This window comes from Amycolatopsis sp. NBRC 101858, assembly GCF_030269325.1.
GTDB classification, from domain to species: domain Bacteria; phylum Actinomycetota; class Actinomycetes; order Mycobacteriales; family Pseudonocardiaceae; genus Amycolatopsis; species Amycolatopsis ponsaeliensis.
In genome coordinates this window covers 2318385-2373400 of sequence record NZ_BSTD01000001.1, presented here as the reverse complement: position 1 = coordinate 2373400, position 55016 = coordinate 2318385, and the positions used below count along the sequence as shown (strand labels likewise).

General features: G+C 69.6%; 59 protein-coding genes (2 of these 59 cut by a window edge). 27 read left to right on the top strand and 32 right to left on the bottom strand.

All coding sequences use genetic code 11. The features are described from left to right. Nucleotides 1-178, top strand: partial view of an FtsX-like permease family protein gene (locus tag QSK39_RS11590; protein WP_285477611.1) — the final stretch only. It extends 2072 nt beyond the left edge of the window; only the last 178 of its 2250 coding nucleotides appear in the window; its start codon lies beyond the left edge, outside the window; it ends in the stop codon at nt 176-178. A 91-nt stretch (nt 179-269) separates the two neighbouring features. Here the strand turns inward: QSK39_RS11590 and trmB are convergent, their stop codons facing one another. From trmB to QSK39_RS11560, 6 genes are all read right to left on the bottom strand, one after another. Next, a complete protein-coding gene (trmB, locus tag QSK39_RS11585) occupies nt 270-965 on the bottom strand; it encodes a tRNA (guanosine(46)-N7)-methyltransferase TrmB (protein ID WP_285477610.1) in 696 nt (231 codons plus the stop codon). 20 nt (nt 966-985) lie between these two features. Continuing rightward, nucleotides 986-1537, bottom strand: coding sequence for a hypothetical protein (locus tag QSK39_RS11580; RefSeq protein ID WP_284750203.1), 552 nt, complete (start codon nt 1535-1537; stop codon nt 986-988). Nucleotides 1538-1715: 178 nt separating this feature from the next. Beyond that, a complete protein-coding gene (locus QSK39_RS11575; protein WP_285477609.1) occupies nt 1716-2477 on the bottom strand; it encodes a hypothetical protein in 762 nt (253 codons plus the stop codon). Beyond that, nucleotides 2474-3406, bottom strand: coding sequence for an ABC transporter ATP-binding protein (locus QSK39_RS11570; protein WP_285477608.1), 933 nt, complete (start codon nt 3404-3406; stop codon nt 2474-2476). The genes QSK39_RS11575 and QSK39_RS11570 overlap by 4 nt, the downstream gene beginning before the upstream one ends. A gap of 91 nt (nt 3407-3497) precedes the next feature. Beyond that, nucleotides 3498-4247, bottom strand: a complete 750-nt coding sequence (locus QSK39_RS11565) for an ABC transporter permease (protein WP_285477607.1) — start codon at nt 4245-4247, stop codon at nt 3498-3500. Between the two features lie 17 nt (nt 4248-4264). Then, nucleotides 4265-5203 carry an ABC transporter ATP-binding protein gene (locus QSK39_RS11560; protein WP_285477606.1) on the bottom strand — a complete coding sequence of 313 codons (939 nt, stop codon included), beginning with the start codon at nt 5201-5203 and terminating at the stop codon, nt 4265-4267. Between the two features lie 197 nt (nt 5204-5400). Here QSK39_RS11560 and QSK39_RS11555 point away from each other — a divergent pair, with 197 nt between their 5' ends. Beyond that, a complete protein-coding gene (locus QSK39_RS11555) occupies nt 5401-5988 on the top strand; it encodes a TetR/AcrR family transcriptional regulator (RefSeq protein ID WP_285477605.1) in 588 nt (195 codons plus the stop codon). Beyond that, complete coding sequence (locus QSK39_RS11550; RefSeq protein ID WP_285477604.1) at nt 5985-6929, top strand: SDR family NAD(P)-dependent oxidoreductase; 945 nt, start codon at nt 5985-5987, stop codon at nt 6927-6929. Before QSK39_RS11555 ends, QSK39_RS11550 begins: the two co-directional genes overlap by 4 nt. 3 nt (nt 6930-6932) lie before the next feature. Here QSK39_RS11550 and QSK39_RS11545 read toward each other — a convergent pair whose 3' ends face one another. After that, on the bottom strand, nt 6933-7589 hold the full coding sequence (locus tag QSK39_RS11545) for a response regulator (protein WP_285477603.1): 657 nt from the start codon (nt 7587-7589) through the stop codon (nt 6933-6935). Continuing rightward, nucleotides 7586-8752: a sensor histidine kinase gene (locus QSK39_RS11540; protein ID WP_502873272.1), complete on the bottom strand. Its 1167-nt coding sequence runs from the start codon at nt 8750-8752 to the stop codon at nt 7586-7588. The genes QSK39_RS11545 and QSK39_RS11540 overlap by 4 nt, the downstream gene beginning before the upstream one ends. 191 nt (nt 8753-8943) lie before the next feature. Here QSK39_RS11540 and QSK39_RS11535 point away from each other — a divergent pair, with 191 nt between their 5' ends. From QSK39_RS11535 to QSK39_RS11475, 13 genes are all read left to right on the top strand, one after another. Further along, the gene (locus tag QSK39_RS11535; RefSeq protein ID WP_285477996.1) at nt 8944-10458 is read left to right on the top strand and encodes a dynamin family protein; all 1515 of its coding nucleotides are present in this window, start codon (nt 8944-8946) and stop codon (nt 10456-10458) included. A 60-nt stretch (nt 10459-10518) separates the two neighbouring features. After that, complete coding sequence (locus QSK39_RS11530; protein ID WP_285477602.1) at nt 10519-11166, top strand: hypothetical protein; 648 nt, start codon at nt 10519-10521, stop codon at nt 11164-11166. A gap of 46 nt (nt 11167-11212) precedes the next feature. Then, on the top strand, nt 11213-11692 hold the full coding sequence (locus tag QSK39_RS11525) for a YqeB family protein (RefSeq protein WP_285477601.1): 480 nt from the start codon (nt 11213-11215) through the stop codon (nt 11690-11692). Beyond that, nucleotides 11689-12303, top strand: coding sequence for a TetR/AcrR family transcriptional regulator (locus tag QSK39_RS11520; RefSeq protein WP_285477600.1), 615 nt, complete (start codon nt 11689-11691; stop codon nt 12301-12303). The genes QSK39_RS11525 and QSK39_RS11520 overlap by 4 nt, the downstream gene beginning before the upstream one ends. Nucleotides 12304-12351: 48 nt before the next feature. After that, entirely contained in the window at nt 12352-12894 is a 543-nt protein-coding gene (locus tag QSK39_RS11515; RefSeq protein ID WP_285477599.1) for a nucleotide exchange factor GrpE, read from the top strand. Then, nucleotides 12891-14729, top strand: a complete 1839-nt coding sequence (locus QSK39_RS11510; protein WP_285477598.1) for a dynamin family protein — start codon at nt 12891-12893, stop codon at nt 14727-14729. Before QSK39_RS11515 ends, QSK39_RS11510 begins: the two co-directional genes overlap by 4 nt. 104 nt (nt 14730-14833) lie before the next feature. Next, the gene (locus QSK39_RS11505) at nt 14834-15544 is read left to right on the top strand and encodes a hypothetical protein (protein WP_285477597.1); all 711 of its coding nucleotides are present in this window, start codon (nt 14834-14836) and stop codon (nt 15542-15544) included. 350 nt (nt 15545-15894) lie between these two features. Beyond that, nucleotides 15895-17715, top strand: coding sequence for a phosphoenolpyruvate carboxykinase (GTP) (locus QSK39_RS11500; protein ID WP_285477596.1), 1821 nt, complete (start codon nt 15895-15897; stop codon nt 17713-17715). Between the two features lie 62 nt (nt 17716-17777). After that, entirely contained in the window at nt 17778-18620 is an 843-nt protein-coding gene (locus tag QSK39_RS11495) for a TIGR03621 family F420-dependent LLM class oxidoreductase (RefSeq protein WP_285477595.1), read from the top strand. A 14-nt stretch (nt 18621-18634) separates the two neighbouring features. Next, nucleotides 18635-19513, top strand: a complete 879-nt coding sequence (locus QSK39_RS11490; RefSeq protein WP_285477594.1) for a TIGR03621 family F420-dependent LLM class oxidoreductase — start codon at nt 18635-18637, stop codon at nt 19511-19513. After that, nucleotides 19510-20115, top strand: a complete 606-nt coding sequence (locus QSK39_RS11485; protein WP_285477593.1) for an ABC transporter ATP-binding protein — start codon at nt 19510-19512, stop codon at nt 20113-20115. Before QSK39_RS11490 ends, QSK39_RS11485 begins: the two co-directional genes overlap by 4 nt. Then, nucleotides 20109-21386, top strand: coding sequence for a DUF6297 family protein (locus tag QSK39_RS11480; RefSeq protein ID WP_285477592.1), 1278 nt, complete (start codon nt 20109-20111; stop codon nt 21384-21386). The genes QSK39_RS11485 and QSK39_RS11480 overlap by 7 nt, the downstream gene beginning before the upstream one ends. A 30-nt stretch (nt 21387-21416) precedes the next feature. After that, entirely contained in the window at nt 21417-21995 is a 579-nt protein-coding gene (locus tag QSK39_RS11475; protein WP_285477591.1) for an EndoU domain-containing protein, read from the top strand. Here QSK39_RS11475 and QSK39_RS11470 read toward each other — a convergent pair. Beyond that, nucleotides 21992-22264, bottom strand: a complete 273-nt coding sequence (locus QSK39_RS11470) for a helix-turn-helix domain-containing protein (RefSeq protein ID WP_285477590.1) — start codon at nt 22262-22264, stop codon at nt 21992-21994. The two genes, QSK39_RS11475 and QSK39_RS11470, sit on opposite strands and share 4 nt — an antisense overlap. Nucleotides 22265-22380: 116 nt before the next feature. Beyond that, nucleotides 22381-24000, bottom strand: coding sequence for an alpha/beta hydrolase (locus QSK39_RS11465; RefSeq protein WP_285477589.1), 1620 nt, complete (start codon nt 23998-24000; stop codon nt 22381-22383). Nucleotides 24001-24189: 189 nt separating this feature from the next. Here QSK39_RS11465 and QSK39_RS11460 point away from each other — a divergent pair, with 189 nt between their 5' ends. Together QSK39_RS11460 and mctP are read left to right on the top strand one after the other, a co-directional pair. Then, nucleotides 24190-24468 carry a DUF3311 domain-containing protein gene (locus QSK39_RS11460; RefSeq protein WP_284750179.1) on the top strand — a complete coding sequence of 93 codons (279 nt, stop codon included), beginning with the start codon at nt 24190-24192 and terminating at the stop codon, nt 24466-24468. After that, the gene (gene mctP, locus QSK39_RS11455) at nt 24465-26117 is read left to right on the top strand and encodes a monocarboxylate uptake permease MctP (RefSeq protein WP_285477588.1); all 1653 of its coding nucleotides are present in this window, start codon (nt 24465-24467) and stop codon (nt 26115-26117) included. Before QSK39_RS11460 ends, mctP begins: the two co-directional genes overlap by 4 nt. Here mctP and QSK39_RS11450 read toward each other — a convergent pair. Genes QSK39_RS11450 through QSK39_RS11440 form a run of 3 tightly spaced genes read right to left on the bottom strand, consistent with a single transcriptional unit; the run spans nt 26114 to nt 28276 of the window. Continuing rightward, nucleotides 26114-26716: a hypothetical protein gene (locus QSK39_RS11450; RefSeq protein WP_285477587.1), complete on the bottom strand. Its 603-nt coding sequence runs from the start codon at nt 26714-26716 to the stop codon at nt 26114-26116. The genes mctP and QSK39_RS11450 overlap by 4 nt on opposite strands. Before the next feature lie 19 nt (nt 26717-26735). Then, the gene (locus QSK39_RS11445) at nt 26736-27914 is read right to left on the bottom strand and encodes an RNA polymerase sigma factor (protein ID WP_285477586.1); all 1179 of its coding nucleotides are present in this window, start codon (nt 27912-27914) and stop codon (nt 26736-26738) included. Next, nucleotides 27911-28276 (bottom strand): YciI family protein, encoded by a 366-nt coding sequence (locus QSK39_RS11440; protein ID WP_285477585.1) that lies wholly within the window; start codon nt 28274-28276, stop codon nt 27911-27913. Before QSK39_RS11440 ends, QSK39_RS11445 begins: the two co-directional genes overlap by 4 nt. 79 nt (nt 28277-28355) lie before the next feature. Here QSK39_RS11440 and QSK39_RS11435 point away from each other — a divergent pair, with 79 nt between their 5' ends. Next, nucleotides 28356-28931 (top strand): peroxidase-related enzyme, encoded by a 576-nt coding sequence (locus QSK39_RS11435; RefSeq protein ID WP_285477584.1) that lies wholly within the window; start codon nt 28356-28358, stop codon nt 28929-28931. On the opposite strand, the gene QSK39_RS11430 is transcribed toward QSK39_RS11435, so the two are convergent. The 4 genes from QSK39_RS11430 to QSK39_RS11415 all read right to left on the bottom strand — a co-directional run bounded on the left by QSK39_RS11430 (nt 28904) and on the right by QSK39_RS11415 (nt 32731). Continuing rightward, on the bottom strand, nt 28904-29842 hold the full coding sequence (locus QSK39_RS11430) for a bifunctional helix-turn-helix transcriptional regulator/GNAT family N-acetyltransferase (RefSeq protein ID WP_285477583.1): 939 nt from the start codon (nt 29840-29842) through the stop codon (nt 28904-28906). The genes QSK39_RS11435 and QSK39_RS11430 overlap by 28 nt on opposite strands. Before the next feature lie 235 nt (nt 29843-30077). Further along, a complete protein-coding gene (locus QSK39_RS11425; RefSeq protein WP_284750174.1) occupies nt 30078-30227 on the bottom strand; it encodes a hypothetical protein in 150 nt (49 codons plus the stop codon). Nucleotides 30228-30486: 259 nt separating this feature from the next. Further along, complete coding sequence (locus tag QSK39_RS11420; RefSeq protein ID WP_285477582.1) at nt 30487-31677, bottom strand: ATP-binding protein; 1191 nt, start codon at nt 31675-31677, stop codon at nt 30487-30489. A 319-nt stretch (nt 31678-31996) separates the two neighbouring features. Beyond that, entirely contained in the window at nt 31997-32731 is a 735-nt protein-coding gene (locus tag QSK39_RS11415) for a MerR family transcriptional regulator (protein ID WP_285477581.1), read from the bottom strand. A gap of 177 nt (nt 32732-32908) precedes the next feature. On the opposite strand from QSK39_RS11415, the gene QSK39_RS11410 reads away from it, so the two are divergent. Continuing rightward, on the top strand, nt 32909-33448 hold the full coding sequence (locus QSK39_RS11410; protein ID WP_285477580.1) for a DoxX family protein: 540 nt from the start codon (nt 32909-32911) through the stop codon (nt 33446-33448). A 51-nt stretch (nt 33449-33499) separates the two neighbouring features. Here QSK39_RS11410 and QSK39_RS11405 read toward each other — a convergent pair whose 3' ends face one another. Continuing rightward, complete coding sequence (locus QSK39_RS11405; RefSeq protein ID WP_285477579.1) at nt 33500-34789, bottom strand: acetyl-CoA C-acetyltransferase; 1290 nt, start codon at nt 34787-34789, stop codon at nt 33500-33502. A 93-nt stretch (nt 34790-34882) separates the two neighbouring features. On the opposite strand from QSK39_RS11405, the gene QSK39_RS11400 reads away from it, so the two are divergent. Continuing rightward, on the top strand, nt 34883-36217 hold the full coding sequence (locus tag QSK39_RS11400; protein WP_285477578.1) for a 3-oxoacyl-ACP reductase: 1335 nt from the start codon (nt 34883-34885) through the stop codon (nt 36215-36217). A gap of 1 nt (nt 36218) precedes the next feature. Next, entirely contained in the window at nt 36219-37052 is an 834-nt protein-coding gene (locus QSK39_RS11395; RefSeq protein WP_285477577.1) for a MaoC family dehydratase, read from the top strand. On the opposite strand, the gene QSK39_RS11390 is transcribed toward QSK39_RS11395, so the two are convergent. Together QSK39_RS11390 and QSK39_RS11385 are read right to left on the bottom strand one after the other, a co-directional pair. Further along, nucleotides 37044-37568, bottom strand: a complete 525-nt coding sequence (locus QSK39_RS11390; RefSeq protein WP_285477576.1) for a hypothetical protein — start codon at nt 37566-37568, stop codon at nt 37044-37046. The two genes, QSK39_RS11395 and QSK39_RS11390, sit on opposite strands and share 9 nt — an antisense overlap. Further along, nucleotides 37565-38221 (bottom strand): TetR/AcrR family transcriptional regulator, encoded by a 657-nt coding sequence (locus QSK39_RS11385; RefSeq protein ID WP_285477575.1) that lies wholly within the window; start codon nt 38219-38221, stop codon nt 37565-37567. The genes QSK39_RS11390 and QSK39_RS11385 overlap by 4 nt, the downstream gene beginning before the upstream one ends. Before the next feature lie 126 nt (nt 38222-38347). On the opposite strand from QSK39_RS11385, the gene QSK39_RS11380 reads away from it, so the two are divergent. Both QSK39_RS11380 and QSK39_RS11375 read left to right on the top strand, forming a co-directional pair. Beyond that, on the top strand, nt 38348-39010 hold the full coding sequence (locus QSK39_RS11380) for an SCP2 sterol-binding domain-containing protein (protein ID WP_285477574.1): 663 nt from the start codon (nt 38348-38350) through the stop codon (nt 39008-39010). A 9-nt stretch (nt 39011-39019) separates the two neighbouring features. Further along, nucleotides 39020-39631, top strand: coding sequence for an SCP2 sterol-binding domain-containing protein (locus QSK39_RS11375; RefSeq protein ID WP_285477573.1), 612 nt, complete (start codon nt 39020-39022; stop codon nt 39629-39631). On the opposite strand, the gene QSK39_RS11370 is transcribed toward QSK39_RS11375, so the two are convergent. Then, nucleotides 39628-40008: a very short patch repair endonuclease gene (locus tag QSK39_RS11370; protein WP_285477995.1), complete on the bottom strand. Its 381-nt coding sequence runs from the start codon at nt 40006-40008 to the stop codon at nt 39628-39630. The genes QSK39_RS11375 and QSK39_RS11370 overlap by 4 nt on opposite strands. Before the next feature lie 72 nt (nt 40009-40080). Beyond that, nucleotides 40081-40551 (bottom strand): FxsA family protein, encoded by a 471-nt coding sequence (locus QSK39_RS11365; protein ID WP_285477572.1) that lies wholly within the window; start codon nt 40549-40551, stop codon nt 40081-40083. 68 nt (nt 40552-40619) lie between these two features. On the opposite strand from QSK39_RS11365, the gene QSK39_RS11360 reads away from it, so the two are divergent. Continuing rightward, nucleotides 40620-41975: a pentapeptide repeat-containing protein gene (locus QSK39_RS11360; protein ID WP_285477571.1), complete on the top strand. Its 1356-nt coding sequence runs from the start codon at nt 40620-40622 to the stop codon at nt 41973-41975. On the opposite strand, the gene QSK39_RS11355 is transcribed toward QSK39_RS11360, so the two are convergent. After that, nucleotides 41932-43878 (bottom strand): ABC transporter ATP-binding protein, encoded by a 1947-nt coding sequence (locus QSK39_RS11355; protein ID WP_285477570.1) that lies wholly within the window; start codon nt 43876-43878, stop codon nt 41932-41934. The two genes, QSK39_RS11360 and QSK39_RS11355, sit on opposite strands and share 44 nt — an antisense overlap. A 20-nt stretch (nt 43879-43898) precedes the next feature. Further along, on the bottom strand, nt 43899-44480 hold the full coding sequence (locus QSK39_RS11350; protein ID WP_285477569.1) for a TetR/AcrR family transcriptional regulator: 582 nt from the start codon (nt 44478-44480) through the stop codon (nt 43899-43901). A 96-nt stretch (nt 44481-44576) separates the two neighbouring features. Between QSK39_RS11350 and QSK39_RS11345 the strand changes: the two genes are divergently transcribed. Next, nucleotides 44577-44879 (top strand): DUF6191 domain-containing protein, encoded by a 303-nt coding sequence (locus QSK39_RS11345; RefSeq protein WP_285477568.1) that lies wholly within the window; start codon nt 44577-44579, stop codon nt 44877-44879. 3 nt (nt 44880-44882) lie between these two features. On the opposite strand, the gene QSK39_RS11340 is transcribed toward QSK39_RS11345, so the two are convergent. The 5 genes from QSK39_RS11340 to pdhA form a co-directional block, all read right to left on the bottom strand. Further along, nucleotides 44883-45185, bottom strand: coding sequence for a hypothetical protein (locus tag QSK39_RS11340; protein ID WP_285477567.1), 303 nt, complete (start codon nt 45183-45185; stop codon nt 44883-44885). A gap of 39 nt (nt 45186-45224) precedes the next feature. Further along, entirely contained in the window at nt 45225-46793 is a 1569-nt protein-coding gene (locus QSK39_RS11335; RefSeq protein WP_285477566.1) for a hypothetical protein, read from the bottom strand. Nucleotides 46794-47033: 240 nt separating this feature from the next. Continuing rightward, entirely contained in the window at nt 47034-48353 is a 1320-nt protein-coding gene (locus QSK39_RS11330; RefSeq protein WP_285477565.1) for a dihydrolipoamide acetyltransferase family protein, read from the bottom strand. 16 nt (nt 48354-48369) lie between these two features. After that, nucleotides 48370-49362 (bottom strand): alpha-ketoacid dehydrogenase subunit beta, encoded by a 993-nt coding sequence (locus tag QSK39_RS11325; protein WP_285477564.1) that lies wholly within the window; start codon nt 49360-49362, stop codon nt 48370-48372. Further along, complete coding sequence (gene pdhA, locus QSK39_RS11320) at nt 49362-50567, bottom strand: pyruvate dehydrogenase (acetyl-transferring) E1 component subunit alpha (RefSeq protein ID WP_285477563.1); 1206 nt, start codon at nt 50565-50567, stop codon at nt 49362-49364. Before pdhA ends, QSK39_RS11325 begins: the two co-directional genes overlap by 1 nt. Nucleotides 50568-50931: 364 nt before the next feature. Between pdhA and QSK39_RS11315 the strand changes: the two genes are divergently transcribed. Next, entirely contained in the window at nt 50932-52362 is a 1431-nt protein-coding gene (locus QSK39_RS11315) for a M20/M25/M40 family metallo-hydrolase (RefSeq protein WP_285477562.1), read from the top strand. Between the two features lie 34 nt (nt 52363-52396). On the opposite strand, the gene QSK39_RS11310 is transcribed toward QSK39_RS11315, so the two are convergent. The 3 genes in view from QSK39_RS11310 to QSK39_RS11300 are tightly spaced (at most 10 nt apart) and all read right to left on the bottom strand, a layout consistent with a single transcriptional unit that may run on beyond the window. Then, entirely contained in the window at nt 52397-53239 is an 843-nt protein-coding gene (locus tag QSK39_RS11310) for a transglutaminase family protein (protein WP_284743041.1), read from the bottom strand. Then, nucleotides 53236-54183: an alpha-E domain-containing protein gene (locus QSK39_RS11305; RefSeq protein WP_285477561.1), complete on the bottom strand. Its 948-nt coding sequence runs from the start codon at nt 54181-54183 to the stop codon at nt 53236-53238. The genes QSK39_RS11310 and QSK39_RS11305 overlap by 4 nt, the downstream gene beginning before the upstream one ends. A gap of 10 nt (nt 54184-54193) precedes the next feature. Continuing rightward, nucleotides 54194-55016, bottom strand: partial view of a circularly permuted type 2 ATP-grasp protein gene (locus QSK39_RS11300; protein ID WP_285477994.1) — the end only. The gene runs 833 nt beyond the window's last position; the window shows 823 of its 1656 coding nt (coding positions 834-1656); its start codon lies off the right edge, out of view; its stop codon occupies nt 54194-54196.

Genomic DNA, 55016 nt, shown 5'->3' with positions numbered 1-55016 from the left:
AATCGTCGGGGTACTGGTCGGTGTTGGGTTGTTCAGCATGGTCGACGAGCGGGGCATCGTGCTCAGCCCGTGGATCCTGGCGCCGGTCGTGCTCGGGGTCGGGGTGGCCCTGCTCGGCGCGTCGGTCTGCACACCCGCCCTCAAGCGGGTGCAGGCGGAGCCGCTGGCCGACGAATAGGACGTTCGCCCCTCTGTCGGGGGAGGGGCGAGCACCGGGGGTGGTGAGCTGAAGGGGACCTTCTCCGCCGGGGATCCGGGGAGGGTCCCCTTCAGCGCTTTTCGAAGATCAGGTCGTGCGAGACGCGGCCTTCGACGTCGGCGCGCTGCTCGAACTTCGTCACCGGCCGCCACTCCGGCCGCGGCGCCCAGCCGTCGTACCGGTTCTTCAACGCCGGCTCCGCGGAACAGACCTCGAGCATCTGCTCGGCGTAGTTCTCCCAGTCGGTCGCCATGTGGAACGTGCCGCCGGGCGCCAGCCGCGACGCCACGAGCGCGGCGAACGACGGCGACACGATCCGCCGCTTGTGGTGCTTCTTCTTCGGCCACGGGTCCGGGAAGAACAGCCGGACGCCGTGCAGCGACCCCGGCTCGACGTGCTCGGTCAGCAGCACGACGGCGTCGCCGTGCAGCAGCCGCAGGTTCTCGACACCCAGCTTTTCGGCACGCAGCATCAGCTGCCCGAGGCCGGGGTCGTAGACCTCGACGGCGACGTAGTTCAGCTCCGGGGCCGCGGCGGCCAGCTGCGAGGTGGTCTCGCCCATGCCGGAGCCGATCTCGACCAGCACCGGCGCCTCACGGCCGAACCACGCGGCGAAGTCCAGCTTCCCGGCGGGCAGCTCGCCGACGGTGCGGCCGAGGTCCGGCCACAGCTCGTCCCACGCGCGCTGCTGTCCGACGGTCATCCGGCCGCCGCGCTTGACGAAGCTGACGACGCTGCGCAGCCGGGGCTGGTCCTCGTTTTCCACCCACCGAGGCTAACGAACGGTCAGCGAACGGCTTCGAGCTCCCCGAGACGAGACCGCAGCCCCGCCAGCCCGGCGATCGCGATCGGGTCCGGCGTCGGCCCGCTGTGCGCCGGCAGGACGTCGATCCAGCCGGGGTGCCGGTCGGTGTTCATCACCGTCGTGGGAATCGCGTGTCCCGATTTCCCGCGTTCGGACGGGATGAACTCCCAGTAGCCGGATTCGCCGTCCGCCGCCCACGGGACGAATTCCCACCCCGGTCGCCTGCCGAGCAGTTGCGCGATGCGGTCCTCGACGCGGAAACCCTGTTCGCGCGAATCGAGGGTGCCGTCGGCCACCGCCCGCAGCCACCACGGCGCGGGCACCTGTCCCACCATCCCGGCCGAGGCGCGGAACAGGGCCAGGACGCTGTCTTCGGGCGCGCGGTGCACCCACGCCCGGCGGAGCTCGGCCGGCGTCGTCGCCGCCATGGCGGCCGGCGGGAGGTCGATCGCCCGCGACCATTCGAGGTCCAGCATGGGTTCGAGCCGGGGTACGTCGTCTTCGACGCGAGCTCGGGGAATGGTGCCACCCAATTCTTGCCCGGTGTCCACCGTCAAGATTCACCTCCAGGGGGGAGTTCAGACGGTTCCGGTGCGCTCTCTTACGAATATTGCCTGGTCATAGCATTATGTCCGGTGCCTGTGAGAGAAGCCACAGGCTCTTCATCTTTTGTTAACACGAAATCTTGCGGTATTGAGAGCCTGATCACGCTCAGGCGTCGCGCCGTGCCGTGACGAGCACACCGGCCACGAACAGGGCAACGCAGATCGCCGCGAAGTAACCGAGGTAGCCCCACGGGCCGAGCGGGGCCGCCGGCAGCTGCAGCGGGCCCGCGCCGAACCCGCCGGCACCGACGAACTGGTCGGCCGCGTGGAACGGCATCCACTGGTAGATGTGCTTGCCGGCACCCGGGATGAAGATCACCACGCCTTCGAGCACCTGCGTCCACACGAGCACCACGGTCAGGGCGAAGGCGATGCTGCGCAGCAGCAGGGCGACGCCGACGCCGGCCACCGCGGAAAGCAGGAAGACCAGGCTCTGCCCGACCACCGAGCGCCACTCCGCGCCCGAGTGCAGCGCGAGGTCGGCGTCCGGCGCCACCAGCGTCGCCAGGCCCCACGAGCCGAAGCCGACGACCAGCCCGAGCCCGGCGCCGACCGCGCCGATGACGGCGACCTTCGCCAGCAGCGCGGGCACCCGGCTCGGCACGGCCTGGAAGGTCAGCCGCATGGTGCCCCAGTTGAACTCCGACGCCGTCGCGAGGATCGCGAGGACGACCAGCACGGTCCGGCCGTTGCCGCTCGCGAGCTGGGTGTTGCCGACCGTCGGCGGGATCTCCGGCCCGGCCAGCGCGAAGAACAACGCGGTGAAGCCGAGCGGCGCGGCGAACGCCAGTGCCAGGCACCACCAGGGTGCTCGGGTGCTGAAGAGCTTGATGCGCTCGGCGCGCAGGAGGTTGGCGGGCGTGGTCATCGGGTGGCCTCCGAAGAAGGCGCGGCAGCCGCGGCGGGCATCGCGAACTCCACGGCGTCGCGGGTGAGGTCGAGGTAGGCCTGCTCGAGCGAGCCGGTGATCGGGCTCAGCTCGTGCAGCGTCGCCCCGGCGTCGAAGGCGAGCTGCCCGATCCGGTCACTGTCCAACCCGGACACGACGAACGCGCCATCGGCTTCGGTGAACTCCGCCTGCCCGGTCAGCGCGGCCCGCAGCTCGTCGGCGTGCGGGGTGCGGACGCGGACCCCGTGCTCGCTCGTCTGCGCCACGAAGTCGGCCATCGTGCCCTGGTAGATCAGCCGGCCGCGGCCGATCACGACCAGGTCCTGCGCGGTCTGCGCCATCTCGGGCAGCAGGTGGCTGGAGACGAAGACGGTCCGGCCGTCGGCGGCCAGCGCGTGCAGCAGCTGCCGGATCCAGGCCATGCCCTCGGGGTCGAGGCCGTTCACCGGCTCGTCGAACAGCAGCACGCGCGGGTCGCCGAGCAGCGTGCACGCGATCCCGAGCCGCTGGAGCATGCCGAGGGAGTACTGCCCGGCCCGGCGGTCGGCGGCGCTGGTCAGCCCGACCAGGTCGAGCACCTCGTCGACGCGCTTCCCGGGGAGGCCGTTGGTCGCGGCCAGCCAGCGGAGGTGGTCGCGCCCGCTGCGGCCGGGGTGGCGCCAGGTGGCGTCCAGCATCGCGCCGACCGTCTTGAGCGGGTCTTGCAGCTGCCGGTACGGGACGCCGTCGATGAGCGCGGTGCCCGCGTCGGGTGAGTCGAGTCCGAGGATCAGCCGCATGGTGGTGGACTTGCCGGCGCCGTTCGGGCCGAGGAAGCCGGTGACGCGCCCCGACCGCGCGGTGAACGTCAGCTCGTTGACCGCGGTGGTGGGGCCGTACCGCTTGGTCAGTGCCTTCGCTTCGATCACCCGGGGAGCCTAGCGGGAAACGGGAATCCGGGTCGCCCCCCGACAGCGCGACCCGGATTCCCGTTTCTCTCCCCTTTTCCCCTGTTTCCCCTCAGGCGTCCCGCTTCTTCGCAACCCCGAGTGCGACGAGCAGGAACACGATCGCGATGCCGGCGAAGTACGCCAGCGCCCAGCCCGGGCTCAGCGGCGAGTCCGACGGCGCGGGGCCGTCGACGATCGCCGAGCCGCGCAGGAACTTGTTCGCCACGTTGAACGGCAGCCACTCGTGGATGGTGTGGCCGATCTTCGGGATCAGCTGCACCAGCTCTTCCACGGCCAAGTAGTAGATGAGCAGCAGTGCGATGGCACCGGCGCTGTGCCGGATCATGATCCCGAGTGCGACGGCGAGCACGGCGCTGAGGGCGAACACCGGACCGAGGCCCGCGACGTTCATCCAGTCCTGCGACGTGTGCAGGCCGAGCCCGTCGTCCGGCCGCATGAGCATGCCGAGGCCCATCGCGCCGAACGCGGCGATTTCGCCGATGACCAGCGCCACCAGCGCGACGACGACCGCCTTGGCGATCAGCGCCGGCGAGCGGTGCGGCACCGCCTGGAACGTGGTGCGGATGGTGTTGAAGCGGTATTCGGTGGTCACCGCGAGCGCGGCGAGCACCATGACGACGGCGATGCCGAACTGGGAGCCGCCGAACTGGGTGGCGGACAGCGTGAGCTGTGAGTCGGACGGCGTCGCACCGGCGATGATGGCGGCGAAGCCGATGGTCAGGGCCAGGGTGATGAGTGCGCACCACCACGGCGAGCGGGTGCTGAACAGCTTGATGCGTTCGACCGCGAGTAGGTTCATGATCTTGGTTTCCCCGGTTACTTGGCGGACTCGAGCACGTGCTGCGCCTCGGCGTCGAGACCGGTGTGGTACTCGACGGAGTCGCCGGTGATCTGCATGAAGGCCTGCTCGAGCGAGCCGGTCTGCGGGCTCAGCTCGTGCAGCACGATCCGGTTGGACGCGGCGATCTCGCCGATCTTGTCGCTGTCCATCCCGGACACCACGAGCGCGTTCCCCTCGTCGGCGACGCCGGCGCTCGCCCGACGCAGGACCTCACGCAGCTCGGCCAGCTGCGGCGAGCGGACCTTGACGGTGTTCTCCGCGGCGCGGGAGACGAAGTCCTCGGTCGACGACTGCGAGATCAGCTGCCCCCGGCCGATCACCACGAGGTTGCTCGCGGTCAGTGCCATCTCCGAAAGCAGGTGGCTCGACACGAACACGGTGCGGCCTTCTTCGGCCAGCCGGTGCATGAACTTCCGGATCCAGAGGATGCCCTCGGGGTCCAGGCCGTTCACCGGCTCGTCGAACAGCAGCACCTCGGGGTCACCCAGCAGGGCGGCCGCGATGCCGAGCCGCTGCGACATGCCGAGCGAGAACCCGCCGGCGCGCTTGCCCGCCACGTTGGTCAGGCCGACGGTGTCGAGCACCTCGTCGACGCGGTTCACCGGGATGCGGTTGGACTTCGCCATCCACTGCAGGTGGGCGCGCGCCGAGCGGTTGGGGTGGACCCACTTCGCGTCGAGCAGCGCGCCGACGGTGCGCAGCGGTTCCTTGAGCTGGTGGTACTTCTTGCCCCCGATGGTGACCTGACCGCCCGTGGGGTTGTCCAGGCCCAGGATCATGCGCATGGTGGTGGACTTGCCCGCCCCGTTCGGGCCGAGGAAGCCGGTGACCTGACCCGCGGCCACGGAGAACGACAGGTTGTTCACCGCCAGTGTCTTTCCGTACCGCTTGGTGAGGCCGGTTGCCTCGATCATGACTGCTCCTCTTCCGCCCCTCGCTTACGACGCGTTCATCGTCGCGGGTCGGAGCCGGTTCGCGCGTCACCCTGGAGACCGAACCGGGCCCCCTACCTGAGTAGTACCTTGCTGGCTCTTCGGCCGATGCGCGATGGGTGATGACCCTGACCCGACCCTGATTCGCGGTCATTAATGAACTGTGGTTCAATAATGGCGTGGCCCGGCCGAGGAGCATCACCGACGAGCGCCTGCTGGGTGCGGCGGAGACCGTGATCGGCCGCTGCGGCCCCGGTTTCACGCTCGCGCAGGTGGCTTCGGAGGCGGGCGTCTCGGTCGGCACGGTCGCGCAGCGGTTCGGCTCGAAGAGCGGTCTGCTGCAGGCCATGAGCCGGCGGGCCACGCGGCGGGCGGTCGAGCTCATGCGGGAGTGCGCCGAGCGGGCGGACGACCCGGTCGACGGGCTGCGCGCCGCGGCGGTGGCGGTCTACGCGGTGCTGGGTGACGCCGAAGAGGCGGCGAACCACCTGGGCCAGCTCGGCGTGGACATCGGCGACCCGGTGCTGCGGTCGCTGCTGGGCGAGCACTTCACGGCGGTCGAGGAAGAACTGCGGCGGCTCGTGCGGGCGGCGGCTTCTTCGCTGCCGCGCGCGCCGAGCGTGCCGCGGGCGGCCCGTGCGGTGCTCGGGGTCATCAACGGGGTGTCGATCGACTGGTCGATCCGGCCGCACGGGCGGCTGGCCGACCGGCTGGCGGAGGACGTCGACGCGGTGCTGACCGCGTGGCGGGGACGGGAGGAAACATGAGTGAGCTTGCGAACGAATCAGGTTCGACACTGAGCTTGAAGGGAAAGGTCGCGGTCGTCACGGGGGCGACCCGGGGCTGCGGGCGGGCGATCGCGGTGGAGTTGGGCCGCGCGGGGGCGACGGTGTACGTCACCGGCCGCACGACGCGCGAAACGGCGTCACCGCTGAAGCGCCCGGAAACGATCGAAGAGACGGGCGAACTGGTCGAGGCGGCGGGCGGCCGGGCCGTGGTGGTCCGCTGCGACTTCACGTCGGTGTCCGATGTGGACGCCTTGAAGGCGCGCATCGAGTCCGAAGTGGACGGAATCGACATCCTGGTCGACGACGTCTGGGGCGGGGACATGTTCTTCCACTTCGACGCGCCGTTCTGGGAGACACCGCTCGAAGACGCGCTCAATCTGACGCACAACGCCCTCGACACGCACCTGATCGCGTTGCACAAGCTGCTGCCGCTGGTGGTGGCCAAGCGCGGGCTGGTGCTCGAGGTGACCGACGGCGACAACGACGACTACGTCGGCGCGGGTCTCCCCTATTACCTGGCGAAGTGCGGCATCCGCGCGCTCGGCCGGGCGCTGGGCGTGGAGCTGAAGAAGAACGACTGCGTCGGGCTCGCGGTGACGCCGGGCTTCCTGCGGTCGGAGTCGATGCTGGACGCCTTCGAGGTCACCGAGGACAACTGGCGTGACGCGGTCGGCAAGATCGCCCCGGTCGACTTCAAGATCTCCGAGACGCCGTACCTGCTGGCCCGCGGCGTCGCGGCCCTGGCGCAGGACACCGACGTCGCGCGGTTCGCGGGGCAGACGCTGGCGTCCTGGACGCTGATGAAGGAGTACGGCTACACCGACGTCGACGGCGACCGCCCGGACTTCGGCCGCTGGATCACCGAGGTCCGCAACGCGGGCAAGGACCCGGCGACGACGCCGCCGGACGACTTCCGCTGACGCTCAGGCGAGGCCGGGGCGGGCGAGACCGGTTTCGTAGGCCAGCACCACGGCCTGCACCCGGTCTCGCAGCTCCAGCTTCGCCAGGATCCGCCCGACGTGCGTCTTCACCGTCGCCTCCGACAGGAACAGCGCCTCGGCGATCTCCAGGTTCGACATGCCCTTGGCGATCAGCACGAGCACCTCGCGCTCGCGGTCGGTGAGCACGTCCAGCTCCGCCGTGTCGCGCATCGGCGCGCCGCCGGTGCCGACGAAGCGGTCGAGCAGCCGGCGCGTCACCGACGGCGAGACCACCGCGTCGCCCGAGGCGACCGCGCGCAGCGCCGACACCAGGTGGCCGGGCTGGGTGTCCTTGAGGAGGAACCCGCTCGCCCCGCCTTGCAACGCCGAGTAGACGTACTCGTCGAGGTCGAACGTCGTCATCACCAGCACGCGCGCGGTGCCGGCCGCCACGATCCGCTTGGTCGCCTCGACGCCGTCGAGCACCGGCATCCGGACGTCCATCAGCACGACGTCGGGGCGCAGCTCCTCGGCCATCCGGATGGCCTGCGCGCCGTCGCCGGCCTCGCCGACGACGTCGATGTCGGCCTGCGCGCCCAGCACCATCCGGAACCCGACGCGCATCAGTTCCTGGTCGTCCACGACCACGACACGGATCACTTGTCCAACCTAACCGGCAGCGCCGCGCGGACCTGCCACCCACCACCCGGAGCAGGGCCGACGTCCAGCGTCCCGCCGTACACGTGCGCGCGTTCGCGCATGCCGATCAAGCCGTTGCCACCCGGGAGGCGGTGCGACGAAACGGCCAGCTGCGGGACGCGGCCCGCGCCGTCGTCGGACACCAGGACCTCCACCAGGTCGCCGGTGCGGTGCACCCGCACCGCGGCGGTCGCGCCGCGGCCGGCGTGCTTGAGCGTGTTGGTCAGCGACTCCTGGACGATCCGGTAGATCCCCAGCGAGACACCGGCGGGCAGGTCGCCGAGGTCGTCGGTCTCCAGTTCCACCGGCACCCCGGCGGTGCGCATCCGGTCGGCCAGCTCGGCGAGGGCGTGCGCGTCCGGCTGCGGGACGCGGGGCTCGCCGTCGGCGTCGTCGCTGCGGAGCACGTCGAGCAGGCGCCGCAGCTCGCCGAGCGCGCCGCGGCCGGTCTCGGAAATCGTTTGCAGGGCCCGTTGCGCGAGCTCGGGGTTGCTCTCGATCGCGTACGACGCGCCGTCGGCCTGCACCACCATGACGCTCACCGCGTGCGCGACGACGTCGTGCAGCTCGCGCGCGATCCGCCCGCGTTCCTCCGCCACCGCGATCCGGGTGGCCTGGTCCCGTTCGGTTTCGAGCAGGTGCAACCGGGCCTCCACTTCCACGTCGTAGGCGCGCCGGGCGCCGACGAACTCGCCGAGCGTCCAGCACAGGGCGATGCCGAACGCGAGGAACAGGATTGCGATGAAGAGCTCGTCGTCCGGTGGCGCCAGCGCCAGCTGCACGGCCGACGAGACGATGACCGCGCCGACGAAGACCAGGCCCTGCCGGCGCCCGGCGTAGACGACGACCGAGTAGATGCTCATCGCCAGCCCGGCAGCGCTGCCGATGCCGAGCATCAGCGTCGCGTGCACGATGCTGACGACCAGCACGACGTAGGCCGACCACAGCGGCGACCGCCGCCGGAACACCAGCGGTGCGACCATCGCGATGTTGATCGGCACGGCCACGTACCAGGGCGGCAGCTCCGGCAGCTCGGCGAACTGGTCGGCGACGAACAGCAGCAGGTCGACGAACCCGAGCAGGACGGCCAGCACCGAGTCGCCCGCCATGGGGTGGGCACGCATCCAGAGGCTCAGCCGTCGCACCACACAACCCTAGGTCGCGGGCCAGGGACAGCGCGTCGGTCGTCGGTACCACCTTCGGTGCGACCTCGGGATGAGGTGCATGGCACGATTCACGGGGTTGTCGCCTACGACGGGAAGGGCTGGGGGCCGTGACGTCACCGGAGCAGGGCCGGCTCGCGGGTCCGCTGTCGATGTCGGTGGCCAACCTGTGTCACCGCCTGCAGTCGCAGGTTTCCGCGCGCACCGCGGCCGGCTTCGCGGAAGTGCTGCGCCGGCTCGGCGCGCCGCTGCAGGTGGCTGTCGCCGGGCGGATCAAGTCGGGCAAGTCCACGCTGGTCAACGCGCTGATCGGGCGCCGGGTCGCGCCGACCGACATCGGGGAGTGCACGCGGCTGGTGACCCGGTTCCAGTACGGCACGGTCGATCGCGTCGAGATCGTCTTCACCGACGGCCGCAAGCAGGTGCTCCCGTTCGCCTCCGACGGGATGATCCCGGCCGAGCTCGGCGTCGACATCACCACGGTGTCGCACATCGAGGCGTACCTGACCAACGCCGTCCTCCAGGGCATGACGGTGATCGACACCCCCGGCCTCGGCTCGCTCGACGCCGCTTCGGTGTCTCGCACCGAGCAGCTCCTGGGCGCCGCGAAGCACCGCAAAGAAGAGGACGACGAAGGTTCCGACGAGCTCGACGACACCTCGCGCAACGCCGTCGCCGGTGCCGAAGCGGTCCTCTACGTCGTCACGCAGGGCGTCCGCGCCGACGACCAGCAGGCCCTCGCCGCCTTCACCGCGGCCACCGCGAGCCGCGAGGCCGGCCCGGTCAACGCCATCGCCGTGCTGAACAAGGCCGACACGATCGCGCCGGAGTCGGTCGAAGGCGCGGACGGCGACGTCTGGAAGGCCGCGACGATCCTGTCGGAGAAGCAGGCGTCGACGTTGAAGCCGCGCGTCGCCGACGTGCTCCCGGTGATCGGGCTGATCGCCGAGTCCGCCGAGTCCGGCGGGTTCACCTCCGCCGACGCCGAGGCGCTGCGGCAGCTCGCCGACCTCGACGACGACATCCTGCAGACCATGCTGATCTCGGCCGACATCTTCACCAGCTGGGAGTGCGACGTCCCGTCGGGCACCCGGCTGCGGCTGCTGGAGAAGCTCGACCTGTTCGGCATCTCGCACGCCGTCGAGGCCATCCGCAAGGAACCGGAGCTCACGGCCGGTGCCCTGCGGCGCTCGCTGCTCGACGCGTCCGGGCTGGAAGCCGTGCGGCACCGGTTGTCGATCGTGTTCGCCGCCCGCGCCGACGGCATCAAAGCGGCCGCCGCCCTCGCGTCGGTCACCGCGCTCGCCCACTCCTCGGGCGACCCGGCCGAGCGCCAGCGCGTCCACGACGCCATCGAGGTCCTGCTCGCCAAGCCCGAGGCCCACCAGCTGCGGCTGCTCGAAGCGCTGACGCTGGTCGCCTCCGGCGCGGTCGACATGCCGGAGGACCTGTCGGAAGAGGTGCTGCGGGTGGGCAGCAACGCCGACATCGGCGCGCAGCTCGGCAAGCCCGGCGCCCCGCGACCGGAGCTGGCGGCGCACGCACTCGAACGCGCCGGCTGGTGGCGGTCCTTCGCGTCCTTCGGCGCGACGCCCGCGCAGAGCCGCGTCGCGCACGTCGTGCACCGGGCGTACTTCTTGATCTGGCAACAGGTGCGCGAAGCCTGAGCCTTGTTTCACCTTGCCGACTTCTGCTGGTGGGCCCGGTTTTCCGCGTACTGTTGACTCGTGCGCCTAGAAAACACGACATCGTGGCGAGCCGGCTGGAGCAGCGAGAACGAGATCGACGTCGCGCTGTACATCCGTGACGCCCTGGCGCTGTCCGTTTCCGAAGGACAGGTGCTGCCGCCCGTGGAGCCGCAGGTCCCGGTGCACGTGCCGCCCGGGATCGACCGCGCGGCCGTCCAGGCGCAGTGGGCCGACTGGTGGGTCGACCTCCTGGCCTTTCTCCGCAACCGCGAAGACCCGGACCCGCGCAGCCCGCGCACCCGCTACGGCAGGCCCGCGCTCGCGCAGGGGTCGGCGATGCGCCAGGCGCTCGACGTCTTCGGCCCGGCCGCGGCCCGCCACTTCGCCAACGCGCGCGGACCGGCACTGCGCGGCGCGGGCGAGCCGTCGGGCGGCACGCCGTGGGCGCCCGGGTTCTACCGCCGCCAGATCGTCGCCGGCGAACGGCTCGGCCAGCTGGTGCGCGAGGCCGAGGTGCGGCTGGGGCGGCGCGCGTACCCGTTCCGGCTGAACGTCATCGAGATCTCCGTCGCCGGGTCGATCTGGCTGCGCACGGCCGACGACCAGCTGCTCGTCTCGTCCCGGCTCGCCGAAGACGGTCCCGGCCTCGAAGCCGTGCTCCGCGAGGTGATCGACGAGCTGGTCTGAGCCCCCGGCTTTCTTAAACCGAGTACGCGGTCTGATAATAGGCCGCATGGAGACGACCGTCGACGAGCCGTCGTGGCTGCGCACCGCGTCCTGGATCGGCTGCCCGCTCGCCGGCGGTGCGCTCGGCGTGGGCGTGTGGGCCATCGCCGCGTGGGTCAGCAGCCTCGACGCCTTCCCGTTCCAGGGCGTGTTCAAGGTCCTCACGAAGCTGCCTCAGCCGTGGGCGACGATCGCCGCGGTCGCCGGCGGGCTCGTGCTCGGCCTGGTGTTCGCCGTGATCTGGGCGGCGGAGCGCCTGGTCGTCACGGTGTCGCCGACCCGGGTCACGCTGGTCCGCGGCGACAAGACGCGGCGCATCGAGGCCGACCTCGAAGCCGTCTACCTCGACGGCAAGGAGCTCGTCCTGCGCACCACCGACGGTCGCGAGATCGCCCGCGAGAAGACGGACCTGCGCAACCACGAGCTGGCGCCGGCCTTCGCCGAGCACGGCTACCCCTGGCGCGACGAGCCGCCGGTCGAGCGATGAGGACGGTCGACCCGGCCAAGCACGCGGCCAAGCGCGCCTCGATCGTCGACGCCGCCGCGGGCTGCTTCGCCGAGAAGGGCTTCGAGCGGACGACGACGGCGGACATCTGCCGGGCCGCGGGCATCAGCTCCGGCAGCCTCTTCCACTACTTCCCGAACAAGCGCGCGATGTTCACGGCGATCTTCACCGACGACGCCGTCGAAACCGGGAAGCGGCTGGCAGCGGCGGCGGAAGCGGCCGACCCGTGGGAAGCGCTGCTCGACGTCGTCACTGAGCTGGCCGGCCAGGTCGCGCACCCCGCCGTCGTCCGGCTGGTCCTGGAAGCCGCGGCGCAGGCCGCCCGCGACGACGAGTTCGCCGAACTGGTCCGGCGCAACGACGGCGCACTCCGCGACGGCCTGGCGGTGCTGGTCGGGCGGGCCGCCGGCGCCGGGCTGATCGACCCCGGCGTCGCCCCGCGTGCGGCCGCCGGCTGGGTCGCCGGGCTGATCGACGCGATGATTTCGCGGGCCGCCCTCGACCCCGGTCTCGATCTGCCCGCGGAGCAAGCGATCCTCCGGACGATCCTGGTCCGGTTCCTTCGTCCCGTTTCGCCCCCGGATGGCGCTTGAGTGCTCCAAACTGGTGGAATCTGGCGGGACCGGGACGAGGTGGTGCTCATGGCGTGGTTTCGCAAGGACGGATCCGTCGATCCCGACGACACCCCCACCGGCCAGATCGCCGCGGTGAGCATCGCCCGGATCGTCGAAGAGGCCGACGCGGAGAAGGGAACCGACGCTGCCGCGACCGCGTCGGAAACCGATGTGCACCCCTTGCAGCAGGTCGCCGCCGTGTCGTCGCCGGGGCTTCGCCCCGGGCCGGGGGCTCCGCCACCCGGAGCCCCTGAAACCACTGTGGACCTCGAGCGTGCCCTCGCCGACCGGCACGCGCTGATCCAGATGTGCCTGTACGCGCTGGACCGCGCCCGCAGCGGCGGCGTCGTCGAGCGCCTCGAAGAAGGGCTCGCCGCGATCGGCGTCCAGGCCCTGCGGCCCGACGGCCAGCGGTTCGACCCGGCCCGCCACGAGGCCGGCGGCGCGATCCCCACCGAAGACCCGGCGCTCGAGGGCATCGTGGCCGAAACCGAAGTCACCGGGTTCGCCGACCACGACCGCCTGCTGCGCGCCCCGATCGTCACCGTCTACGCGAAGAAGACCCCGTGAGCGCACCCACCGCGCCGAGCCTGCCCACGCAGGTCGCGGCGGCGCGAGACCAGCTGCTGACCGTCGTCCGCGACGCCGACCCGGCCGCCGCCAAGTGGGTCGAGCAGGTCCGGCAGGCGCGGCCCAAGAAGCCGGCGGTCGTGGTCGTCGGCGAGACGAACCGCGGGAAGAGTTCGCTGGTCAACGCGCTGCTCGCGACCCCGGGACTTTCCCCTGTGGACGCCGACGTCGCCACCGCCACCTACCTCGTGTTCGACCACGCCGACGCGTGGGGCGCGCAGGCCTGCTACCCCGGTCAGCTCGCGCCGGTGCCGATCGACCTCGGCCAGCTGATCAACTGGGTCTCCGCCGCGCACGAGCTGCCGCCGGGCCAGATCCCGCCGCGGTACGTCGAGGTCACCGGCCCGGTCCCGCTGCTCGAACGACTTTCGCTGGTCGACACGCCCGGCGTCGGCGGGCTCGACTCGATGCACGGTGAGCTCGCCAAGGAAGCCGCCGCGGGCGCGACCGCGCTGCTGTTCGTCGTCGACGCGTCGGCGCCGTTCACCTCGACCGAGCTGCAGTTCCTGCGTGACGTCGGCGAGCGCGTCGAGACCGTGGTGTTCGCGCTGACCAAGGTGGACATGTTCCGCGGCTGGCGCGAGGTCATGGAGGCCGACCGGCAGCTGCTGCGCGAGCACGCGCCCCGCTTCGCCGACTCGGTGTTCCACCCGGTCTCGGCACGCATGTTCGAGACGGCCTCGAAGGCGCCCAACGAGCAGATGGCCGCGATGCTGCGGGAGAAGTCCGGCGTCGCCGCGGTGCAGACGGCACTGCAGGAGCTGCTCGTCGGCCGCTCGGCGATGCTCGGCGAGGCGAACACGCTGCGCGCGCTCTCCAGCGCGCTGGCCGAGCTGAAGGCGAAGCTGCAGGCCGAGAGCCGCGCGCTGTCCGCGGGTGAGGCCGAGGCCGAGCAGCTGCGCGAACGCCGTGACCAGCTGCAGGCCGAACGCCGGACGTCGACCCGCGGCTGGCAGCTGAAGCTGCGCGGCGAGGTGCAGCGCACGCGCGTCGAGGTCCTGCACGAGAGCAGCCGGCAGATGCGCGACGCGCAGACCCACTTCCGCCAGCTGATCGACGCGGCGAAGCGCGACGAGCTCACCGCGTTGCCGCAGCAGGTCGACATCGCGTTGCAGACGACGTCGCAGCGGATCTCGATGCTGCTCTCCCAGCGCCTGAACCAGGTCACCAACGTCTCGCTGTCGGAGCTGTTCTCCGCCGAAGAGCTCGACGTCATCCGTGCGCAGTTCGCCCGGGCCGGCGGCCCGCCGGTGGTGCTGCGGCCGCCGGACAAGAAGCCGCCGACGGCCGAGGACAAGCTGCTCGTGTTCATGGGCATCTCCGGTGGCGTCGGCGCCGGCAAGGTGGCCGCGCTGCCGCTGGCCGGCGTCGCGATCCTCAACCCCGTCGTGCTGCCCGCGACGATCATCATCGGCCTCGGCGCCGGCTGGTGGATGGCCCGCACGCGCAAGCACGCGGCCGACAAGCAGCACATGAAGCAGTGGCTCGTCGAGGCCATCGCGGACGCCCGCTCGACGCTCGACCAGCTCGTCGCCGAGCAGCTCATCGAGGCCGAGCAGCAGCTGTCGATGGCCCTGGACGAGGCGCTCGGCCGGCGCATCGATGCGATCGAAGCCGAGCTGAAGGAAGTCGACAAGACGATCAAGATGGGCGCCCAGGAACGCGCCAAGAAGATCGCGATCGTGTCGAAACGGCTCAAAGAGGTCAGCGACGGCCGCGAGCGGGCCGAAGCCTTCCTGACGCGGATCCGGGCACTGCGGGACAAGACGGCCTGACCGCCCGTCCGGTTGTGGAGCGGAACCGAACGGGCCTACGGTGAGTCATACCCTCCGACAGCAGGTCAGAGACGGCGGTACCCGGTTCTAAGGGGGCAGTTCCCATGTGGGTCGACGAGAGCGGCGGCAGCGACACCGACGCGAGCGGCACGAACGCGATGACCGTCCACGTCGACGGCCAGGAGTACCAGGCCGAGGTCAACTACGACGTGAACGAGGACGGCGTCAACGACACCGCGATCGTCGAGCACGACGACGGCACCTCCCAGGCCTTCATCGACACGAACCACGACGGTGAAGCCGACCAGTACGCCGTGCTGGACGAGACCGGGCACGTCGTCGAGCAGGCCGTCTACGACGAGGCCAGCGGCGAATGGGTCGAGGCCTCCGGGGGCGGCCACGACGACTCCGGCACCAGCGGGCACGACGACAGCTCCGGCGGCCACATCCACGCGGACATGCCGGACGGCGAGGTCGACGCGGGCGCCGCGACGATCGACACCGACCACGACGGCCACAACGACACCGCCATCGTCGAGACGAAGAGCGGCGGCACGATCGCCTTCACCGACAAGGACGGCGACGGCGAAGCCGACATCGCGGTGCAGACCGACGCGGACGGCACGACCACGACGTTCGAGCACAGCGGACCCGGCCAGTGGACCGAGGTCTCGAGTGGACTGCTGGACTCCGGCAGCGGCGAGCAGCTCGGCGACCCGGCCGACGACGCGGCGTGGGGCGCGGCCGGCACGCAGACGCTGGAGGGCGTCGCGCGCATCGACTCCGGCACCGGGCAGTGGATCTCACCCAACTGAAAGTAATCCAGGTCACAGTTTGAAAGCCCGGTGCGCGAGCGCCGGGCTTTCTTCATGTCGCAAATGAAAACGACCAGGTCACGGGTGTGATCGCGCCCACCGGAAGATTTACTGCGAATGCACCGATCCGGTGACGTCTGAATCGATTCCCTTATCGTTCTTGTGAGAGAACGTACACGTCAGCTATCGGTTACCTGCCGGTCATGCGGCTACTCTCGGGGAATCCCAAATCACGCACACCGGTTCGCCAGCCGGTGTGCGAAGCCATTCGGTCGCCGGCAACGAGGCCCGCACCGGGACAGCGTCGTTCCGGGTGCGGGCTCATTTGTCGTCGGAAGTCAGGAGTAGAGATGACCGCAGTCGCCATCCCCGGACTGGACACCGCGCCGACGACGCACACTGGCGTGCTGTCCTTCGTCCGGGAGGTCGCCGAACTGACCACCCCGGACCGTGTGGTGTGGGTCGACGGGTCAGACGAAGAGGCCGCCCGGATCAACCAGGAGCTGGTCGAGGCCGGCACGTTCGTGCAGCTCAAGTCGAAGCCCAACTCTTTCCTGGCCACCTCCGACCCCAACGACGTCGCCCGCGTCGAGGACCGCACCTTCATCTGCTCGGAGCGTCCCGAGGACGCCGGTCCCACCAACAACTGGATGGACCCGGCCGAGATGAAGGCCACCATGAGCGAGCTCTTCCGTGGCTCGATGCGCGGCCGCACGATGTACGTCATCCCGTTCTGCATGGGTCCCCTCGCCGACGAGAATCCCAAGCTGGGTATCGAAATCACCGATTTCGCCTACGTTGTCGCGTCGATGCGCGTGATGACTCGCGCAGGCAAGGCGGCCCTCGACAAGTTCGTCGCGCCGGATGGCAGCGAGCGTGAATTCGTGCCGGCTCTGCACTCCGTCGGGCACCCGCTCGAGCCGGGCGAGAAGGACGTTTCCTGGCCCTGCAACACGACCAAGTACATTTCGCACTTCCCCGAGGAGCGCGCGATCTGGAGCTACGGCTCGGGCTACGGCGGCAACTCCCTGCTGGGCAAGAAGTGCTACTCGCTGCGCATCGCTTCGGTGATGGCCCGCGACGAGGGCTGGCTCGCCGAGCACATGCTGATCCTCAAGCTGATCTCGCCCGAGGACAAGGTCCACTACGTCGCGGCGGCGTTCCCGAGCGCCTGCGGCAAGACCAACCTGGCCATGCTGCAGCCGACCATCCCGGGCTGGCGCGCCGAGACCCTCGGTGACGACATCGCCTGGATGCGCTTCGGCGAGGACGGCCGCCTGTACGCGGTCAACCCCGAGTTCGGCTTCTTCGGCGTCGCGCCGGGCACCGACTGGCACACCAACCCGAACGCGATGCGCACGATCGAGCAGGGCAACACGGTCTTCACGAACGTCGCCGTGACCGACGACGGCGACATCTGGTGGGAGGGCATGGAGAACCAGCCCGAGCACGCGACGTCGTGGAAGGGCCAGGACTGGACGCCGGACTCCGGCGAGAAGGCCGCCCACCCGAACTCGCGCTACTGCACGCCGATGTCGCAGTGCCCGATCCTCGCCGACGAGTGGGACGACCCGAAGGGCGTGCCGATCTCGGCGATCCTGTTCGGCGGCCGCCGCAAGACGACGGTGCCGCTGGTCAACGAGGCCCGCGACTGGCAGCACGGCGTGTTCATGGGCGCCACCATGTCGTCGGAGACGACGGCCGCGGCCGCCGGTGCGGTGGGCAACGTGCGCCGCGACCCGATGGCGATGCTGCCGTTCCTCGGCTACCACGCCGGTGACTACTTCAAGCACTGGCTGAACCTGGGCAAGAACGCCGACGCGAACAAGCTGCCGAAGATCTTCTACGTCAACTGGTTCCGCCGCGGCGACGACGGCCGCTTCCTGTGGCCGGGCTTCGGCGAGAACTCGCGGATCCTGAAGTGGGTCATCGAGCGCGTCGAGGGCAAGGGCAACGCCGTCGAGACGCCGATCGGGTTCGTGCCGAAGGCCGAGGACCTCGACACCGAGGGCCTGACCGAGCCGATCGAGGACATCCAGGCCGCCCTGGACGTCAAGCCCGAGGAGTGGCGCGAAGAGCTGCCGCTGATCGAGGAGTGGTTCCAGAAGATCGGCGAGGTCCCGACCTCGCTGCGGGACGAGCTCGACGCGCTGGCCCAGCGCCTGAGCTGAGCTTCGTGAGGGAGAAGGGGACGTCCTGCGGGGCGTCCCCTTCTCCGCGTAGGTTCGGGCGCATGAGACCGTTCCGCTTCGGCGTGACTTTGCTGGCGCCCGGCTCACGGGCCGAGTGGGTGGCGAAGTGCCGCCAGGCCGAGGACCTCGGCTACGACGTCGTCGGGGTGGTCGACCACCTCGGGCGGGTCGCGCCGGTGCCCGCGCTGATGCTGGCCGCGGAGGCCACCGAACGGGTCCGGCTCAACACCTACGTGCTCAACGCGAGCTTCCACAACCCGGTGCTGCTGGCCCGCGACCTCACCGGGCTCGACGAGTTCACCGGCGGCCGCCTGGAAATCGGGATCGGGGCCGGGTACGTCCGGGCGGAGTTCGAGGCCGCCGGGATCGAGTGGGGCACGCCCGGGCAGCGGTTCGCGCGGCTGGTGCGCGCGGTCACCGAACTCGAGCGCGCGTACGAGTCCCGGCCCCGGCCGCCGCTGCTGCTCGGCGGCCGCGGCGACCGCATGCTGACCTTCGCGGCCGAGCACGCCGACACGATCGCATTCACCGGCACCGCGCCCGGCGCGGCCGAGGGGCGGCTGGCCCTGGCCGGTCCCGCCGCGGTCGCCGAGCGCGTCGGCTTCGTGCACCGCGCGCTCGCCGGTCGCGACACCGAGCTGAACCTGCTGATCCACTTCATCCGGATCACCGATGACCGGCGGGTGGGCCTCGAAGCGGCGCACCGGCTCGTGCCGCACCTCGGCGCCGACGAGCTCGGCGAGCTGCCCACGGTCGTCGTCGGCTCGGTGGAATCGGCGGCCGAGCAGCTGCTGCGCACGCGGGAGACCCTCGGCGTCAGCTACTTCACGGTGGTCGAAGACGACCTGACCAGGCTCGCCCCGGTGATCGAAAAGCTCCGCTGAGTACCTTGGTCGACATGACTGGGGATTTCCGCTTCGGCGTCAACATGGTCGTGCCGGACAGCCGTGCCGCGTGGGTCGAGAAGTGCCGCAAGGTCGAGGACCTCGGCTACGACGTGCTGTCCGCGGCCGATCACCTCGGCATGGCGCCGCCGTTCCCGGCGCTCGTGCTCGCCGGCGAGGTCACTTCGCGCGTCAAGCTGAACACCTTCGTGCTCAACGCGCCCTTCTACAACCCGACACTGCTCGCGCGCGAGGTCACGGGCACCGACCAGTTCACCGAAGGCCGCCTGGAGCTGGGGCTCGGCGCGGGGTACGTCAAGGAAGAGTTCGAGGCGGCCGGGATGCCGTTCCCGTCCGCGCGCGAGCGCGTCGACCACCTCGAGCGGACGATCACCGAGCTCAAGCGGAGCTACGCCGATCCGGAGCACAAGCCGGCGCCGGTGCGTCCCGAGGGGCCGCCGCTGCTGCTGGCCGGTCGCGGTGACCGCATCCTGACCCTCGCCGCCGAGCACGCCGACATCATCGGGTTCACCGGCACGGCCAAGACGCCGGACGGCGGCGCCCTGGCTCCCGCGAGCGCGGAGGACATCGAGGAACGCGTCAAGTTCGTCCGGTCGAAGCTCGGTGACCGCAGCGGGGTCGAGTTCAACCTGCTCTGCCACTTCGTCCACATCACCGACAACCGCGCGGCAGCGCTCGAAGAGCTGGCGAAGGCGACGAAGGGCGTGCTCAGCGTCGACCAGCTCGCGGCGGTGCCGACCGCGCTGATCGGTTCGCCCCCGGAGGTCGCCGAGCAGCTCCACGCGCACCGCGAGCGGTTCGGCTTGACCTATTACACCGTCCTGGAGCAGAACGTGGAGCAGTTCGCCCCGGTGCTCGAAGCACTCCGATGATCGACGCGAAGGGCATCGGCGTCCGGGCCGGCGAGCTGTGGCTGTTCGACGACCTGGACTTCTCCGTCGACCCCGGCGAGTGCGCCGCGATCGTCGGGCCGAACGGCGTCGGCAAGTCGACCCTGATGCGCTGCTTCTACGGCATGCAGAAGCCGCAGCGGGGCCGCGTGCTCGTGGACGGCAAGGTGCCGGACGAGCGGGACGTCGAGTTCCGCCGCAAGGTGTCCGTGCTGTTCGACGACTCCGACTTCTTCGCGGAGCTGACGCCGATGCAGCACCTCGAGCTCCTGTCCGGCACGTTCGGCGCCGACCTCGGTGACCACGAGGAGCTGCTGCGGGACGCGGGCCTCGGCGAACGCATGCGCGTCACCTCCGGGCACTTCTCCGCGGGCCAGCGGCGCCGGCTGCTCCTGCTCGGCGTCACCGCGCGCCCGCACCGGGTGCTGCTGCTCGACGAGCCGGAGCGCGCGCTCGACACCGCGGGCAAGGAGTGGCTGGTCGAGGTGATCGCCCGGTCGACGGCGGCCGGCGCGGCGGTCGTGGTGGCCACGCACCACCCGCCGCTGCTCGAAGCCGCGGACAGCGTCCTAGAACTGTGGTGACCGTCGCCCCGCGCCGGATGCGGATCCCGGGCCGCAAGCGGTTCGGCGGGATCTTCAGCGGCGACACGGCTTCGTTCGTCTTCCTCTTCGGTTTCGGGTTCCTCTTCACCGCGTTCTTCCACGTCGACGCCTGGCGCCAGGCCGTCTACGGCTCGTCCCACGTGGACTTCCCGGCCGTGCTCGGGCTGCTCACGCTCTGCTGCGCGGTCGGCTGGCGCGGCCTGCTGCGCCGCGGGTTCGTGTGGGTCGAGCCGGCCGAGCTGACCTGGCTCGACTTCGCGCCGGTGGACCGCGGCCGCGTCGTCACGCTGCGGTTGCTCGGCGCCTGGACCGGCGTCGTGGCGGTGACGGGTTACCTGGCCGCGCTGATGCTCGCCGTCGGCGGGGCCGGGCTCGACCAGTGGCGCGCGGGCATCGCCGTCGTCGCCGCGACCGCGGTGGTCGCGTTCGCTTCGGCGCGGAGGACGTCGTTGCGGTTCGACGCGTTCGGCCCGCTGGCGCTCGCAGTGCTCGGGCTGGTGATCGCCGCGCTCGGCCTCGGCCCGGTGACCGTGCAGTTCGTCGCGGCCGGCGTGCTGGTCGCGGCGCTGCCGCTGGCGTTCGGCGGCGAGCCGGTGCCGCGCGCGGGCCGGGCCGCGCTGCTCGCCGGGTGGGACGGCCGGGTGCTGCGCTCGGTCGCCGTCACCTTCCTCGACCCGATGATGTTGCTGCCGCCGTCCGCGCCGATCGGCCTGTCCCTGCGGCCGCCGACCCCGCTGCGGCTGGCGGTGGCGGGCACGCTCGGCCGGTCGCGGTACGCGGGAGCGGCGGTGCTGGTCGGTTTCGCGGTGGTCGTCGCGCACATCGCGTTGCCGACCCTGCCGGGCGCGGTCCTGGCCGGCCTCGGCGCGTACGTGGCGCTCACGCCGTTCGGCGCCGGGCTCGGCGAGCTGTGGCGCAACCCGGGCCGCCGCCGCTGGCTGGGGTCGTCGAACCGCGAGCTGGTGCTGGCGCACGGCGTGGTGCTCGCCGTCGCCGGCCTGCTCTGGACGGGCGTGCTCGCGGTGGTCACCCTCGCGGGTGGGACGTCGTTCGGCCCGGGCACCTGGCTCGCGGTGCCGCTGGCGGTGCTGTCGATCTTGCGCACGGTCACGCGAACGGCCGTCGACTACGCCAATCCGGGCTTCGTCGACACCCCGATGGGGCCGATGCCCGCCAACCTGACCCGGCAGCTCTTCCGGGGCCCGGACCTGCTCGCCGTCGGGATCGTGGTGCTGTCGGCGGCCATTTGACCTACGCTCGTTGCGACGAAGGGAGCACCCGTGGGAGGCGGACACGCACCGGGCGTCGGGCAGCGGGCGACGAGCGAGTTCCCGCCCGGCTGGAGCAACGAGCACATCATCTCGGTCGTCAAGGACGTCGCGAACGACCCGAGCGAAGCCCGGTGGCAGCAGCCGAACGGCCGCTGGCGCTGCGCGGGCGAGCGGTTCAACGTGCACCTGATCGTGCTGGTCGAGGAGAACGGCAACGTCCACACGGCCTACCCGGTGGCGGGTCCCGGCGTGGTCCGCAACCCCGACGCGGCGCGCGACCCGGCGAACCCGACGGTGGCGGACCTCCAGGAGAACCGGATCAGCTTCTTCGCCGACAGCGTGCTGACGAGCCTGGCGGATCGGCTGTCTCCGGAGGAGTACACGCACTACCGGACGCTCCTGTGGTCCGGCGAGTGGGAGGAACTGGCCGACGTGCTGTCAGCCCACGCGGTCAAGCGGGGGTTCGGGTTCTCCTCGGACGAGTTCTCCGACTTCGAGAAGCTGCTGAACAGCTACGACCTGCCGGTCGCGGGCTGCGCGTTCCTCAACGACCGCGAGCACGTCCTGAACCGGCTGCGCCCGCACTAACTCGCCTGGGAAAGCGGCGGCGATCCCGCCGGCGCGACCGCGGCTCGCAGCTCCTCCAGCGGCAGCCCGACGGCGTCCGCGATCGCCGCGACCGTGAAGAACGCCGGGGTCGGAATCCGCCCGGTCTCGATCTTCCGCAGCGTCTCGACCGAGATCCCGGCCTCGCCGGCGACGTCGACCATGCTCCGACCGGCCCGGGCCGCCCGCAACGCCTGGCCGAGGCGTTCGCCCCGTTCGCGCTCTTCGTTCGTCAGCGGTACCCGCACCATGGGGCCGATTCTAATACCACCTGAGTTGTCCACCGCCTGTGGACAACTCTGTGCACAGGTGTGGAAAGGGCCCCGCCGGACCGAAGTCCGACGGGGCCCCACAACACCTGGTGGCGTCAGGCTCCCGGAGGCACCGGAAGTGCCACACCGGGCAGGCTCTGGTCGTTCGGCACGACGCCGTCGACCAGGTAGGCCTCCACGACCTTGTCCACACCCGCGTTGCCGCCGGCGTAGATGCCGTGGTCACCCTCGCCGGTGATCGTCAGCATCCGCGAACCCGCGAACGCCTTGTGCGCGCGGCGCGCGCCCTCGATCGGCGTCGCCGGGTCGTGCTCCGACTCGACGATCAGCACCGGCGGGACACCCTTGCCATCCAGCACGGGCAGCGGCGCCGGGGTCTTCTTCCAGAACAGGCACGGCTGGATGAACCAGCCGGCGCCCAGCAGCGGCTGCTGCTTGTCGATCAGCTTCTGCGAGTCCTTGATCGCGCTGTTGACGGTGCCGGTCCACGGACCCTCGTTGCACGGGATGGTCCAGAACGAAGCGTCGTAGGAGTCGCCGTCGGTCGGCACCATCAGCGGCTGCGCGCCGGAGGTGTCGGTGCTCTTGTCGGCGGCCTTGACCTTCTGCGCGGCCGACGTCTTGGCCTGCGCCGACGCGGTGCCCTGGGTCAGCGTGCGGACGCTGACCAGGTAGTCGGCCAGGCCCGGGAAGGACCGCTTCGAGTAGATGCTCGACGCGATGAAGGCGTCGAGGCCGTTGGCCGACACGCTCGAACCGTCGGGCAGGGTGACCGCGCCCTGGGTCAGGGCGTAGCGGACCTGCTCGTAGGTCTGGCGGGCCGCCTCGCCCGTGGTGCCGAAGTGGTAGAGCTTGTCGTACTTCGCCATCCACGGGAGGAAGTCCTGCCGCCAGCGGCGCTCGAAGCCGAGCGGCTGCCAGTCGAACGACTTCTGCCAGGTCGTCGTGAACTCCGTCGAGGAGTCGAGCACGAACCGGCCGGTGCGGGTGGGGTAGGCCTGGGCGTAGTGCGCGCCCATCCAGGTGCCCGCCGAGTAGCCGACCCAGTTGATCTTGTCGCGGCCGAGCAGCACGCGCAGCAGGTCGATGTCCTTGACCGTCTGGTCGGTGTTGATCAGCGGGCCCAGCTCGCCGGACTTCTGCTGGCAGGACAGCGCCGCGTACTTCGTCGCCGCGACGATCAGGTTCAGGTTCTGGCGGTCGCGGTCACGCGGGTCCAGGTCCGAGCCGGTGCCGATGGCCCCGCCGCACGTGATGTTCGTGCTCTTGCCGGTACCGCGCGGGTCGAATCCGACGATCTCCTGGTGCTCCCGCAGCTTCGGCTGGTTGCGCAGCCGGGCCGGGAAGTTGCGGCCGGGTGCGCCCGGGCCGCCGGGGTTGGTGACGACGCTGGCCGTCGCGTCCTTGGTCGCCTTCAGCCGGCTGACCGCGATGGTCAGGTCGATCTGGGCGTTCGCCTGGTACCAGTTGCGCGGCGTCTTGTAGGTCGCGCATTCCATGTCCTCGGCGCCCGCGGGCGGGGCCGTCGGCAGCTCGGCGGGGACGGCGCACTTGTGCCAGTCCAGCTTCTGGTTCGCGTACTGCGCCGGGATGTTCGTGGAGTTCAGCGGCTGCTTGCCGGCCGCGACCTCCTGGCCTGCGAAGGCCGGCGTGAACCCGGCCAGCAGGGTGCCGGCGATCGCCGGGATCACCACCGCGTAGCGGAGTCGTGTCATACGGTTGCCCCTTATCGGGTTTTCGCGTGCGGAGTCCGGCTATTGATATAGGCCGGGTGGAGGCGGGGCAACCGACGTTGGTCGGCAACGCGGTACGCGGCGATCAAATCGATATCGGACAGACGTGACGTCCTGTCACCCAGGTTCTAAGGTCAGGCGGTCGGTTACGGGAGTGTTAGGTGAGGTCCGATGTCGACTGAGAAGCACGACGGGAAGGTGCGCGGTCTGCAGTTCAGCCCGTGGAACCTGCTCCTGATCGTCCCGCTGCTGGTCCTGGTCACGCCACTGTTCAACATGGACGGTCCACGACTGTTCGGGATGCCGTTCTTCTACTGGTTCCAGTTCCTCTTCGTCGCGATCGGGGTGCTCAGCACCTGGATCGTCTACATGATGACGCGGGACAAGCCGACGGGTGACGCCCCGGACAAGCTGAGCGTCGAGGACCTGGACGAGGGGGACGCTCGATGAGCAACCTGCAGTGGCCCGAACTGATCATCTTCACGATCCTGTTCGCGCTGGTCACCGTCCTCGGGTTCATGGCGTCGCGCTGGCAGCGCGGCAGCACGCTGGACCACCTGGACGAATGGGGCCTCGGCGGCCGCAAGTTCGGCTCGTGGATCACGTGGTTCCTGCTCGGTGGCGACCTCTACACCGCGTACACGTTCGTCGCGGTGCCCGCGCTGGTGTTCAGCGCCGGCGCGCTCGGCCTGTACGCCCTGCCGTACACGATCGTCGTCTACCCGATCGTGCTGCTCCCGGCGCTGCGGATGTGGTCGGTCTCGCGGGTCCGCGGTTACGTGACCCCGGCCGACTTCGTGCGCGGGCGCTTCGGCTCCCCCATCCTCGCGCTGCTGGTGGCGATCACCGGCATCGTCGCGACGATGCCGTACATCGCGCTGCAGCTGGTCGGCCTCGAAGCCGTGCTGCGGACGATGGGCATCAACGGCTCCGGCGTCGTCGGGCACCTGCCGCTGCTGGTCGCCTTCATCATCCTGGCCTTCTACACCTACCAGTCCGGCCTGCGGGCGCCCGCGCTGATCGCGTTCGTCAAGGACATCCTGATCTACATCGTCATCCTCGTGGCGATCATCTACCTGCCCTCGAAGCTCGGCGGCTGGTCGCACATCTTCGACACGGCGGCGAAGAAGCTCGGCACGCCGAGCCCGACCACCGGCAAGCCGGCCGGGTCGATCCTGCTGACCGCCAACAACCAGCTGCAGTACGCGACGCTGGCGCTGGGTTCGGCGCTCGCGCTGTTCCTCTACCCGCACTCGCTGACCAGCGTGCTGGCTTCGCGCGGGCGCAACGTCATCAAGCGGAACATGGTCGCGCTGCCGGCGTACTCGCTGGTGCTGGGCCTGCTGGCGCTGCTCGGGTACGTGGCGATCACGGCGGGCATCAAGCCGCTGACGAACGCGGCCACCGGCAAGCCGGACAGCAACACGGTCGTTCCACTGCTGTTCGACGGCCAGTTCTCGTCGTGGTTCGCCGGGATCGCGTTCGCGGCCATCGGCATCGGAGCCTTGGTGCCGGCCGCGATCATGTCGATCGCCGCGGCGAACCTGTGGACGCGCAACATCTACAAGGAGTACATCCGCAAGAACGCGACGCCGCAGCAGGAAGCAAAGCAGGCGAAGCTCGCTTCGCTGGTCGTGAAGCTCGGCGCGGTCGTGGCGATCATCTTGCTCGACCCGCAGTATTCGATCGACCTCCAGCTCATCGGTGGCGTGCTGATCCTCCAGACGCTCCCCGCCGTGGCGCTCGCGCTGTACACGCGCTGGTTCCACCGCTGGGGCCTGATCGCGGGCTGGATCGTCGGCATCGGCTGGGGTTTGCTCATCCTGTACGGCATCCCCGGGGCCAACGGCAAGCAGCATTTCGGCACGTCGGCATTGCCGCTGGGCAACCTGTCGATCTTCGGCTGGCACCCGTTCTCGGGCTCGCAGGTCCAGATCTACGTCGGGTTCGTCGCCCTGATCGCCAACCTCGTGGTCGCGGCGATCGTCACGGTGATCGCGCGCCGGATGAAGGTGTTCAACGGCACCGACGACACCAACGCCGAGGACTACCACGCCGACGAGAACGACAAGGACCTGCGCCCCATCGGTGTCCACTAAGGACGGTTCCGGAGCACCAGCGTCCGCGAGACGAGGTAGAGCACCAGCCCGTTGAGCAGGTGCCAGAGGAAGTGCGTGCCGACCGGGACGTAGTCACATACGTCCCGGTCGAGCGTGCGCAAGCTCAGCGAGAGCGCGAAGGCCGCACCCGCGACGGCGAAGTGCGTCCAGTAGGCGTCGCGCTCGTAAGCCAGTAGCGCGGCGAAGATCCCGAGCCCGATCAGCGCGGAGAGGTAGAGGCCCCCGCCGAGCAACGCGGTGACCACGGTGAGCGCGAGAAACGCGGGCGCGGCGAGCCAGGCCAGCCGCCAGCGGTAGAAAACGCGCACGAACAGCACGACGTAGACCAGCAGGAAAACCAGAATACTGACCGAGTCCGCGGCAGCTGCCCAGCGCGTCGCGACCAGGTGAAAGACGCTGCTGGCCACGAAGACGAGCCCGATCAGCCCGGCCAGCACCCGCCCGACGCGATCCCCCGCGGCCAGCCGCCAAACCAGCACGGCGGCCACGAGAAAAGCGAGATTGCTGAGGCTGTTGAGCGGTTCACCCCAGAGCCCGGGCCCACCGCGTTCGCAGTACCCGTCGACGTAGTCCGTCACGCTGACAGCCAACCAGGGATCAGCCGCACGCAGCCAGCCTCCGGGCCAGGAATCGCCGCTGCGGCCCGGAGCACGGCAGGGTCAAAGCCCGCCGGAAGTACCGCGCGGCCGCGGCGGGGTCACCGGCCCGCAGGTGCAACGCCCCGAGCGCGGCGGGCAGCGGCAGGTGCCCGGCCAGCGCCGGGTCGCCGGCCAGCCGTTCCAGTTCGGCGATCCCGGCACCCGGTCCGTCGACCAGGGCCAGCGCGATCGCCCGGTTGAGCCGCACGACCGCCGACGGCCGGACGACCAGCAGGTCGTCGTAGAGCGCGAGGATCCGCGGCCGGTCCGGCGTCACCGCGGTGTGGCACAACGCGATGGCGGCTTCGACGTGGAACGCCGACAGTTCAGGTCCGGTGCAGGACGTTTCGAAAACCTGCGCACCCTCCCGGACGAGCGCGGTGTCCCACCGGGTCCGGTCCTGTTCGTCGATCGGCAGCAGCTCGTCCCGCGCCGGGAGCCGGCTGGCCTGCAGGAGCTCCAGCGCGAGCAAAGCGCGGACCCGCGGCAGGTCCGTCCGCGCGTCGGCGGTCAGCAGCCGGGTCAGCCGGATCGCTTCGGCGGACAGCTCGCAACGCACGGCCAGCTCCCCGGTCGTGGCCTGGTAGCCCTCGTTGAACAGCAGGTAGAGCACGTCGAGCACACTGTCCAGCCGTGACTCGAGGACCTCCGGCACCTCGACCGCTTCGCCGGACTCCCGGAACCACTTCTTCGCCCGCACCAGCCGCTGCGCGACCGTCGGCTCCTTCGTGAGCAACGCCGTGGCGATCTCGCGCACGCCCAGCCCGCCGACGATCTTCAGCGTCAGCGCGACCTGGGAGGCTCGCGGCAGGGCGGGGTGGCAGCACAGGAACATCAACGCCAGTTCGTCGTCCCGGGCCTCCTCGCCGGCCTCGGCCAGCAAGGGCAGCTTCGTTCGCAACGTCCGTTCCCGGCGAACGACGTCGAGCGCCCGGTTGCGGGCGACCCGGAAGAGCCACCCGCGCGGATTGGCCGGCACGCCGGAGACCGGCCAGACGCGCAGCGCCAGTTCGACGGCGTCGGCCAGGCAGTCCTCGGCGAGGTCCAGCCGGTCCGCGCCGAAGGCCCTGGTCAACGTGGCGAGGATCGGTCCCGCGCTCTGCCGGAACAGCCGCTCGACCACCCCGGCTGTCGTCATCGCAGATGCGCCTCGCGGGCGTCCTGGTCGGTGAGCGCGATCTCGTGCAGCACGAACCGGCCGATGCCGTCTTCGGCGATCGGGTGCTTGAGAAACAGCTTGGCGGCTTCGTCGAGGTTGTCGGCTTGAACGACGATGTAGCCGGCGATCACCTCGCTCGACTCCGTGAACGGCCCGTTCGTGACGGAGCCCGCGTGCACCACCCGCGAGTCCGGCGCCAGCCCGGCGGCGGCGACCAGGTGCCCGGCGGCCCTCAGTTCCTCCTGCCAGGCGAGGTACCGGTCGATCCCGCTCGCGACCAGCTCCGGATCCGGCTCGGCGGGTTCCGGCGGGAAGACCATGAAAGCAGCGAAAGCCGGCATGTCTGCTCCTTCATCCGAGACGACAATGGCCCCTAGACGAACGAGGCGCCACGGAATCGACACGGCTAGCGTGCAGGGTATGAGCGACGCGGTGAGCCGGTTCCCGATCACGGAACTCGAAGACTTGCCCGAAGACCTCCGCGACCGAGTCGGCGTGATCGCGGAGAAGTCCGGGTTCACGCCGAACATCTTCCGCGCCCTCGGGCACCGCCCCGCCGAGCTGCGTGCCTTCCTCGACTACCACGACGCCCTCATGGAGCGCTCCGACGGCCTGAGCAAGGCCGAACGCGAACTCGTCGTCGTCGCGACGTCCGGGGCCAACCACTGCACCTACTGCGTCGTCGCGCACGGGGCCATCCTGCGCATCCGCGCCAAGGACCCCGAGCTCGCCGACCGTGTGTCGAGCAACCCGTGGCAGGTCGAGCTGGACGAGCGCGGCCGCGCCATCGTCGACCTCGCGCTCGCCCTCGCGCAGGACTCCGCGTTGTTCGGCGAAGGCGACCTCGAAGCCGCGCGCGACGCCGGCCTCACCGATGACGAAATCTGGGACGTCGGCGCCATCACGGCGTTGTTCGCGATGTCGAACCGGCTCGCGCACCTGACCGCGCTGCGCCCGAACCCGGAGTTCTACCTGCTCGGCCGCACGCCGCGGTAGAACTCCAGGCGCCAGGTCTCGTCGGTCAGCTTCGGGCCCCAGTCGTCGAAATCCTCCTCGCGGACCAGCTCGAACCCGGCCGCGCGGTAGATCGAGCGGGCCGCGGTGAGGATCGAGACGGTCGACAGCTCCATCGCCCGGTAGCCGTGCGCCTTCGCGAAGGAGACGCACTCGGTGACCAGCCGCTTGCCGACGCCGTGGCCGCGGGCCGACGGCTCGAGCAGCAACAGCCGCAGCTTCGCCGTGTCCGCGTCCTTCCCGCGGGTGCACGCGATGCTCCCGGCGCGTTCGCCGTCGAGCTCGGCGATCCAGAACGCCTGGCCCGGGTCGTCACGAGCGGCGAAATCCGCGACGATGCCGGCGACGAGCCCTTCGAAGCGCAGGCCGAAGCCGTACTCGCGGCCGTAGAGCGCGCCGTGGCGTTCGACCACCCATCCGAGGTCACCCGGTCGTGGTGGACGCAGGACGAGGACCGGGTCGCGACGGCGCTCGCCGACCAGGTCGCCGATCGTGCGCATCGCGGCGAGCAGGCGCTCCTGGTCTTCGTCGGCGAAGCGGCCCAGCAACCCGCCGATCTGCTCGGTGGAGCGCTGGTTGAGGACGGCGAACGCGTCGCGGCCGGCCGCCGTCGGGCGCACCAGCTGGCGGCGGGCGTCCTCGTCGGAACGGGTGCGTGAGATCAGCCCGCGCGACTCGAGGCGGGCGAGCAGCCTGCTGGCGTAGCCCGCGTCGAGGTCGAGGCGCTTGCGCAGGTCGGTCACCGGCAGCGGGTCCTGGTGGGCGAGCTCGAAGAGCACGCGGGCTTCCGGCAGCGAGTACTCGGCGTCCGCCGGTCCTTCGTCGAGCACGCCGATCACTCCGGTGTAGAGCCGGTTGAACGCGCGGACCTCGGCCACCCGATCGTTGTTCATTGACCACCTCAACAAACTCGTTGACGAAGTCAAAGAATACTGCGGAAGCCGGCGACGGCAAGGGGAATTCCGTACCCCGGACATGGGAAACCCCGCGATGCTGCCAGGTCGGGGGTCCGCCAGCATCACGGGGTCGTAGGGGGTATCGACGCCACTTTGTGTGGCGTTACAGCCTCAGCACTTTGTGGCATAGGTCACTCGAATGGGCGACCGCCACAGGGTGAGGCGGAGGGGTTCAGCGCATGTAGCCCGTGCGAGCCTGCGCGATCGCGATGAGTTCCTGACGGACCGTCGCGGTCGCGGCGGTGTCGATCGCCCGGTTCAGCGCCCGGCGAGTGCGAACCTCAGCGCGACGGGCACGGAGCTTGGCGGCGATGTTGTTCATCGGTTTGCATCCCCTTCGGAGGGTCTCGGTGGCTTATGCCTCTAGTATGCACCTTTTTTCACAAGGATTCCAACGAATATCCGGTGACTTGGCACACCTGCCGATGAATCATCGGCAGACTTGGGTATGCGCCGGAGAGATCGAGGGTGGCGGCAGTCACGCCAAGGCAACCCGCTATAGCTCTCTAGCTATCTATAGTGATTTTCCGATAAAGGCTTAGGGACGCTCATAGACCGCGAGACGACCGGAAAAGCCCAGGTCAGTCGCGTCCGAGCAGGTAGTGGCCGAAGTGCGGCACGGTGAAGGCGATCTGGCCCCGCTCGGCGGAGAACACGAGGCCCTTCTTCATCAGGCTGTCGCGGGCCGGCGACAGCGAAGACGGCTTCCGCCCGAGGAACACGGCGACGTCGGCGGTGCCGGCGGGCTCGTCGCGTCCCTGGGTCAGCTCGGCCATCGCCTGCAGGTACTCCCGCTCGGCCGGCGTCGCCCGGTCGTAGCGCGAGCCGAAGAAGCCGACGGCCAGCTCCGACTCCGCTTCGGGCGCGGCGACCTGGACGTCCTTGACCGTGATCGGGTCGGACGGCGCCGCGTCCCAGGCCGCCTTGCCGTAGGCCTGGATGAAGTACGGGTAGCCGCCGGACGCGTCGAAGAGCGCGTCGAGGGCTTCCGGCTCGATGCCGGCGTCCTCGCGCTCGATCGGCGCCATCACCGCGTAGTCGGCGTCCGCGCGGTCGAGCCGGTCGATCCGCGCGTACCGGAAGAGCCGCTCGGAGTAGGACTTCGACGCCGAGAGCACGGCGGGCACGTGCGGCAGCCCGGCACCGACGACGACGAGCGGCGCGCCGGACTGCGAGAGCTCGTGGCAGGCCGCGCACAACGCCGAGACGTCGTCGGGCTGCAGGTCCTGGATCTCGTCGATGAGCAGCGCGACGCCGGTCCCGACATCCGCGGCCAGCTCGGCGACGTCGGTGAACAGCTCGACGAGGTCGATCTCGATGTCCCCGGAGTCGGCGCGGCCCTGGGCGGCGGGGACGTCGATGCCGGGCTGCCAGCGGTCGCGCAGCTTCGCGTCGGCCTTGTTGGCCCGCAGCGCGAAGGCCTTGAGCACGCCGAGCACCTCTTCGACCCGGTCCGGCGCCCGGTGCCGCACGGCGAGGTCCCGGATGGCCCGGTGCAGCGCGGCGGACAGCGGCCGCCGCAATTCGGCGTCCGGCCGCGCTTCGATCTTCCCGGCGCCCCACTTGTGCCGCACGGCCATCGCGCGCAGCTCCCCGAGCAGCACGGTCTTGCCGACCCCGCGCAGCCCGGTCAGGACGAGACTGCGTTCGGGTCTCCCCCGCGCAACCCGTTCGAGCACCACTTCGAACGCTTTGAGCTCACGCTCGCGCCCGGCCAGCTCGGGCGGCCGTTGCCCGGCGCCCGGCGCGAAGGGGTTGCGGATAGGGTCCACTCTGCCAAGTTATCGACGTATCTAGCGCGAGCCCGATAATCGGCCATAGACGGCTAGGCGTGTCGCCGAGGTTCGACCGGTCGGCCCAGTGATCACGGCGGCCCGGCGCCAGAATGACGCGCGGCGGCCGAACAGGACCGGCACCGCTTCACGGTCGGCGCGGTAGTGACCGGCAAAGGTTTCGAGAGCGCCCCCGCTACGAAGTCGTCCGGCACCTCGACACGACCCTGCGCACGCTGCTGCGCCCAGCGGGTACATAGAGACGAACAGGTCTGCAGCCCTGCTCGTCCCTACCCCCAGCGCGCACTACGACGTCGCGCTAGTCGGTCAGGTTCCGTTCCGCGTAGATCTTCATCGCGTCGCGGACGAATGCCGCGCCCGGGCCTTCGAACCCGTAGCGCGGGTCGTCGACGTACAGCTGACCCAAGCCCGCGAAGTACCCCGCGGACACCGACGACACCGCCGGTCGCAGCCATGCGTGCAGCCGCCGCGCGATCGCCTGGACGTCGTCCGCGTCGGCCGTGAGCCCGGCCGAGTGGGCCGACCCGAACGCCGCGGCGATGTCCCGCTGCTCCTGCTGGTGGGCCTGCTTCTCCTCGGCGGACAGCGCCCGCCACCACCGGTCACCCGTCGCGTACGCCGAAGCGCCCCAGCGCTCGGTGACCTCCTTCTCGTACTTCGTGTGGTCGAAGCCGTCCAAGACTTCCTCTGCCATCAGTCGTTCACCTCCTTTCAGTCTCCGTAGCGTGGTCCGGACCGAATCGATCTGCCGTCCGATCCGCTGCCGCTCCTGTTCGAGCAGCTCCAGGTGGGTCTCGAGCGCCGCGACGCGGTCGCGTTGCCCGTCCAGGACCTCCGCGATGGCCGGCAGCCCGAGGCCGAGCTCGCGCAGCAACAGGATCCGCTGCAGCCGGACGAGCGCCTGCTCGTCGTAGTAGCGGTAGCCGTTGCTGCCGACGCGGCTGGGCTCGAGCAGGCCGACCGCGCCGTAGTGACGCAGCGTCCGGCTCGTGGTCCCGGCCGAGCGGGCGATGTCCTGGATCGACCACTCCATGTCTTCGACGATAGAAGTTGACGCCGCGTCAAGGTCAACCGCTAACTCTTTCTAGCGCCATCTAGCATCGACACGATAATTCCGCAGAAACCCCGATGAGGGTTCGAGCACGGGCCGAGCGGGCACTCAGCGAGTAGGTTCGACCAGGCAGCGGCCCGTACGAGGAAGGCAACGACCGTGATACTCCGTCGACTGGCACGTCCCCTGCTGGCAGCGATGTTCGTGACCGGCGGGATCAATGCGCTGAGGCATGCCGAGGGGCACGCGAAAGCGGCGGAACCGTTCCTCAAGGGCGCTTTCGACAAGGTCGGCGACGTCGTGCCGGAGCAGGTTCCGCGCGACCCGGTGACGCTCGTCCGCATCGACGCCGCCGTCAAGATCAGCGCCGGTCTCGCGCTCGCCACCGGAAAGGCGCCTCGGCTCGCGGCCGGGCTCCTGCTCGGCAGCCTGGTGCCGACGACGCTGGCGGCGCACAGCTTCTGGACCATCAAGGACCCCGGTGAGCGCCAGCAGCAGCAGATCCAGTTCTTCAAGAACGCGGGGATGGCCGGCGGCTTGCTGCTCGCCGTCGCCGACACGCACGGGAAGCCGTCGGCGGCTTGGCGCGCGCGTCACGCGGCAAAGGACGTCGGAGCCGCCGCCGGGAAGCTGAGCCGCAAGGCCGAGAAGCGCGCGAACAAGCTCGCGAAGCGGGCTCAGAAGAAGCTCCCCGGCTAGCAGACACCAAAAGGGCCGCCCCTCGCGAGGGGCGGCCCTTTTGCGTGCTCGCTACTTCTCCAGGATCGCGGTGACGCCCTGGCCGCCGGCCGCGCAGATCGAGATCAGGCCGCGGCCGGATCCCTTCTCGTGCAGCAGCTTCGCCAGCGTCGCGACGATCCGGCCGCCGGTCGCGGCGAACGGGTGCCCGGCCGCCAGCGACGAGCCGTTGACGTTGAGCTTCGTCCGGTCGATCGCGCCGAGCGGCTCGTCCAGCTCCAGCTTCTCCTTGGCGAACGCCGGGTCCTCCCACGCCTTGAGCGTGGCCAGCACCTGCGACGCGAACGCCTCGTGGATCTCGTAGAAGTCGAAGTCCTGCAGCGAAAGCCCAGCACGCGAGAGCATCCGCGGCACGGCGTACGCGGGCGCCATCAGCAGGCCCTCCTCGCCGTGGACGTAGTCGACGGCGGCGGTCTGCGAGAACGTCAGGTACGCCTGCACCGGCAGCTTGTGCGCCTTCGCCCACTCGTCGGTGGCGAGCAGGACGGTCGACGCGCCGTCGGTCAGCGGCGTCGAGTTGCCCGCGGTCATCGTGCCGTCCGGGCCGCCGAAGGCCGGCTTGAGCTTGGCGAGCTTCTCCGCGGTCGAGTCGGCGCGCAGGTTCTGGTCGCGCGCGAGCTTGAGGAACGGCGTCACGAGGTCGTCGAAGAACCCGCGGTCGTAGGCGGCGGCGAGGTGCTGGTGGCTGGCCGCGGCCAGCTCGTCCTGCGCCTCCCGCGTGATCTCCCAGATCTTCGCGGTGAGCGCCGCGTGCTCGCCCATCGACAGGCCGGTGCGCGGCTCCTCGTTGCGCGGGATGGCCGGGACGATGTGCCCGGGCCGGATCTTCGCGACGAGCTTCAGCCGGTCGCCGAGCGTCTTCGCGGCGTTGAGCTGGATGAGGATCTGGCGCAGGTCCTCGTTGACGGCCAGCGGCGCGTCGCTCGTCGTGTCGACGCCGCCGGCGATGGCCGAGTCGATCTGGCCGAGCGCGATCTTGTTCGCGACATTGACGATGGCCTGCAAGCCGGTGCCGCACGCCATCTGGACGTCGGACGCGGGCGTCGCGGGCGAGAGCTTGCTGCCCAGCACGCTCTCGCGGGCCAGGTTGAAGTCCTTCGAGTGCTTGAGCACGGCGCCGGCGGCGACCTCGCCGATCACTTCGCCCTGCAGCGAGAAACGGCTGACCAGGCCGTCGAGCGCGGCGGTGAACATGTCCTGGTTCGACGCCTTCGCGTACGGGCCGTTCGACCGCGCGAAGGGGATCCGGTTGCCGCCGATGATCGCGACCTTGCGGACGGCTGCTGTCTTCCTGGGCGGCATGAACGTCACCTCTCTGGTCGGCTCTCTCACACTGTAACCTACTCGCAAGTAGGTTAGACTGCGACGTGACGCAGACTGCACGGGAGGCATTCGATGGCTGACAGGTACCAGCAGTTCACGAAAACCCCGTTGGGGAAGTTCGTGGTGCCGAAGCTCGGCCTGCCCAACCCCGCCACACTGCGCCGGTACAAGCCCGGGCAACCCGCCCTCGAGGGTCCCGCACTTCTCGGCGCGGCGCCCGGCGGGCGGCTCGAAAAAACCCTTCGTGACCAGCTGGCCGAGGCCGGCATCGACGTCGTCACCACTTCGGGTGACCGGCACGCGGCGCTCGTCTTCGACGCCACCGGCGTCACCGACCCTTCGGGCCTGCGCGAGGTCTACGACTTCTTCCACCCGGTGATCCGCAGCGTCGGGCCGTCCGGCCGGGTGGTCGTCCTGGGCACGCCGCCGGAGCAGGTCGAAGGCCGCGAGCGGATCGCTCAGCGCGCTCTCGAGGGCTTCGTGCGTTCCGTGGGCAAGGAGCTGAAGCGCGGCGCGACGGCTCAGCTCGTGTACGTCGCCGAAGGTGCCGAAGAGGCGACGGAGTCGACGCTGCGCTTCCTGCTCTCCGCGAAGTCCGCGTTCGTCGACGCGCAGGTCATCCGGATCGGCGCCGAGGGCAAGACGGCTTCGGCGCCCGCGAACTGGGAGAAGCCGCTCGACGGCAAGGTCGCGTTGGTCACCGGCGCGTCCCGCGGCATCGGCGCGGCGATCGCCGAGGTGCTGGCCCGCGACGGCGCGCACGTCGTCGCGCTCGACATCCCCGCCCAGGGCGGCGACCTGTCCAAGGTGGCGAACAAGATCGGCGGGTCGTCGCTGCAGCTCGACATCACTTCGCCGAGCGCGCCCGCGAAGCTCGCGGAGTACCTGAAGGAGCGTCACGGCGGCGTCGACGTCGTCGTGCACAACGCGGGCATCACGCGCGACAAGACGCTGGGCAACATGAGCGAGAGCGCGTGGGACTCGGTGATCGCGGTCAACCTGGCGTCGCAGCTCGCGGTGAACGACAAGCTGCTCGGCGACCGCGTGCTGAACGAGAACGGCCGCATCATCGGCGTCTCGTCGATCGCGGGCATTGCCGGCAACGTCGGCCAGGCGAACTACGCGACGTCGAAGGCGGGCGTCATCGGCATGGTGAACGTCGGCGCGCCGCAGCTCGCGGCGTACGGCGGCACGATCAACGCGGTCGCGCCCGGGTTCATCGAGACGAAGATGACGGCGGCGGTCCCGCTGTTCATCCGCGAGGCCGGCCGGCGGCTGTCCAGCCTCGGCCAGGGCGGCCTGCCGGTCGACGTCGCCGAGACGATCGCCTGGTACGCGAACCCGGCGTCGGCCGCGGTGAACGGCAACGTGGTCCGCGTCTGCGGCCAGGCCCTGATGGGGGCCTGACGTGGCGATCCGCGAACTCGACAGCACGCCGAGCCTGGCGACGCTGTACCCGAAGGCCCTGCTGGGCTTTCGCAAAACGGGCTCTTCGCTGCCCGACACGGAGCTGGCGCGCACGGGTGTCGTCGTCGACCCGGCGCACCTGGCGGCGTACAACACGGTGTGCGGCTTCCGGCTGAGCGACGAGCTGCCGGCGACGTACCCGCACATGCTGGCGTTCCCGCTGCAGATGGCGCTGATGACGGAGCCGGGCTTCCCGTTCCCGCTGCTGGGAATGGTGCACGTGGCGAACCGGATCACCCAGCACCGCGCGCTGCGCCTGAGCGAGCCGCTGACCATCCGGGTGCGCGCGGAGAACCTGCGCCCGCACGAGAAGGGCCGTCAGTTCGACGTCGTCAGCGAGGCCTGGGCCGGGGACGACCTGGTGTGGGTCGACGTGAGCACGTACCTGCGTCGCGGCTCTTCGTCGGGCTCTTCTTCACGGCGCGACCAGCTGGCGCCCCCGACACCGGACGCGATCTGGCGGGTGCCGGGCGACATCGGCCGGCGGTACGCGGAGGTCTCGGGCGACCGCAACCCGATCCACCTGCACCCGCTGACAGCGCGCCTGTTCGGCTTCCCTCGCGCGATCGCCCACGGGATGTGGACGAAGGCCCACGCCCTGGCCGCGTTCGAGGGCCGGCTGCCACCGGCGTTCACGGTGGACGTCCGCTTCAAGCAGCCAGTGCTGCTCCCGGCCAAGGCAGGCTTCACGTCCTGGCCCGACGGCGACGGCTGGGCGTTCGAGCTGTGGAGCAAGGCAAAGCCCCACCTGGAAGGCACGATCACCTCACTCTGACGGCGGTTTGTTCGAGTAGGCGATGAACTGGCCTGGATGAACGATCGCTGACGCATGGAGCGTGAAGGCAACCAAGCGGCGCCACCTGGCCCGATGTCCCGTCTTCACCTCCACGCGCACGAGGTGGTCCAAGCTGCCCAGAGTCGGCGAGGAGGAGTCGAACTCGATGAAAACCTGCTTGGCGTCCAGCCCGGAGACCGGGAACGCGGCGGGCAGCTCCGCTGCGCGCCTCTCGCCCGGATACTCGAGCCGGTCTCGCGTTCTGGCCCACGGCAAATGCCGGCCATCGGGCTCGCGGAGGAGTACCAACCGGAGGTCCTGCACCGCGATCGGCCGCGGTCCAGTGTTCTGGATGACCAGCGGAAGACACACCGACTCCTGATTCGCCGTCCGAATTGCAGCGAACGTGTGCGGAGCGAACGACCTCAGCCGCCCGGTGCGCGCGTTGAGCCACCAGAACGAGGTGATCGTGAACGTCAACGCGCAGACCGAGACGACGAGCGCGGCGACCGTCACTCTGACGGCTTCCAGACCTCGCCCTCGATGAGGTCGTTGAAACCGAGCCAGACGAGGTTCATCAGCCACGACGCGAGGACGCCGTCGGAGATGTCGGGGTGGTCGAGGGCCCAGTCGGCCAGCGACTCGGCCGCCCCGACCAGGGCCGCGGACAGGCCTTCGCCGGAGAACTCGGCCTGCTCACCGACGCCCTTGCGGGTGCCCGCGGACACGACGAGCGCCGCAACCAGCTGGATCGCGCGCGCCCGCATGTCGGTGATCTCCGCGGCGAACGCCCCGCCGACGGTCAGCGCCTGGCGGTGCAGCACCGTCCACGACTCGCGGTACTCCGCGACGAAGCGGTAGAACGACCGCAGGCCGTGCCAGAGCTGCATGTCCGGCGGCAGGTCGGGCTTCACCCCGGCCTGGATGGCCTCGAGCAGGCGGGTGGCCTCGCGGCGGATGCACGCGCCGAACAGGTCCTCCTTGGACCCGAGGTAGGTGTAGATCATCGGCTTCGAGACGCCGGCGACGTCGGAGATCTCGTCCATCGAGGCCGCGTGGTAGCCGTGACGTGAGAACACCTGGACGGCGGCGTCCAGGATCTGCCGCTCGCGCACGGCGCGCGGTAGCCGCCGCGCCCGCTCGGGCGGACGCTGATCATCCTCTGACACGCTGGACCTCCCTGTTGCTGCCCGGAGACGGTACCGGGCGTTGCCCCGGGAGGGTGATTTCGGCACGCTTGCCCGCCTACCTACTGGCGGGTAGCCTACGTGTGAGTAACTTGAGAGGGAGTGACGATGGCCGACAACGCCGGGATGACCAGCGCAGATCAGGTCGCGGAGCTCCGTGGAGCGGCGCTGCTGGACAGGCTGGAGCGGCTCGACCCGCTCGGCCCCGAGGCGCACGCCCTCGACGTCAACGCACTTGCGGAGGCGGTCAACCCACGCGACCTCGGCAAGGACGACTTCCGAAGACTCCTGGCGGCGCTGCTTCGCCTGGCCGAGCGCGCCCCCGCGTTCGACCTGAGCAAGGTCGAGCCGGCGCGTTTCGCGTCTTTGGTGTCCTCGGCGTCCCGCGCGCAGCTCGAAAGCGTCGTCGCCGAGAGGCCCCTGCGGGAGCGCGTGCTGGACGAGATCTTCGCCCGCATGGGCGCGCACATCAGGCCGGACAGGGCCCGTGACCTGCACGCGGTGGTCCACTGGCGCCTGTCGGGCGGTGTCGGCGAGGGTGGCTACGACCGCTACGAGACGGTGATTTCGCACGGTTCGTGCACGGTGAGCCGCGAGATGCGCTCGTCGCCACGGGTCACGATCACGACCGCCCCGGCCGACTTCTTCCGGCTCATTACCCACCAGGCGACGCCGGCAGTGTTGTTCGTCACGGGAAGAATCAAGGTCAAGGGCGATTTGGCCTTCGCGGCGGGCCTGATCGGATTCTTCGACCTCCCGCACCCCGTATAGTCCCTCCCCGTGCCCCGAAAAGCGAAGTGGCGCCTTTCCCGGCCCCGCGGAGTTCGCGCTGGCCACGCGGTCAACGCGTTCGCGGACAAGCTCGTCATCGGCAACCTCACGCCCCAGCAGTTCATCCAGGTCCTGGAAACCCTGCACATGCTGGGCGAGTCGGGCGCGGGCATCGAGCTGAGCTCCCTGTCGACGGACGTCCTGGTGGACGTGGTCCGTCGAGCCTCCCGCGACCAGCTGAAGGCGATCGCGGACCACCCGGAGCTGCGTCCGGTGTTCCTGGACGAGATTTTCCGCCGAATGTCCGAGCATTTCTTACCGGAGCGAGCCCGCCACGTGGACTTCGTGGTTTCCTGGCGCTTTTCCGAGGGAACCGGCGAGGACGGCTACGACCGTTTCCAGACAGTAATCGAGGACGGAGTGTGCGTTTCGTCGACGGACCTGTCCCGAACGCCAGACACAACGATAACGCTGTCGGTGGACGACTTCATCCGGATGGCGACGGGCAACGCAGCAGTGGCGGCAATGTTCGTGACGGGCCGGGTGAAGGTGAAGGGCGAGTACGCCCCGGCGGTGCGGTTCTCCAGCTACTTCGACATCCCCAAGCCGACGGTGAGCTAACTTCGTCGGCGTCCGCGGATCGTGGTCATCACTCGGTCCGCGGCGGTCTCCGCGGTCTCGTGTTCCCAGATTCGAAGTGCGAGCCAGCCGGCTTCGTCGAGCTTCGTGTCCGTGTCGGCGTCGCGCCGGCGGTTGGTTTCGATCTTCTCGCGCCAAAAGTCCGCGTTGTTCTTCGGCCACGTTGCGTGCTCCGGACACCCGTGCCAGAAACACCCGTCGACGAAGACTGCGACCCGGGCGGGGCCGAAGACCAGGTCCGCCTCCCGCCGCACTCCTTTGACCGGTCGGCGGTGCACTCGGTAGCGAAAGCCGGCGGCGTGGAGGATCTTGCGCAGTGCCATCTCGATCCCGGTGTTCCGGGACTTCTGCTTGCTCATCCGGATGCGTACCGCGGATGTGGTCTTCAGGCGCTCCACGCGCTCATTGTGGCAAGGTCCGGGTCGGCAAGCCTAGTTCTCGACGACGCGCCCTTCGATCACCGTCGGCTGGTCGCGACGCGGCTCGGGCCGTTCGGCGACCACCTCGCTGTCCACCACCATCACCGGCCCGCGCCGCTGGTTGGCGAACCGCACCGCCCGCTTCTCCATCCGCTTCAACCACAACCGCCGAGCCACCGCGCGCGACGGCGGCAGCATCAGCAGCAACCCCAGCACGTCGGAAACGAACCCCGGGACCAGGATCAACACGCCGCCGAGACCCACCAGCATCCCGTCGGTGAGTTCCTTCTCCGCCGGCCGGCCCGCGCGGGCGGTCTCCATGAACGCCCTCATCGCCTTGGCGCCTTCGCGGCGGGCCAGCCAGGAGCCGATGAACGCGCCGGCCAGGAGGAGGCCCAGCGTGCCGAGCACGCCGACAGCCGAACCCACCGCCCAGATCGCGGCGATCTCGGCGAAGACGTAAAGCAGGAACGCGACAGCCATACCCGTACAACGAACGACCTGTCCGATTTGCTCCCGGCCCGGATGACCACCGGCTAGTCTCACCCTTCGTGTCCGACTGGCTCCGGTGGTTGCTCATCGCGATCGTGGTGCTCGCCGGCATCGGGTTGGTCGCCGGGCGGCGGGTGTCGCTCGAGCGGCTGGGGCTCTCCTGGCTGCGGATGCCCGATCTCGACGGTCGCGGCTCGATCCTGCTGTCCGTGCTCGCCTGGTTGGTCGTAGCGATCGTCGTCGCTGGAGTAACCACTGGTGGGCTGTTGTGGTTCCTCGGCTGGCCGCAGTTGCCGACCACCGGGGTGTTCGGTGTCGATCAGCTGCTCGACCTGCTGAAGATCGCACTCTCCGTCGTCGCCGGGCTCGGTGGGGTTGTGCTGCTCGCCGTCAACTACCGCAAGCAGCGGATCACCGAGAAGGAGCACGCTCTCGCCGTCGACAAGGCCGATCGGGAGGTGGTCCAGGGCTTCAACGAGCGGCTCGGCACCGCTGCTGAGCAGCTTGCCCACGAAAGCCCGGCCGTGCGCCTGACCGGGGTCTACGCGCTCGCAGGCCTGGCGGACGACTGGGTCGACAAGCGCCAGGTCTGCGTCGATGTCCTTTGCGGCTACCTGCGCATTCAGCCGGAGGTCGTGACACCCGGCGAGGGCGAAGTGCGGCAGGCGATCCTGCGGATGATCCGGGACCGGCTCAGCGGGACCGAGTGGTGGCTGCCGGTCGACTTCGACTTCATCGGAGTCGTGTTCGAGAACGCCGATTTCTCGCACTTGCGCTTTCCCGGCAGGGTGATCTTCGATCGGGCCGACTTCACCGGGGAGCTGACTTCGTTCGACCACGCGCATTTTCAGGGTTTGCTCAGCTGCCACGGCACACGCTTCACTGCCGAGCAAACCTCGATGACCTCCGCGTGGCTCAACGGTGGCGCCGAATTCGTCGGGGCCGAATTCGGCGGACAGCACCTGGCCTGTGCGCGCTGGGACGCCAAGGGGCCGGTCGACTTCTACCGCTGCAGGTTCCCGGTCGCTTCTCTGGACTTCTCGGCGCTCTCGATCGAGAACGCCGTGGTCCGATTCGAACAGACGGAGTTCGGCGACGCCGCACTGGATTTCGGCCTGCTCGGTAACTGGTCCGGCGCCGGCGCCTTCGCCCGGCTGAACTTCGAGGACGTGCGGTTCACCCGATGCCGCCTCGATCTGCGGTTTCTCTCCGAGAGCGAACGGGCGGTTTGGTTCACCGACTGCGTGCTCGACACGACCGCTGTCGTCATCGACGATCACGAAGCGCCGATGCCGTGGCTGAACCTGCGCAACGTGGAGCTGCGCGGGGGCACCGAGATCCCCGAAGAGATCATCCGGCACCCCCGACTGCTCAGCTCCGCACCTCGTCCAAGTACGCCTGGGCCTGAAGGGTGAACAGGTCCGCGTACCCGGCCTTCGCCGCCATCAGCTCCTCGTGCGTGCCGTACTCCGCCACCTTCCCGTGGTCCAGCAGCAGGATCCGCTCCGCCTGCCGGACCGTCGAGAACCGGTGCGAGATGTACAGCGTCGTCCGGCCCTCGGACAGCTCGCGCAGCCGCGAGAACAAATCGTGCTCCGCCTGCGCGTCCAACGCCGATGTCGGCTCGTCGAGGATCAGCAACGGTGCCTCGCGTTGGAACGCCCGGGCCAACGCGATCTTCTGCCACTCGCCGCCCGACAAGCTGACGCCCTGGTCGAACCAGCGTCCCAGCGGGCTGTCGTACCCGCTGGGCAGGCGCTCGATGCGCTCGTCCGCGCCCGCTCGGCGGGCCGAATCCTCGATGTGGGGACGATCCTCCAGCCGGGTCAGGTCGCCCAGGCCGATGTTCTCCGCCGCCGTTCCCTGGTACGTCACGTAGTCCTGGAACATCGCGCTGATCCGGGTGCGCAGCTCGACCGGGTCGTACTCGCGGATGTCGACGTCGTCGAGGAGGATGCGGCCGGCGGTCGGGTCGTACAACCGGCACAGGAGCTTGAACAGCGTCGACTTGCCCGCGCCGTTGCGGCCCACCACCGCCACCGTCTCGCCCGGGCGGATCTCGAAGCTGACGTTGTCGAGGGCCGCCTCGTCCGCGCCCGGGTAGGCGAACGTCACCGAGTCGAACTCGATGTGTCCCTCCACTGTGGACGGCATGGGGCGCGGCGACGCAGGCGCCGTGATCTCCGGCTTCGTGTCCAGGAAGCGGTACAGCGTGTCGAGGTAGAGGTTGTTCTCGTACATCCCCGAAAACGCCGTGAACAGCCCGGACACCGACGTCTGCACGGACGTCGCCGCGGCCGTGTACAGCGCCAGGTCGCCGAGTGTCAGCCGGCCGCCGACCGCCTCCAGTGCGATGTACAGCGCGATCGCCGAACCCGCGAGCGTGCTCAGCAGCCCCCACGACGTCGAGCTGAGGTTGCGGTTGATCGTCAGCTTGCGCTGCCGCTCGTACGACACCAGGCCGAGCCGGCGGAACCGGTCGACGAAGTACGGGCCGAGCCCGAACAGCTTCGTCTCCTTGGCGTACGTGTCCGTCGTGACCAGCGACGACAGGTAGTCCATCCGCCGCTTGATCGGCGACATCAGGAACGTCAGCCAGAACGCGCGCGAGCCGTACTTGGACTGCGAGATGAACGCCGGGATCGGCGCCACCAGCGCGACCAGCGCGAGCAGCGGGCTGATCGAGACGAGCAGCGCGATCATGCTGCCGAACGTGATGAGCGTCCGGACGAGCCCCAGCGCGGAGTTCATCATCGACAGCGGCCGCGTCGGCGCCTCCTGCGCCGCCTGCCGCAGCATGTCGTACGACGTCGAGCCCTCGAAGTACGCGAGGTGCAGCTCGCTGGCGTGCGCCATCACCTGGTGGCGGATGGTCAGCGTCATGCGTTCCTGCAGCAGCGACTGCGCGATCGACGTCAGCGCGCTGCTGATCGCGGTCGCGGCGAGCACCCCGAACTGGAACAGCGCGACGTTCACGATGTCGCCGGTGGTGCCCTTGTGCTGGATCGCCGCGACGACCGCGTCGAGCAGCAGCTTCGCGATGTACGCGGTCACCGTCGGCAGGAGGCCCGACAGCAGCGTGATCAGCGCCAGGAGGATCGTCAGCACCGGGCTGGCCTGCCACGTCAGCCGCACGACCTTCGGCAGGCCGCGGACCGTGCCCGCCACCGACGTCTTCGCCCGCTTCAGCCGGGATCGCCAGTCCTTCGGCTGGTCTTCCGGCTTGGGCTCGGGGATTTCGACCGGGCCGGTGAGCCCGCTTTCCGGGACCGTCGACGCGTGCCGCCGCCGTCCTCGCCGCGCCAGCATGAACTCCATGCCGCCCCCACCGCCCGGGATCACTTGGCCTCCACGGCGCCGTGCAGGAAGACGTCGACCACCTGGCGCGTGGTGGGGGCGTCGTCGTCCGGGGCCATCCGGCGGCCGCTGAACAGCATGGTCAGGAACAGCGCGGCCAGGTGCTCGGGCGGCAGCCGCAGGCGGTCCTTCTCGGGCTCGAACAGTTCGGTCATCGCGCCGCGCATGGCGGCCATCGACTCCCGGCGGCCGCCTTTCCAGCTGCCTCGCAGGCGCTGCTCGGGGTCGCGGTGCTTGATCCGGCCGGACGCGTGCAGGGCGCCCATCAGCGCGCCCATCCGCTCGAGGTGCGCGCCGAGCGCTTCGGCCGCCTCGACGAGCCGGTCCTCCAGGGGCTGGTCGACGGGGATTTCGGCGATGGCGTCGAGGACGTGGTCGGGACGCAGGGCTTCGGCGGTGCAGGCGTCGAACAGCTCGTCCTTGTCCTTGAACGCGCGGAAGATGGTGCCCTCGCCGATGCCGGCGGCGCGGGCGATCTGGCTTGTGGTGACGGTGGCCCCGTGCTCCATGAGCAGGGGCAGCACCGCGTGCACGATCATGGCGCGCCGGGCTTCGACGCTCATGCCCGGCGCTCTACGCCGGGTTTCGGGTGCTGGTGTCATGCGAACCAGTGTGCGGAGTGAGTGCTCACTCCGTCAAGCGAGTATAGGTTAGCTCTCATGGGTGCGGTCTGGGCGATGGCGATTCCGATGCTGCTCGTGCTGCTGTTCCCGCTGGCCGTGCTCGAGGTCTGGGACCGTCGCTTCCTGCCTTGGCACCGCCGCGGCGACAGCTCCCGCACGGCGAGTTCGGTCGTAACCGAGGCGATCCTCGGCGGCACCAAGCAGCACAAACTCGAGCAGCGCCAAGTCCAGCTCATGCTGGTCGACGGCCAGGCCGACGGCGCCCCACCCCGCCCCGCCACGCACTCGCGTCGATCTCGACGCCGGGAAGATCGTCTTCTGGAACCGGCAGGGTCCTGAGTTCTAGTCTCTTCCGTCGATCTGCGTGGACCTCGTTGCCGGCGTTCTCGACACGTAAGCGACGGCGCGGAAGATCAGCTCCGTCATGTGGGGTTGCCAGCTTTCGGGGACGAGGTTGGGTAAACGGGCTGCGGAAGCGGCGTCCGTAGCCACGATGAACGGCTGCCTTGCTGTGTCGGTGAAGATCGACGCAGCAGTTCGGTCGTCGTGCTGGAGGACTTTCTGCGCCTGGGCGCTGAACGTGTCCGTACCTGCGTTGACGGTCAGATCCATAATCTCACCGACCTGCGGTCGCATGAATTCCATGTCGATCTCTCCGGCATCGTGGACACCTTCCGTGTGATACTAGCGTGAGTAGGGGTCGATGATGTTCTTCTGAAGCACCTGATAACTCTTTTGGAAGCGCCACTTCCGCGCGAAGAGCCAAACCGTCAGCACGCTGAGTAGCAGAGCTACGCCTAGTAAGGCATCTCGCGAGAAGACTGCCATCAGTTCGGGTGTACACACCACGGACCCTGGGCTGCAGACCCCGCGTCTCACGACGACGCCGAGCAGTGCGTAAAACGCTGACATCCCGACTGCGAGCAACCCGATCCGGCTCACCAGCGGGATCCGTGGTCTTATGTCGTCCTTGAAGGCCCTGGAGAACCAGATCGACGCCAGGCCGGGCAGGGCGACGAACAGCGCAGCCACGTCGATGCCCTTGGTGTCGTCGAAGACCAGGCCGTCCCATATGCGCCAGAAGAACCAGAAGAAGATGCTGGCGAAAAGAGTCAGCCACATCACCAGGGCTGTCGTCCCGGGAGGGCGTTCGCGTAGAAGTGTGTACGCGTAGACCTGGTCACCGACCTTGCTCGGAAGATTGCGGGCGTATAGATGGGCGACGGGTCCTCCTGCCTCGTTCTCCCCCTGGGTAATCGCTTCGCTCTTGCGAAGACTCTCTTCGAACGTTCCTCTTTGATGCGTCTTCGGCATGGTCAGTGTCTGCTCGTACGCGAACCGCTGTTCGAGGAAGAAGGTGCCGGCGGGTGCAGTCTGGGTGAAGTGGTAGCTCGTGCACAAGCTGTGCATCGAAAGCGGGATCCTGAACTCGTATGGCTCCTGTCCGACTGCGCGGCGAGCGCCCTCGTCCAACTGCTTGAAGATGCTCTTCGGCTGATATCTGCCTTTCGGCGGCTTGGGTGAATAGTCGGCGGAGAAGCGCGTGCGGTAGGAGACGCTGAGCCGAACCGCTTGACCCGGTCTTGCGGTCAGATGAAGCCAGATGAGGTGTCGTTTGGCCATGTAGTTGCCGACATACTTCAGACGACCGAGAGCCTCAGGGTAGAACGGCAAGCCGAGAGTCCTCAGCTCGCTGACGACGTGCCCGACCCGTGCCTCGGCCGCATCGGCGTCCATAGCCGGTACTTCGAGGTACTTGTGCCCCAGTTCTTCGAGCCTGCCGGCGGTGTACGAGCTCCCGGGAGGCGTCAGGCCTACCACTTCCCAGAAGACTCGAAGCATGATCTGGGTTCGTTCCTGGCCTTCCCGCTGGCCGCACAGGTAGAGCTTGGTGCCGGCGGGGTCCTCGACGCAGAAATGGTTCATCAGGCGCCCCTTGCGGGCGATGAAGATCGGCAGAACCAATGTCGGGTTCAGCTCGTTAAAAGACCGAATCGTGGCGGAGTCCTGCATGCGTGGGTCGCTGTGCAGAGCTTCGGCAAGGGTGGGGAGGTGCCAGTCGATGGTCAACCGTCTTCGGCATTCACCGTGGTCGATTTCAACGCTCTCCGAGATCCGAGAAAACGGCCGGTCGTTCTCGTTGATCATGGAGATTGCGAGAGCCGTGGAGTACGCCTTGGCGAGTTCCAGGGCAAGTTCTTGGGGGTTGCTGCCGTCCACGGGAGACTCGTTGACGTTCAGGTCGGCAGTCACTGAATTCAGCTCCCCGGTTTCGGCGTTTGTTTGACGTAGGTAGCTGTCGCCGGGACGCCAGTGCTTGTTACGTTAAGTTACTGCTTTCCGTGCTGGTGAGACCCGGTGTCAGGGTATAACTCGATGTCATCGGATCGTTGCCCGTTCGCGGCGGAAATGCGCATCGATGGATATCCGGAAGTGACGATGGGGTGCCTCCGAACCTCGGAGACACCCCATCAACGACTTCGACTCAGTGCGTCAGTACGTCATCGCCATCGCCGGGTCGGCTAGCAGGGCGCCGACGTCGGCCAGGAACTCCGAACCCTGCTGGCCGTCGACCACGCGGTGGTCGAAGCTCAGCGACAGCTGGAGGACCTTGCGGACCTTGATCTCGCCGTCCACCACCCACGGCTGGTCCTTGATCGCGCCGAGGCACAGGATCGCGGACTCGCCCGGGTTGATGATCGGCGTGCCCGTGTCGACGCCGAACACGCCCACGTTGGTGATCGTGATCGTGCCGTTCGCCATGTCCGCCGGCGACGTCTTGCCCTCGCGGGCGACCTCCGTCAAGGCGGTCAGCGCGCTCGCCAGCTCCTTCAGCGACAGCGAGTCGGCGTCGCGGACCTTCGGCACGATCAGGCCGCGGGGCGTGGCCGCCGCGATCCCGAGGTGCACGTAGTCCTTGTAGACGATCTCCTGCGCCGCTTCGTCCCAGACCGCGTTGATGTCCGGAGTGCGCTTCGCCGCCAGGCACACGGCCTTCGCCGCGAACGTCAGCGGCGTGACCTTCACCCCGGCGAACTCCCGCGACTTCTTCAGCTTCTCGCGGAACTCCATCATCGGCGTGACGTCGATGGTCAGGAACTCCGTGACGTGCGGAGCGGTGTACGCGCTCTGCACCATCGCGGCCGCGGTCATCTTGCGGACGCCCTTGATCGGCACGCGCCGCTCGCGCGATCCGCTGTCGACAACGGAAGGTGCGACCGGAGTTCCGTTCGCGGCGCGCTCGACATCATCACGCGTGATGACGCCGCCGTCCGCGGTACCGGTCAGCGCGTGCAGGTCGACGCCGAGGTCCTTCGCGAGTTTCCGCACCGGCGGCTTCGCGAGCGGCACGTATCCACCGCGCGGAGCCACCGGAGCAGGCGCGGGAGGAGCGACGACAGCGGCAGCCGGGGCGGGAGCAGCGGGAGCAGCGGGAGCCGCACCCTTCCGGGCCCGCCGCTGCGTGACGACGGCCTTGGAGCCGTAGCCGACCAGCGGCTTCATCTCCTCTTCGGCCTCGGCGGGCGCGGCGGCGGCCGGAGCAGCAGCAGGAGCGGCCGCCCCGCCGGGGTCGACGTCGATGGTGAGGATCGCGGTACCGACCTCCACCGTCTGCCCCGGCTCGACGTGCAGCTCCGTGACCACCCCGGCCCACGGGATCGGCAGCTCGACGGCCGCCTTCGCGGTCTCGATCTCGACGACGATCTGGTTGACCGTCACCGTGTCGCCCGGCTTCACGTGCCACGAAAGGATGTCGGCTTCGGTCAGCCCCTCGGCCGTGTCCGCCAGGGGAAACTGTTTGTACGTAGGCATTGCGCGGAGATCCCCCTTACCAGGCGAGCGAGCGGTCGACGGCGTGCAGCACCCGGTCCAAGTCGGGGAGGTAGTGCTCCTCGAGCTTGGCCGGCGGGTACGGCGTGTCGAACCCGGTCACCCGCAGGACGGGCGCCTCCAGGGAGTAGAAGCACTCCTGCTGGACGCGCGCGGCGATCTCCGAGGTCAGCGACGACTCGGACGGCGCCTCCGACAGCGCGATCAGCCGGCCGGTCTTGCGCACCGACTCGAACACCGGGCCGAGGTCCAGCGGCGAGAGCGTGCGCAGGTCGATGACCTCGAGCGACTTGCCCTCGTCGTCGGCCGCGGCAGCCGCGTCGAGCGCGACCTTCACCGAAGGCCCGTACGCGACGACCGTCGCCGTCGTCCCCTCGCGGACGATCTGCGAGGAGAACATCTGCTGCGGCGTGCCCGCGACGTCGATCTCCGCGCGCAGCGCACCCGAGTGGTACAGCCGCTTCGGCTCGAAGAACAGGATCGGGTCGTCCGACTTGATCGCCTGCTGGATGCCCCAGTAGGCGTCGACGGCGTTCGAAATGGACACGACCTTGAGGCCCGGGATGTGCGCGAACAGCGACTCCGGCGACTCCGAGTGGTGCTCGACCGCGCCGATCCCGCCCCCGAACGGCACCCGGATCACGACGGGCATCTTGACCTTGCCCTGCGTCCGGTAGTGCAGCTTCGCCAGCTGCGACGAGATCTGGTCGAAGCCGGGGAAGATGAAGCCCTCGAACTGGATCTCGCACACCGGCCGGAAGCCGCGCACAGCCAGGCCGACCGCGGTGCCGATGATGCCGGACTCCGCCAGCGGCGTGTCCAGCACGCGCTGCTCGCCGAAGTCCTTCTGCAGGCCGTCGGTGATCCGGAAGACGCCGCCGAGCTTGCCGACGTCCTCGCCCATGATCAGGACCTTGGGGTCCTCTTCCATCGCGCGGCGCAGGCCGAGGTTGAGCGCCTTGCCGATGGTGAGTTTCTGGAGGTCGGTCATCAGTGCTCACCCGCCGATACGAAGCCGTCGAGGTAGGACAGGAACTCTTCGCGCTGCGCTTCCAGCACCGGGTTGCCCTCGGCGTAGACGTTGCTGAAGATCCGGTCCGGCGGCGGCTCCGGCATGTTGAACGTGTACTCGCGCAGGTCGGCGGCGAAGGCGTCGGCCTCGGCCTGGACCTGGTCGAAGAAGTCGTGGTCGGCGCCGCCCTTGCGGGCCAGGAACGCCCGGACGCGCTCGATCGGGTCCTTGAGCTTCCACTCTTCGAGCTCGTCGGACAGCCGGTAGCGCGACGGGTCGTCGGTCGTCGTGTGCGCGTCCATCCGGTAGGTGAACGCCTCGATCAGGACGGGCCCGTTGCCGTGGCGGCACTCGTCGAGCGCCCAGCGGGACACCGCGAGGCAGGCCAGGACGTCGTTGCCGTCGACGCGGATGCCGGGGAAGCCGTACCCGCGGGCGCGCTGGTAGAGCGGCAGGCGCGACTGGCGCTCGGTCGGCTCGGAGATGGCCCACTGGTTGTTCTGGCAGAAGAAGACGAGCGGCGCGTCGTAGACCGCGGCCCAGACGAATCCTTCGTGGACGTCGCCCTGCGAGGTCGCGCCGTCACCGAAGTAGCAGATCGTGGCTTCGCCGTCGTCGTCCCCGACCTTGCCCTCGAACTTCTGGCCCATCGCGTAGCCGGCGGCGTTGAGCACCTGGTTGCCGATCACGATGGTGTACGGGTGGAAGCCCGTGCCCTGGTAGTCCCAGCCACTGTGGTCGGTGCACCGGAAGATGCCCAGCAGGTCCTTCATGTCGACCCCGCGCGCGTACGCGACGCCGTGCTCGCGGTAGCTGGGGAACGCCATGTCGTTCTTCTTCAGCGCGCGGCCGGAGCCGATCTGCGCGGCCTCCTGGCCGAGCAGCGGGACCCAGATGCCGAGCTGGCCCTGGCGCTGCATCGCGTTGGCCTCGCGGTCCGCGCGGCGGACGAGCACCATGTCGCGGTACAGGTTGCGCAGGGCTTCGTCATCGATGTCGTCGACGTACTTGTCGAACTGCGGCGACGGGACCCGTTCGCCTTCGGGGGTGAGCAGCTGAGTCAGCTCAGCGCCACCTTCGCTGGTCGCTCGCAATCCGGCGATCACCTGCTCGGGGGAAGGCTGGGCCGCTACGGCGGCCGGCCCGTCTCCAGGCTCCGGGTGCGTCCACTGTTCGGACGGCATGGGCGTTGCTCCTCGGTGTCGGTGCCTCTGGCGGCCGCTTGTGGCGACCACAGCGACTGCACCGGCGGGGACCAGCGCATCGGGTCTCCGAAGCGCTCGGTCACCGTCGGCGTTGACGGTTCACGCCGACATCCTGGCACGAAGGTCGTGGCTTTGGTCAGACGCGGTTGCTGATTTGTTGCTGAGAAAGGGGCTCTGAACAGGGAAAACGTTAGGAAGCCCGAGCATCGGACCTACGAGAGTAGGGAATCGGTCCGCCCGCTCACCAGGCGTGGCCGCACGCGCACGCGGCCGTGCGCCTGCGTGATCACCTGCTCGGGGGACGCCGTTGTGATGTGCCGCACGCCGGGATCCCCGTGGCACGATGGATCTCGTGGAGCAGAAATCCGTTCGTGAATCCGTCGTGACGTCGTGGACCGACGACGTCATCCCGAGCCTGTCCGGGCTGGTGGCCATCCCCGCCTTGTCCCCGGCCTTCGACGCCGAGTGGGCGACGACCGGCCACCTGGCCGCCGCCGTCGAGCACGTCCGTGAGTGGATCGCCGCGCGCGACCTGCCCGGGGCGACCCTGGACGTCGTGCAGCTCGAAGGCCGCACCCCGCTGCTGCTCGTCGACGTCCCGGCGACCCCGGGCGCGGCGGGCAAGGGCACCGTCCTGATGTACGGCCACCTCGACAAGCAGCCCCCGGTCGGCGGCTGGTCCGAGGGCCTCGGCCCGTGGACCCCGGTGATCCGCGACGGCCGCCTGTACGGCCGCGGGTCCGTCGACGACGGCTACTCCGGCTACGCGGCGACGACGGCGATCGAAGCCGTCCACGCGGCCGGCGGCGAGCACGCCCGAATCGTGGTGCTCCTGGAGACCGGCGAGGAGTCCGGCAGCCCCGACCTGCCCGCGTACGTCGAGCACCTGGCCGACCGGATCGGCGAGGTCTCCCTGGTGGTCTGCCTCGACGCCGGTGGCAGCGACTACGAGCGGTTGTGGCTGGTCACGAGCCTGCGCGGGATGCTGCACCTCGACGTCACCGTGCAGCTGCTGGACTCGGCGCAGCACTCGGGCATCGCGAGTGGCGTCGTCGCCAGCTCGTTCCGCGTCCTGCGGCGGCTGATCGAGCGGCTCGAGGACAGCGAGACCGGCGAGCTGCTGCTCGACGAGCTCAAGGTGGACGTCCCGGCGAACCGGCTGGCCGAGCTCAAGGCCGTCTCGCAGGACTTCCCCGAGGCGCTGACGACGGCGTTCCCGCTGGTCGAGGGCGGCCGGGTGATCACCGAAGACGCGCTGGAGCTGATGCTCAACAACGCGTGGCGCCCGACGCTGTCGATCATCGGCGCCGACGGCTTCCCGAAGCCGGCTGACGCGGGCAACGTCCTGCGCGAGAGCACGACGTTGACGCTGAGCTTCCGCCTCCCGCCGACGGCCGACGCCGCGAAGGGGCTCGAAGCGGTGAAGAAGGCCCTGACCACCGACGTCCCGTACGGCGCGAAGGTCACCTTCGGTCACACCCCGCAGGCGGAGGACGGCTGGAACGCACCCACCGAGTCGCCGTGGCTGACGAACGCCCTGCGCACGGTCAGTGACGAGGTCTTCGGCCAGCCCCACCGCGCGACCGGCATGGGCGGGTCGATCCCGTTCATGGGCCTGCTCTCCCGCAAGTACCCGGAGGCGCAGTTCCTGGTCACCGGCGCGTGCGGGGCCGACTCGAACATCCACGTGCCGGACGAGTGGCTCCACCTGGACTACGCGCAGCGGGTCACCGAGGCCGTCGCGCACATCCTGGACGCCCACGCCCGAGGCTGACGCCTGAGCGGCGCTTTCCCCGGGAAAGCGCCGCTCAGCCCAGCCGGGTCAGGTGGACTGAGACGTCCAAAGTGGACTGCCCGCCACCCGTGAAGATCCCCTTCAACGGCGCCACGTCGGCGTAGTCCCGCCCCATCGCCACCCACACGTGCCGCGGCCCGACCGGGATCGCGTTCGTCGGGTCGTACGCCCACCAGCCGCCGGTCCAGACGTCGACCCACGCGTGCGATTCGCCCTCCACCACCTCGCCGAGCTTCGCGTCCGGCTTCGTGTGCAGGTACCCCGACACATACCTCGCCGGGACGCCGATCGCGCGCAGCATCACCAGCGTCACGTGCGCGAAGTCCTGGCACACGCCTTCACGCGCCTGCCACGCGTCCGTCGCCGTCGAGTGGACGCCGGTCGTGCCCGGTTGGTACTTCAGCTGCTTGTTCACCCACTCGCACACCGCGAGCACCGCCTCCGCCGGATCCAACCCGGTCCGCAGCGAACGGGCCTCGCGCGCCAGGGCGGCGTCGCGCGGGGTGTAGTCGGTCGGGGTCAGGTACTCGGTGCGGTGGTCGACGACCGTCTCGCTCCGCAGGTCCTTCCACGACGCCGTGCGGATCGGCTCGGCTTCGTCCGCCGTCTCCACCACCGACGTCGCCAGCACCGTGAACTCCGTGTGCGGCGCGTGGAGGTCGAACGACGTCACGACCGTGCCCCAGTAGTCCGTGTACCGGTAGGCGCGGGTCGCCGGGGTCGTTTCGATGCGCGTCGCGACCGTCGTCTGGCGGCGGTCCGAGCGCGGGGTCAGCCGCGCCTCGTTGTACGACTGGGTCGCCGGCGTCGCGTACCGGTACCCCGTCCGGTGCGCCACTCGCAGCTGCCACGTCACAGGGAAACCTCCGCACCGCTCCACGCCACCCACGGCGACGTGCTGAAGTACTGCAACGACACCGCTTCCCCGATTTCCTTGATCGACGTCTGCAGCGACCCGAGCCGCCGCGGCAGGTCGGTGAGCAGCTCCGACGGACGCAGGAACTCCAGCTCGCTGCGAGCCCGGCCGAGCTCGCGCAACGCCTCGGACTTCTCGTTGCTGCGCGAGCCGCCACCCGGGTCGAGCCGCTGCAGGCACTCCTCGGCCTGCCGCAGCGCGTGGAACACCGAACGCGGGAACAGCGTGTCCCGCAACAGGAACTGCACGACGCGCCCGGCGTCCAGCGCGCCGCGGTAGGTGCGCAGGTACGTGTCCTGCGCGCCGGCCGAGCGCAGCACCGTGATCCACCCCGGCGAGGACGCGCGGTCCGCGACCCGCGACAGCAGCAACCGGACCACCATGTCGGCGCGTTCGACCGAGCGGCCGAGCACCATGAACAGCCAGCCGTCGTCCCGGCTCATCGTCGAGTCGGCGAGCCCGGCGAACATCGCCGCGCGCTCCTCCACGAACGAGAGGAACGCGTGCGGCCCGGCGCGCCGGGCGTAGCGCTGCCGGTCCGGGACCGCGTTCCACGTCGCGTTCAGGCATTCCCACAGCTCGGTCGGGACGACCTCGCGCGCGCCCCGCGTGTTCTCGCGCGCCGAGTTGATCGAGCCGACGATCGACGCCGGGTTGTCCTTCGCGTACGCCACCAGCTCGGTCAGCTTCCAGACGTCGAGGGCGTCCCCGTCGGGGACGTCGATGCCCAGGACGGCCAGCAGCTGCCGGCTCGCGTGGTCCGGGTCGACCGTCGCGTCCTCCAGCAGCTGGTGGACCGAGACGTTGAGGATCCGGGAGGTGTCGTCGGCGCGTTCGACGTACCGGCCGATCCAGTACAGCGACTCCGCGTTGCGTGCCAGCATCCGGACCCTCCTAACTCTGCTGTTGCTGCTGTTGCTGGGACGAGGTCAGCTCTGGTCCCTGTTCGGCGACCAGGCCGTCCACAGTGGACATCGCGCCGAGCGCGGGCTGTTCGAGCTCCCGCTCGGCGGTCGACGCCCGGGAGGCCAGCACCCACGTGTCCTTCGAGCCGCCGCCCTGCGACGAGTTGACGACCAGGCTGCCCTCCGGCAGCGCCACCCGCGTCAGCCCGCCGGGCAGGACGAAGATGTCCTTGCCGTCGTTGACGGCGAACGGCCGCAGGTCGACGTGCCGCGGCGCGAGCCGGTCCTCCACCTTGGCCGGCACCGTGGACAGCTGGACCACCGGCTGCGCGATCCAGCCGCGCCGGTTCGCGCGCACCTTCCGCCGCAGGGTCGCCAGCTCCGCCGCGGTCGCCTCGGGCCCGAACACGATCCCGTAGCCACCGGAGCCTTCGACCGGCTTGACGACCAGCTCGTCGAGGTGCGCCATGACGTGGTCGAACTCGTCCGGCAGCCAGCACCGGAACGTGTCCACGTTGGGCAGCAGCGGCTTCTCGTTGAGGTAGTACTTCACCATCTCGGGCACGTAGGTGTAGACGAGCTTGTCGTCGCCGACGCCGTTGCCGACGGCGTTCGCGACGACGACGTTGCCCGCGCGCGCCGCGTTGAGGACGCCGGCGATGCCGAGCACCGAGTCCGGCCGGTAGTGCACCGGATCGAGGAACTCGTCGTCGATGCGCCGATAGATGACGTCGACCTGGCGTTCACCCTCGGTCGTCCGCAGGTAGACGACGTTGTCGCGGCAGAACATGTCGCGGCCTTCGACCAGTTCG

What these genes read in the sequence shown, in the direction of transcription:
- QSK39_RS11415 (WP_285477581.1), bottom strand. Translation starts at nt 32,731, where the DNA reads ATGGAGTGGTCGATCCAGGACATCGCCCGCTCGGCCGGGACCACGAGC.
- QSK39_RS11345 (WP_285477568.1), top strand. Translation starts at nt 44,577, where the DNA reads ATGGGTGCGGTCTGGGCGATGGCGATTCCGATGCTGCTCGTGCTGCTG.
- QSK39_RS11400 (WP_285477578.1), top strand. Translation starts at nt 34,883, where the DNA reads ATGGCTGACAGGTACCAGCAGTTCACGAAAACCCCGTTGGGGAAGTTC.
- QSK39_RS11495 (WP_285477595.1), top strand. Translation starts at nt 17,778, where the DNA reads ATGAGACCGTTCCGCTTCGGCGTGACTTTGCTGGCGCCCGGCTCACGG.
- QSK39_RS11350 (WP_285477569.1), bottom strand. Translation starts at nt 44,480, where the DNA reads ATGAGCGTCGAAGCCCGGCGCGCCATGATCGTGCACGCGGTGCTGCCC.
- QSK39_RS11380 (WP_285477574.1), top strand. Translation starts at nt 38,348, where the DNA reads ATGGCCGACAACGCCGGGATGACCAGCGCAGATCAGGTCGCGGAGCTC.
- QSK39_RS11465 (WP_285477589.1), bottom strand. Translation starts at nt 24,000, where the DNA reads ATGACACGACTCCGCTACGCGGTGGTGATCCCGGCGATCGCCGGCACC.
- QSK39_RS11505 (WP_285477597.1), top strand. Translation starts at nt 14,834, where the DNA reads ATGTGGGTCGACGAGAGCGGCGGCAGCGACACCGACGCGAGCGGCACG.
- QSK39_RS11445 (WP_285477586.1), bottom strand. Translation starts at nt 27,914, where the DNA reads ATGACGACAGCCGGGGTGGTCGAGCGGCTGTTCCGGCAGAGCGCGGGA.
- QSK39_RS11470 (WP_285477590.1), bottom strand. Translation starts at nt 22,264, where the DNA reads ATGGTGCGGGTACCGCTGACGAACGAAGAGCGCGAACGGGGCGAACGC.
- QSK39_RS11365 (WP_285477572.1), bottom strand. Translation starts at nt 40,551, where the DNA reads ATGGCTGTCGCGTTCCTGCTTTACGTCTTCGCCGAGATCGCCGCGATC.
- QSK39_RS11490 (WP_285477594.1), top strand. Translation starts at nt 18,635, where the DNA reads ATGACTGGGGATTTCCGCTTCGGCGTCAACATGGTCGTGCCGGACAGC.
- QSK39_RS11520 (WP_285477600.1), top strand. Translation starts at nt 11,689, where the DNA reads ATGAGGACGGTCGACCCGGCCAAGCACGCGGCCAAGCGCGCCTCGATC.
- QSK39_RS11405 (WP_285477579.1), bottom strand. Translation starts at nt 34,789, where the DNA reads ATGCCGCCCAGGAAGACAGCAGCCGTCCGCAAGGTCGCGATCATCGGC.
- mctP (WP_285477588.1), top strand. Translation starts at nt 24,465, where the DNA reads ATGAGCAACCTGCAGTGGCCCGAACTGATCATCTTCACGATCCTGTTC.
- QSK39_RS11485 (WP_285477593.1), top strand. Translation starts at nt 19,510, where the DNA reads ATGATCGACGCGAAGGGCATCGGCGTCCGGGCCGGCGAGCTGTGGCTG.
- QSK39_RS11565 (WP_285477607.1), bottom strand. Translation starts at nt 4,247, where the DNA reads ATGAACCTACTCGCGGTCGAACGCATCAAGCTGTTCAGCACCCGCTCG.
- QSK39_RS11515 (WP_285477599.1), top strand. Translation starts at nt 12,352, where the DNA reads ATGGCGTGGTTTCGCAAGGACGGATCCGTCGATCCCGACGACACCCCC.
- QSK39_RS11540 (WP_502873272.1), bottom strand. Translation starts at nt 8,752, where the DNA reads ATGCGTGCCCACCCCATGGCGGGCGACTCGGTGCTGGCCGTCCTGCTC.
- QSK39_RS11330 (WP_285477565.1), bottom strand. Translation starts at nt 48,353, where the DNA reads ATGCCTACGTACAAACAGTTTCCCCTGGCGGACACGGCCGAGGGGCTG.
- QSK39_RS11550 (WP_285477604.1), top strand. Translation starts at nt 5,985, where the DNA reads ATGAGTGAGCTTGCGAACGAATCAGGTTCGACACTGAGCTTGAAGGGA.
- QSK39_RS11425 (WP_284750174.1), bottom strand. Translation starts at nt 30,227, where the DNA reads ATGAACAACATCGCCGCCAAGCTCCGTGCCCGTCGCGCTGAGGTTCGC.
- QSK39_RS11305 (WP_285477561.1), bottom strand. Translation starts at nt 54,183, where the DNA reads ATGCTGGCACGCAACGCGGAGTCGCTGTACTGGATCGGCCGGTACGTC.
- QSK39_RS11500 (WP_285477596.1), top strand. Translation starts at nt 15,895, where the DNA reads ATGACCGCAGTCGCCATCCCCGGACTGGACACCGCGCCGACGACGCAC.
- QSK39_RS11325 (WP_285477564.1), bottom strand. Translation starts at nt 49,362, where the DNA reads ATGACCGACCTCCAGAAACTCACCATCGGCAAGGCGCTCAACCTCGGC.
- QSK39_RS11440 (WP_285477585.1), bottom strand. Translation starts at nt 28,276, where the DNA reads ATGCCGGCTTTCGCTGCTTTCATGGTCTTCCCGCCGGAACCCGCCGAG.
- pdhA (WP_285477563.1), bottom strand. Translation starts at nt 50,567, where the DNA reads ATGCCGTCCGAACAGTGGACGCACCCGGAGCCTGGAGACGGGCCGGCC.
- QSK39_RS11315 (WP_285477562.1), top strand. Translation starts at nt 50,932, where the DNA reads ATGGATCTCGTGGAGCAGAAATCCGTTCGTGAATCCGTCGTGACGTCG.
- QSK39_RS11535 (WP_285477996.1), top strand. Translation starts at nt 8,944, where the DNA reads ATGTCGGTGGCCAACCTGTGTCACCGCCTGCAGTCGCAGGTTTCCGCG.
- QSK39_RS11525 (WP_285477601.1), top strand. Translation starts at nt 11,213, where the DNA reads ATGGAGACGACCGTCGACGAGCCGTCGTGGCTGCGCACCGCGTCCTGG.
- QSK39_RS11430 (WP_285477583.1), bottom strand. Translation starts at nt 29,842, where the DNA reads ATGAACAACGATCGGGTGGCCGAGGTCCGCGCGTTCAACCGGCTCTAC.
- QSK39_RS11560 (WP_285477606.1), bottom strand. Translation starts at nt 5,203, where the DNA reads ATGATCGAGGCAACCGGCCTCACCAAGCGGTACGGAAAGACACTGGCG.
- QSK39_RS11435 (WP_285477584.1), top strand. Translation starts at nt 28,356, where the DNA reads ATGAGCGACGCGGTGAGCCGGTTCCCGATCACGGAACTCGAAGACTTG.
- QSK39_RS11460 (WP_284750179.1), top strand. Translation starts at nt 24,190, where the DNA reads ATGTCGACTGAGAAGCACGACGGGAAGGTGCGCGGTCTGCAGTTCAGC.
- QSK39_RS11355 (WP_285477570.1), bottom strand. Translation starts at nt 43,878, where the DNA reads ATGGAGTTCATGCTGGCGCGGCGAGGACGGCGGCGGCACGCGTCGACG.
- QSK39_RS11340 (WP_285477567.1), bottom strand. Translation starts at nt 45,185, where the DNA reads ATGGAATTCATGCGACCGCAGGTCGGTGAGATTATGGATCTGACCGTC.
- QSK39_RS11370 (WP_285477995.1), bottom strand. Translation starts at nt 40,008, where the DNA reads ATGAGCAAGCAGAAGTCCCGGAACACCGGGATCGAGATGGCACTGCGC.
- QSK39_RS11575 (WP_285477609.1), bottom strand. Translation starts at nt 2,477, where the DNA reads ATGACCACGCCCGCCAACCTCCTGCGCGCCGAGCGCATCAAGCTCTTC.